Genomic DNA, 57209 nt, shown 5'->3' with positions numbered 1-57209 from the left:
GCGACGACGGCAGCACGTCGTTCCAGGTGCGGGCGAGCGACGCGACCAGCATCACGAGCAGCGGCGCTACGAAGAGCACGAGCACCAGCCCGGCGAACACGGTCACCACGGCGCGCCGTCCCCGGTCAGTCCAGATCAGCACGGCGGCCTCCGATCCGTGCCACGAGCAGGCGGCCGAGCACGTACAACAGGAGTGACAGGGCGACCTGGACGCAGGCCAGCACGGCCGCCGCCGGGTAGTCGAACGCGACGATACCCTTGATGTAGATCAGCACCGGCAGCGTGATTACACCTTTGGCTCCGATGAACAACACGATCCCGAACTCGTTGAGGGTGAGCAGCAGGGCCAGGCTGGCCCCGGCGACGATCGACGGCAGCAGCTCCGGCAACAGCACCCGCCGGACCACCGTCCAGGGTCGGGCGCCAAGGCTGGCCGCGACCCGGAGCTGCTCGACCGGCATCTGCTGGCAGGCGGCATAGACCGGGCGCACCACGAACGGCGTGTAGAAGGTGATCTCGGCGAGGATGACCACCCACCGGGTGTAGATGAACCCGCCGAGCGTTTCGGAGTGGCCCGTCAGGACCTCGACGACGGAGCTGAACACACCCACCCGGCCGTACAGGGCCGCGAACGACAGGGCGATGAAGAAAGAGGGAAAGGCCAGGATCGCCGTGATGAGCCGGGACACCGATGCCGAGCCCGGGAACGCCACGAAGGCGAGCACGATCGCGATGAACGTGCCGAGCACGACGCAGCCGATCGTCGAGCCGACCGCGATGGCGATCGTGTTCGCAAGACCAGTCTGGAACGCCGCCGAGCTCAGCACCTCCTGCCAGGCGACCGCGCCGGCCGGGCGGCCCAGCCGATCGGCGAACGACTGCTGCACGACGGTGCCGAGCGGGTAGAGGAACAGCAGGCCGAGCACCGCACCAGGCCCCAGCACGCTGATCGCGCCGAGCACCGGACGCCGCCGGCTCGCGCCTGCCGTACCCGCGGTGCTCGCGGTCTCCAGCGCAATCGTCACGAGACCTCCCCGGCCGGGACGAGCACCCCGGCGCCCTCGGCCGGAAGGATCGAGATCGGCCGGCCCACCTCGGGCAGGGCATGCACCGAGCCGACATCGACACGCAGCGGGCCCAGACCGTCCAGATCGACCGACAGCCGGTAGTTCGCGCCACGCCACTGTACGGCGGTGAGCCGGGCGCCCCAGCCGTCGCCGACGCCGAGCTCGTGCGGCCGCAGGCAGAGCAGCGGCCGGTCGTCCTGGGCGAAGCCCGCAGTCGAGCACCGCACCGTGAGCGCACCGGCCCGGACCAGGCCGGCGCCGATCACGGTGGCCGGGATGAGGTTGGCGTCGCCGAGGAAGGACGCGGTGAACGGTGACGGCGGCCGTCGGTAGAGCCCGCCGGCCGGTCCGGTGTCGACCATCCGGCCGTCGCGCATGACCACGATGCGTTCGGCCAGGCTCAGCGCCTCGACCTGGTCGTGGGTGACGTAGAGCATGGCGATGTCGGGCAGGTCAATCCGGAGCTGCTGCAGTTCGCCGATCATGTCCTGGCGCAGCTTGGCGTCCAGCGCCGACAGCGGCTCGTCGAGCAGCAGGACGTCCGGGGACACCGCCAGTGCCCGGGCGATGGCGACGCGCTGCTGCTGGCCGCCGGAAAGCTCGGCCGGGTAGCGGCGGGCGTAGGCCGACATGCCGACCATCTTCAGCATGTCGGCGACCCGGGAGGCCGCCTCCGACCGGCGAACACGGCGGGCGCGCAGGCCGAAGGCCACGTTGTCGGCGACGCGCATGTGCGGGAACAGGGCGTATTGCTGGACGACGACGCCGAGACCCCGCTCGTACGGCGGCAGGCCGGTGACGTCCCGGCCGGTCAGATACACCCGGCCGGACGCGAGCGGGATGAACCCGGCCAGCGCCTGAAGAGCGGTCGACTTGCCAGACCCCGACGGTCCGAGCAGCGCGACCGTCTCACCGGCGTCGACGGTGAGGGTGAAGTCGGACAGCGCCCTGGTGCGTCCGTAGTCGACGCAGACCGTGTCGAAGCGGATGGCCGCGGACATCGTCGGGGCTCAGCCCGCGACGGCGGCGTTGTAGGCGGCGATGTCCGCGTCGAGGTCGGCGAGCACCGTGTTCCAGTCCGGGTGGTAGATCTCGACGCCCTCGACGATCTTCCGTACGGCCGCGTAGTGGTCCTCGGTCGGCGCGATGTCGCCGCGGACCGGAATGCCGAAGGCCAGGGCGGACGCCGCCTTCTGGGCATCGGGGGACAGCAGGAACTCCATCAGCTTTCTGCCGTTGTCCGCGTGTGGCGCGTGCGACGTCAGGCCCATGTCGTAGGGCAGGGCGAGCGTCTGCGGGGCCTTGCCGGCCAGGGCCGGGAAGAACACGGTGAAGTTCGATTTGTCGTTGGTGATGGAGGCCAGGTTCATCTGCAGGTCACCGTTGGCGACGATCAGTTCGCCGGACGAGACCTTGGGTTGCAGCTTGCCGGTCGACGACGACGGGCCCACGTTGTTGACCTCCAACCTCTTCAGGTACGCGAGAGCGCCGTCCTTGCCCATGAGGTGCTGCAGCAGGATCAGGACCGCGGTGCCGTCACCGGCCTGGCCGGGCGTCGAGTACTGCAGCTTGCCCCGGTAGGTCGGCGCGAGCAGGTCGTCCCACGTCTTCGGTGGGTTCTTCTGCTTGTTGTTGACGATGAAGCAGGAGTAGTTGTCGACGACCGCGGTCCAGTGTCCGTTGGCCGCCTTGTCCGCCGCGGCGATGGCGGCGGTGTCGATGCCGAGATCGCCCAGCATCCCGTCCCGGTCCGCCTGCTGGATGAAGGGCGGCAGCGTGATCAGTACGTCCGCCTGCGGGTTCGACCGTTCCTTCTCGATGCGGCTGACGACCTCGCTCGAGCCGGCCTCGACATAGTCAACTTTGATGCCGGTGTCCTTGGTGAACGTGTCGAACTGCGGCTTGTACCAGTCGGCGAGGCCGTCGGCGCTGTAGACCGTGACCGCGCCGCTGCTGTTCGCGCCGGTGCTGGTTCCGCTGTCCGTGCCGCCGCAGGCGGTGAGCGAGGCAACCGCGAGGGTCGCGGCGAAGAGTCCGGCGACTGGTCGACGTTTCATGGCATCGTGTCCTCACTGGTGGGAGTGTTAGGTGAGCAGGTCGTCGACGACGTGCTCGGCGAGGCCGAAGCCGGTCGTCATGCCGATGCCGGAGGTCACCGACACGATGCGTACGTCCGGGTTCGGGGTGTGGTTCGGGGCAGCGACGAGGAAGGGCCGGGGCGCTGCGGCGTAGACGCCCCGCCACCGCGCACGGATCCGCAGGGTCTGGGCTCCGAAGATCTGGCGAGCGTGCCGCAGCAGCAAATCGTCACGGTCCTCGGAGCGGAACGGCGGGACCGCGTCCGCGTAGTCGTGGGTGTCGCCGAAGACGATCTCCCCGGTCGGGCGCTGGGTGAACATGAGGTTGAGTCCGGCCTCGACGCTCGCCGGGTCGGCGGTCCGGAGCCGCTCCCGCACGCGGTCCAACGCCGGGCTGACCGCGAACCCGTCGTAGCGCATCAGCGACCAGCCGGTCAGCACGGCGGGATCGACGACAGCGCGCATCGGGTCGTCCAGTTCGAGCATGTGCAGGCTGCACCGCAGCACCGAATGGCCGGCGGCGACGTCTGGGTACAGGCGGTCGACGTCGTGCCCGATCGCGACGACCACCTTGGCGGCCCTGAGGTCGCCCCGGCTGGTGCGCACGACGTCACCCTCGACGCCGAGCACCGAGGTGGACCAGCGGAACTCGACCCCGCGGCCGGCGAGCCACGCCGCGATCGATGCGACCGCCTCCCGTGCGTCGACGCGCAGATCCAGCGGCAGCCAGGCGCCACCGACGACGGCCTCGACCCCCGGCACCCTGTCGCGGACCGCGGCGGCGTCCAGCAGGACGACGTCTTCGCCGCGCTCGGCGTGGAAGTCTTCGAGCACCGTGTACTCGTCCTCGGCACGCGCGACCACCACGGTGCCGGTGTCGCGGAGCCAAAAGCCGGCCTCGTCGGCAAGGCGCAGCCAGTGCTGCCGTGCTGCCATCGCGAAGTTCAGCGCGACGCCGGCTTGCGCGGTCACGCAGCCGTGGCCGAAGTTGCGCACCGACGCGCCGAGGGCCCGCGGACCGCGTTCGACGACGGCGACGCGCGCGCCTCGCGCCGCAGCGTGGACCGCGTGGCCGAGGCCGACCACGCCGGCGCCGACGACGACCATGTCGAAGGGGCGAGGACTTGTCATGACAAGCATGTTCGATCTGCTCGTTCCGGTGAGTCAACGCGCGGGGCACGATGGACCGCAAGCGTTCACCCATCGTTCTGATACGCCGATTCGCGGACGATCTCGCTCTGCCGGGTACGACAGAACATGTATTGTCTTCTCTCGTGGAAGCGCCGTTGCATGAACGCGTCGCGGCTGACCTGCGCGCCCGGATCCTCTCCGGCGAGCTCGCGGTTGGCGCGCCCGTACCGTCCGAATCCGAGCTGTGTCTGCAGTGGAGCGGCTCCCGCGGACCGGTCCGTCAGGCGCTGGCCTCGCTGCGCGCCGAGGGGCTGATCTCCGGCGGTCGGGGCAAACCGCCGACGGTCCTGCGCCGCGAGCTTGCGCAACCGTTCGACTCCTTCATGTCTTTCTCCCGCTGGGCCCACATGCTCGGCCTGCCGCCGGGCCAGCACACCGTCGAGATTGCGCGGCGGCGCACCACCCGGGACATCGCGGAGCAGCTCGACATCGAGGTCGGCGAGCCGGTCGTGCAGCTCCTGCGCCAGCGCACGCTACGCGGCGAGCCGGTCATGATCGAACGCACCACGTTCGTGCGCGCCTGGGGCTCGCTGCTGTTCGAGCACGATCCGGACAGCGGATCCATCTACGAACATCTGATCAGCAAGGGCCTGCAGATCGGGGTGGCGCGCCACACGATCGACGCGGTGCGGGCCGACGAGCATGACCATGAGCTGCTCGGCGTCGCCGTGGGCGCACCCCTGCTCCGCGAAGTCCGCGTCGCCTATACCAGTGGCGGCGAGGCTTTCGAGTACTCCGACGACCGGTACCGCCCCGACCGGGTGACCTTCACCATCGACAACGCTCCCGCCGGGCGGCCACTGTTCGGCCGCACCTGGCACACCTCCGTACGCCCCCAGCCGGAAAGGGCCGTCCCATGATCGAGCTCGCCGTGTTCGACATCGCCGGGACCACCGTCGACGAAGGTGGCACGGTGTACCGCGTACTGGCCGACACCGTCCGCGCGGCCGGAGGCGATCCCACCCCCGCTCAGATCGAGGTCTGGATGGGCGCGAGCAAGCGCACGGCGATCCAGGCCCTGCTCACCGACTCAGGCACGGGCCCGAGCGACGTGGTGGTGGACCGGGCGTTCGCCGACTTCCGTACGCGGCTGGCCGGCGCGTACCGGGTACGGCCGCCGGTCCCGTTCCCCGGCGTGCCGGAGGTGATCGCACAGCTGCGGGCCGCCGGCGTCAAGGTTGCACTCTCCACCGGCTTCGACCGCGGGACGACCGACTCGCTGCTCGCATCGATCGGCTGGACCGCGCGTATCCTGGACGCGGTCGTCTGCATCGACGACGTGACCGTCGGCCGGCCGGCCCCTTTCATGATCTTCCACGCGATGGAGGTGACCGGCGTCGAAGACGTACGCCGGGTGCTCGTCGCTGGCGACACCGTGCGGGATGTGCAGGCCGGCCGGAACGCGGGAGCCGCCCTCGTCGTCGCCGTACGCACCGGCGAGGTCCCCGCACAAACCCTGGCCGCAGCCGGTCCGACCCACCTCCTGGACGGCGTCGCGGACGTTCCCCGCCTGCTCACCGACCTCGGCCGACCGATCGGTCGCGCCTGACGGCCGCTCAGGCTGCGGCGCGGGTCCGACGCAGGCGTCGGGGAGGCATGCCGGCCGCAGCGTTCGGTGAATCCGGTCCGTGGCGGCGCAGCATGTCAGCGAGGACCCCTCTTCCGCCGGGTCCTCTCGAACCGTCCCACAGCGCCGGCGCACCGGCGACAGCCGCTTCCTGGACGGCAACGCGAGGGCTGGTCGAGCCGATCGTCGGGGTGTTCCGCGGCCGGTTCGCCCGGTCACCGCAGGTGCTGTAGGGCAACGTGTCCTCGGCGCTGGGCGGCGCCGCTGGGATGATCGCCGACGCCGCGCCGCGCCGGGCCATGCCGTGCGCACATGTGGCGACTGCGTGCCGACGCCGGAGCCGGTCCGGCGTCAGCAGTGGCAGGCGATACTCAGCCGCTGACCGTCACTGGTTCGCCCGTGTCGGCCCGCTGGGTGCGCGACCCGGCCAGGAGCCGCTCGGCCATCGGGGCGAAGACCAGGCCGATCGTGGCCCACCGGACCAAACTGGGCGCCGATCGAGTGCAGGCGGAGGTTGAACAGCAGGTCGGCGGGGAAACCGGGGAACACGATCCGGCCGGTGCCGTCGGTGAGCGGCGCCGGGGTTTCGGTGGTTTGGTGGTTGGGCTTGTTGGCGGCCAGGTCCCCGAACGACCGCAGGATCAGCATCACCACCGCGGTGGCCGCGATGAACACCATGTCGTTGCATTCCGGCTCGCCGTGCACCAGCACGTCCAGGCCGACTGTCTCCCGCAGTCGGAATACCACCACAGACCGACCGCACGGCGACCGATCTTGTATCTACCGCTGGGAAGTGATAGCCCAGCAAGGACAACATGTTGTGTCCGTTGGTGGGGGCTGTGCGGCCTGCCCCGGACCCGGTCGATACAGTTCCCCTGCCGCGGTGTTCGGGAAGCCGGTGCGATTCCGGCGTGGTCCTCGCCACTGTGACCAGGAAGTGGGCTCCTTCGCTGTCGCCACTGGACCGTCCGGTCTGGGAAGGCTGAAGAAACCCGCGATGATCTGGGAGCCAGGAGACCGGCCGCGGCGCCGAATGTCTACCCCCACGAGCGATGGGGAAAAGGAGTTCGCCGCCATGCCGCGTTCTGCCCTGCCACGACCCACCGACGGTCCCGGCACCTGCCCGCCCGCGCCGCGCCGGTCTGCCACACCCCGCGGGGTCGTCTCGGGCCCAGTGCGCCGATGACCAGCCCACACACCGTCGATGCGAAGCAGCCGGCGACGCACACCGTGGCCGGGCTGATCGCCTGCCGCGGCTGCTGCTGCGGAAACCCCGCCAAGCATCCCGGCCTCGACCACGACGGCGAACTCCGCGCCCTGCACCAGATCGCCGCGGACAACCCCGACACGGTCCGGCTGAGCACCAGCGACTGCCTCGGCCCCTGCGAATACGCCAACATCATCGTCGTTCGGCCCTCACCCGACGGACGCCGCGCAGGCGGCCGTCCCGTCTGGCTCGCGCGCCTCGACGCGCACGCCCTGCGTACCCTGCAAGCCTGGCTCAACGCGGGCGGACCGGGCCTGGCGGACATCCCCGAGTACCTGGCCCTGCACCGGATCCACCCCTCGCGTACCGGCACCACCAGCGAGGGCAACTCCATGCTCTAGGCAACCGACAAGGCCGCCTCCATGTCATGCGATGCGATCGGCGCTGGAAGGGTACGGTGCATCCCTTCCCGCAGGCGTCACGTGCGGTCACCGGATGGCGACTGGGCGAACCGCCCATCTCCGTACGAGAACGGGGCGATGATGAGGCGGTGAAGCCTGCCCTCCTCGCGGCGCTCCTGGGCGTCTCTCTGTCCAGCTGCACGTACGGGCAGGGTGGAGTCGTGACCGGGCAGCCGCTGCCATCAGGCTCGCAGCCTGCTGACGCCTGCGCCTCACCGAACGTGGCAGCCATGGCAGGCAAGCCGTTGACAGCTGCAGTAGCCGCAAATCCGGGCCTGTCCGGGATGTCGGACGGACTCGACCGGGCCGGGCTGCGCACGCTCGATGGCATGCCCGCGCTGACCCTGTTCGCGACGTCCGACCAGTTTCTCGCGGCTTTCCCGTTCCGGCGTATCCCGCTGTTGTGGGACCACCCGGAGCAACTAGCCACGATGCTCAAGCAGGCTGCCATTGCGGAACGCCTGGAGCCGGGCCAACTGCGCGGCGCGCATACGACCATGGCCGGCACCCAGGCCATCGTTACCACCGACTCCGGCGGCTTCCGCGTCAACGGCGTGAAGGTGGTGTGCCGGCAGCTCGACATCACCAACGCGGCGGTGTACATCGTCGACGAGTTGGTACCCCAGCGTTAGTCACGAGGCCGTCGCCGAGGTGAGCTGGTTATGGCCGTCGACCGCCATCGGTATGATCTTGATCATGGGACTTGAGGCATACCTGCAGTACGAGTGCACCTTTCGGCCAGGAGGAACACCCTCATGGATCACCGAGATGCAGCAACTCGTGCGCATGGGTGGTCTCATGGATCAACACGGCGTTCCCTCGCTGACGTTCAGGGTTCTCGGCCAGCAAGGGGTCGAGGACCGCACGGTCCACCGCGCTCAGACGGAGCAGGCCAGCGTTCAGATGCAGCATCTGTGGCAGTTGTGCCTGGCCTGTCCGGTGAGTAATCGGCAGGCCGCGCCAGGTTGTCACGCGAGGCTGGACTACCCGGTCGATGACTTGGCCTTGACAGTCCTGCGGGAGGCTCTGCTGGAGAACGCCGCGATGTTCACGCCGCCCGCCGACGGATTCGTCCGGACGCTGGTGCGGATGGGCTGGGACGGACGCCGGATGGAGCAGCTCGTCCGCCAGCTGGGAGCAGAACCGAGCCCGGTCGGGTCGGCGCCGGTCCCATTCGACCTCGATGGCAGAACGGTGAACGTCACGCCGTACATGGTTCTGGAACACCTGTGCTTCCGGGACCGACTCGATCCGTCCGAGACGCTCGTCGTCGGTACCTGGTACGGATGGTTCCACACGGCCCTGGGCAACCGGATAGCCGAGAGTCCCGACCCGAATGCTGCTGCCCGGGAGCTCTTCGGCAACTCAGCTTCGCTTGGTGGACTCGCCGCGCTCGGTCAACTAATCCGTCACGCCAACCAGCACGGTCTCGGACTACTCCTCGACGGCTGATCGGATGTGCATGCCGGCTGTCGTCCTGAGCGACAGGTCAACCTGTCGCTCAACACCCGGCTCCCGTTCTCGCCGACGAAATCACTCGCCAACTCCATCGAAAATCGGAATGTGCGCAGAGGCGCCAGAGGGTCACGCCCTTGTCCCAGTCCCGCTAGAGGAACCGTGCTCTGTATGAAGCTGGCTACACCTTGAATCGGCCGACCAGAGTCCGCAGTTCGCTGGCGAGGTCGGACAGTTCGTTCGCGGTCTGGTGGGATTCGCCGACGCCGAGGTAGGTGTCCTGGGCGGCCTTGGCCACTCCCGTGATGGTGTCGGTGATGTTGGCGGCGCCGACGGCGGCTTCGGCGACGTTGCGGCCGATTTCGCTGGTGGTGGCGGTCTGTTCCTCCACCGCCGAGGCGATGGTGTTCGAGTAGGCGTTGATCCGTTCGATGACATGCGTGATCTCACCGATCGCCGCGACCGCGGCGCCGGTGTCCGTCTGGATGACGTTGATCCGGTTGGAGATCTCGTCGGTGGCCTTGGCGGTCTCCTGAGCCAGGTCCTTGACCTCGGAGGCGACCACGGCGAAGCCTTTGCCGGCCTCGCCCGCGCGGGCGGCCTCGATGGTGGCGTTGAGCGCCAGCAGGTTGGTCTGCTCGGCGATCGAGGTGATCACCTTGACGATGTCGCCGATCTCGGCGGATGAGGTGCCGAGCTTGTCCATGGTGGTGTTGGCGGCCTGGGCGACCGCGACGGCGTCGTGGGCGATCCCGGCGGCGTCCGTGGCGCTGCCCGCGATCTCCCGGATCGAGGCGGTCATCTGTTCGACGGCGGCGGCGACGGTGTCGACGTTCGCCGAGACCTGCCCGGCCGCGGCCGACACCGTGTCGGCCTGCTCGCTGGTGTGCTCGGCGGTGCCGGCGATCTGGGTGCTGGCGGTGGCCATCCGCTGGGCGGATCCGGCCAGCGTCTGGCTGCTGCCGCTGATCTGCCCCACGGTGGCGCGCAGGGTGCCGCAGGCGCGGTGCAGTTCGGCGGTCATCTGCCCGACCTCGTCGCGGCTGTCCGCGTCGGCAGTGCGGGTCAGGTCGCCGTCGGCGATGGCGCGGATCACCTCCGACAGGGTGCGTACGCGGCGCGCCAGGCTGCGGGCCACCAGCAGCCCGAACCCGCCGGCGAGCAGCAGGCCCACGGCGAGCGCGGCGATGGTGATCGTACGGGCGGTGAGGTACCGCTGGTTGGCATTGGCGTCGTCGGCGGTGGCCTCGGCGTTCTCCGCGGCGATCAGCGCGTTCAACTGGGTCATGGTTTCCTGCACGGCAGGGACCAGCGCGGTGTCGCGGATCTGTTCCACATCCTGATGCCGCTTGCTGGCGGGGATGAAGTCGGTGTCCCGTGCGGTGCGGTATCGCTGCCAGGCCGCTTCCAGCCGGTCCAGCCCGGCGGGGTCCACGGTGATCTTCCGGTAGGCCAGCACGTCCTGCCGGAACGTCGCGTCGGCGGCCTTGATCTCCTGCTCATAGCGGACCTTGTTCGCCGGCGAGGTGGTCAGGGCGTGATTGAGCACCGTGGCTCGCATGACGCCGATGTCCACGGCGATCTTTTCCAGGGCCTGGCCGGGGATGACACTGCCGGTGTACAGCTCGTGGACGGCGCCGCTCAGACGCGACATCTGCACCGTCGCGAAGCTCCCGACACCGGCGCCCACCACCGCCACGACGATCACCACCAGCATGATCTTGGTGTACAAGCGGCGGTCGCGTATCCAGCGCGTCACCGCACCGGGCCGCTTTCGGGCCGTCGATGTTTCGGCAGTCATTGCCATCGCCTGGACTTTCAACCGGGGGCAGGGGAAACCAGTGGTGTCGTCGATTGCATCGGGTGGCGTGGCCCAGACCTTGACGAGTTGCGACCGACGTCGCACCGCAACGATGGCATTGGGTGCGTTTACTGGGCCCCTACGTGGCCCCGCCAGAACGCTCGGGACCTGTGCGCCGCGAAGGCCGCAGCCGAAACCGCGATCAAGGGCCTCGATCCGACCGCCGTCGCGCGAACCTCGTTGATCGTCGGAGACGGCGACTCTCCCCACGAGGCGCGGTCCAGCGCTCGTTCTGGCGGGCGGCCCGCGTCATCGCGCGGGGCCTGCAGGTGGCGTGGTGGTCGCGAGCTCGGGCCGCGGTGACTGCTCGAGCGCCGGGTGTCTCGGGTGGCCGGCCACCGGCCAGCGACGGGGCGGCGAGCGCGGCCTGCGTAGCCATGACGACGGCGTGCGCGGCCCGTCGCGGCGCCCGGTTCAGCAGGCGGACGTCCTGGCCGGCGATCTCGTACGCGCGTTGTCGTGGCCGGCGCGGTTGCTGCGGCCGCGCGGTCAGGTTCGGTCCTGGTGCCGCATCTACGGCCGGCTTGGCGTGATCCAGGCCGCACCTGCATGATGCCGTGGCTCGACTCCACCGCCAGCAGTACCGGACGCTGCCGGTGAGCGCTGACCGGGGCAGAGTTGCATCATCTGGTCAGGCCCTGCGCCGGGCTGGTGGGCAGTGACCACAGTTTCACGGTTCCGTCCTCGCATCCCGCTGCCAGCAGCCGGCCGTCCGGCGACAATGCGGTCGTCGTAATGCCGGCGGCGACATCGCCGGTGTGGCCGCACAGCGGTTCACCGATCGGGAGGCCGCGTCGCGGATCCCACAGCCTCGCGTTGCCGTCCCCGCTCGTGCTCGCCAGCATCGTGCCGTCCGGCGCCCAGATGAGGTCCCCGACGGTTTCGGCGTGACCGTCCAGCGGCGGGGCTGCTGGTTCCCCGTCGGCCGTCGACCACAGCCGCACACTGCGCAGGTCACCGCCGGTGGCGAGGTGTCGCCCGTCGCTGGAGAACGCGACCGCGAACGTGAAGGAAGCGTGTCCGTACTCGTCGAGGATCTCGGCCGTCCAGGTGTGCCCGAGGTAGCGCCCAGTGATATCCCACAGCGTGACGTCGCCACCGCCTGCGGTGACCATGCTGCGCCCGTCCGGCGCGAACGCCACCCGGGTCATCGCATCAGCGCAGGGAATGTCCCAGATCGGCCGTCCCGTCGCGGCTTCCCAGACCCGTCCGGCGCAGTCGGGGCTGACCGCGGCCAGCAGGCGCCCGTCGGGCGAGAACGCGAGATCGTCGACAGCGTCCCGCGCGGCGCCGCCGCCGAACAACAGGTGTGCGGTGACGGCTTCTCCTGTCGCCACGTGGTAGATCTGAACGTCCTCCCGGTTGCGCACCGCGGCGAGCAGCCGCCCGTCGCCGGAGAGGATGGCGCGTTCACATTCCTCGCCGGGGGTGATCGGCGGGCCGGCCGGCTCGCCCGTGGCGCTGTGCCACACCCGTACCCCGCCGGCGCGGCCGTAGACCGCGACCAGCCTCCCGCCGGGAGTGAATGCCGCGTCGGCGTTCTCCTCGGGGCGGGTCACCAGGGGCTGGCCGGCGCCAGTGGAGGGATCCCACCGCAGGACCGTGCCATCGTCCGCCACCGATGTAAGGCCTCCCGTGGCAGCATCGAACGCGACTGCCTTCACCTCGCCGGCGTGTCCGGCCAGGACGGTTACCGGCAACAGCGTGCGCCGTTGCTGCACCTGCCGGACACCGGCCGGCGCGAGACGGCATCGTTGCATGCTGTCCTGGGTGACCAGCGCGCGCGCCAGGCACTCGCGGACGACCGCCTGGCATCGTTCCCATGGGATGCCCGTTGCCGTGCAGAAATGCTCCGGATCGATGCCTGAGTACCTGACGCTGGCGCCGCTCTTGGCATAGAGCCAGTCGAGGAACGCGTCCGCGTCGCTGTGCGGTGCCAAGCTGGAACCTCCACCGGTTCTCCCGAATCGAGCAACGACAGCATGCCACCGCCGCACCGCAGGAGGATCCGCCCGGACCGGGGCAGGCGCTGACGCCGGCCGGGTCGCCCGCCTGACCGAGTGTCCAGGAGGCGAGGGCAAGCAGCGGCGTGATGGGTGTTGACGGCGGCCGCGGACTGGGCCCGAGGTGCGCTCCTGCCGGCCTCTGATCGCCCTTGGTCCGCAGCGACTCCATCGTAATGCGGCCGTAGAAGAGCATGACCAGCCTCAGTGATATCCGGGGCCGGAACTCGGCTCTGTCCCGTGAAGAGTGATCGATGTCCGTCATGATCGGTCGTTGGATGACGGTGTGACGACATCGGCAGGCTGCTGCCGCATCTTGGCGGCGTAGAAGTCAACGAGATCATCGAAGCCACCGATGGCGTCGTTCTTCATGCCGCGGTGCGCAGCGCCGAGCAAAGCTGCCCAGCATGTTCGGTCGTGTCGGGGCGGGTGCATTCGCGGTATCAGCGTCGGCTGGCTGATCTGCCGGTCGCAGGCCGGCTCGTGGAACTTTGCCTGACGGTGCGCCGGTTCTTCTGCGTCAACGCCGTCTGTGGGATGCGGACATTCGCCGAACAGGTCACCGGTCTGACGCGTCGCCGGGCCCGTCGCAGCGAGCCGTTGCGGACGATGCTGACCTCGATCGGGCTCGCGCTGGCCGGTCGTGCCGCCGCCCGGCTCGCCGCCAAAGTCGGGATCCGGACCAGCCGCAACAGCCTGCTACGGCTGGTCCGAGCAGTCCCAGACCCCGCGGTGGGCTCGGTACGGGTACTCGGCGCCGACGACTTCGCGATCAAACGAGAGCACCACTACGGCACAGTTCTGATCGACTGCGAGAACCACCGCGTCGTCGATCTGGTCCCTTGACGCGATGCCTCACCACTGGCCGAATGGCTGCTGCAGCACGAGTCCCCGGCGATGATCTGCCGGGACCGAGCAAGCTCCTATGCCGAAGGCGCACGCACCGGAGCACCCGACGCGGTCCAGGTCGCCGACCGCTTCCACCTCTGGCAGAACCTCGCCACCGCGATCGAACGCCTGGTCGCCAAGCACAAAGGCTGCCTGGTCGAACAGCCCACCGCGCCGGCCGCCGACGCCACGGGAGTCGTCGTTGAGCCGCAGGGCGCGATGGCGCAACGCCGCCAGGCCCGCCATGCCTTGATCCACGAGATGCTCGCGCAGGGCGCCAGCTTCCGGCAGATCGCCCGGCACTTGGGCTGGAACCACCAAACCGTCTCCCGATACGCCTACGCCGCAACGTGGCAGGAAATGATGATCGTGCCCAAGAAGCGAGCGAGTTTGCTCGACCGGTTCAAGGCCTACCTGGTCGATCGGATCGAGAGCGGATGCCTCAACGCCTCGGTGCTGCACCGCGAAGTCGTCGCCCAAGGCTTCACCGGTGGCTACGGCATCGTCCGGGACTTCGTCGAGCAGCACCGGACACGGCCAGACCTCCGAGCAGTCCCGAAGCCGTTGTCGACACGGCAGGTCACCGTCTGGATCTGCCGACACCCCGACAACCTCACCGACCGAGACACCACCCGCCTGACCGCGATCCTCGACATCTGCCCCGAACTACGAACCGCCGCCGAGCTGGTGCGTTCCTTCGCCGCGATCATGACCCAGCGGCACGGCCACCGCCTCGGCGAATGGCTCACCGCTGCCGAGCAGGCCAACTTGGCTGGCATCAGCCGTTTCGTCAACGGCGTGACCTCCGACCTCGACGCCGTGACCGCAGGGCTGAGCCTGCCCTTCAGCTCCGGACCGGTCGAAGGCAATGTCAACCGGATCAAGATGCTCAAACGACAGATGTACGGCCGCGCCGGCTTCGACCTCCTCCGGAAGCGGGTCTTGCTCGCCGGATGATCAAGATCCGGACGGCCGACGGGCCAACGTTTGGAGGTAGGTGTTCTGTCGAAGCGCGGGCTGCTCCCAGAACATCAGTCGCAACGCGTCGGCCAGGCAGATATCCACGAGCTGTTCAAACTCCTCTGCAAGGCATGATCCTTCGACCCAAGCCTCGGCGAGTGGGCCTCGGATACGCACGCTCACCAGCTCGTCGTGCCGCGCGAACCACCATTGGTCACCACGGTCGGACAGTCCGATCTCAGCGCTGCCGTCGCGGAGCAACATGGCCTTTGCGGCCTGCAACATCAGGACGAAATCGAGGATGCTCACGGGAACGCCGTCCATGCTTTGGCTGAGGTCAACACCACCCACCCGGAAAGTCACTCTGACCTGGAAGTAGTACCAGATGAACACCGACTGCGGCAGGTCTTGGAACGGGGTCGGTTCCTTGAGACGGGTCATGGGATCCCAGTCGCCGCGCCAAGAGGGGTCCTGTCGGTCAGGGGTGAAAGTGACGAACGTATCCGGCAGCATGAGCAGGCATTTCCTAGTCTGCAATCCTCTGCTGGCGAACGATAGAGGATTGGTCGGCCCGCCGCTGGCGCATCCCGAGATTGCCTACCGCGTACAGCCCACGTCGTCGCCACGCAGCCAGTGACCATGAAATGCCTCGATCACTCTTGATGGGACAGAGCCCGGAACTCACGAACAAAGCCACGCCTCGAAATGACATGCGCTCCGGCTCGCGTGGCAGGCGCGGATCAGTTCCTGCGCTTCACCGCCAGCCACAGGGCGAACTCCGGGACGAGAACCTCGGTCAGGTCGCTGCCGAACACACAGATCGTCTGCTCTCGGGGATGACCGAAGAGTCCCCTGCTCAAGGTCCTGGGTGATGACGCGTGGTAGTCGCCGGGCTTGCGGTTCGCGGTGTCGAGGTGGCTAGCTGCGGAGGATGAGGATGCGTCCTTGCAGGCCGGTGGAGTCGTTGAAGTTGCGGACTCGGTGCAGGAGCCGGTCGGTGACGGTCTGGCCGCGGGAGATCAGCAGCAGGCCCATGGCGGAGTGCACGTCGTCGGCCAGTTCGTCGCCGACGTGCAGTTCGTCGGCGGTGACCTCGCGTACGTCCTGGTTCGGCAGGCCGATCCCGGCGAACTCGGCGAGCGCGGTGATCACCGCCGGGTCGTGGGTCTTGCGCGTCTCGAGGGTGGCCAGGGCCAGGTCGACGGGGGTTCCACGGTGGATCAGCGCGTCGTACTCACGGATCGCCTGCAACACCAGCGCACCGCGGGGCGCATCGGCCGACGGCGCGTGCATCGGGTCGCGGTCGGTGCGCAGCTGGTAGCGGATGATGCTGCGCACCGGCACCAGGCCGGGGACGTGGGCCAGCACCGCGGCGGCCCGGTCGAACAGATCGGCGAGCACCCGGGCCTCGGCATCATCGCGAGGGATGCCGGTGATGACCGCCTCGGCCGTCGATGCCGGCACGGTGACCGCGCCGACCATGGTCAGTTCAGCGGCAAGCTCGACCTGCCACGCCTCGGGCAGGCCAAGGGTGGCGCACACGTGCTCGGCGGTGCGGCGCATCCGGTGCGCCCGTTCGACCAGGGCGGGCTGGGCCTGGGCGAGTGTGGCCAGCAGCGCCTCCACGCTGCCCTCGAGGCTGTTCCGGGCTTGGTGCTGGTCCGCGCGGGTCAGCTGGTGTTGTGCGACGGCCGCGGCGACCGCGGTCCGCAGCTCGATCGGGGGGCAGGGCTTGAGCAGCAGTTGGTACACGTGTCCTTGGTTGATCGCGGCCATGGTGTCGGCCACGTCGATCTCGTCGGCCAGCAGCAACCGGGTGGTCTGCGGCGAGACCGCCTGCGCCCGCTGCAGGACGTTGACGCCGCCGACGGTGGGCATCTGCAGGTCCGCGATGACCACCCCGAACGGGTCGGCGGCGGCGTCGGCGAGCCGGCCCAGCGCTTCGCCGGGGTCGCTGGTCGTCACCACCTGATAGCCGGCATGCAAGGTACGCTCCAGTTCGTCGAGAACGCGCGGGTCGTCGTCGAGGCAAAGGACACGGGGCTGAGCGGTCATCGTGGCTGGCTTCGCTCGGGTGCCGTCCGTGGCGGTCTCGTCCACCGTCGTCATGCTGACGCGGCTTCGGGGGCCCATTCAGCTGGGGGCTGACTGGCACTGACAGGCCATTGGTCCCGTTCCCCACCCGCCCAAGGGCCTGATCTGAGACCAGGCCGGGACCGGTGAGCAAGCCCAAAGGGCAGCAAACTAAACCGAGCCGTGATCGTGGCCGAATGGTCCGGTATGCGTACCTTGAAGCGGCAGTCGGCGTATCGGCCCAGTGGAATCTCGAGCACCACGACGACGTGGGCGTCGTTCGCGGTCGCGGCGGCGGCCATGGTGGCCGCCGCGGTGTTGATCCTCGCCGGCGCGCCGGCACCGCTGCCGGTCGGCATGCTGGCGGCGGGGGCGATCGGCGCACTCGCCCTGGTGCGGCGGGCCGCTCAGGCAGTGCGAGCGCGTGAGGTGCAGGCCATAGCGGTCGAGGCCGCGCTGCGCAGCGGCAAGCTCGACGTGCCGCTCTCCGACGGGCTTGACACGCTCGGGACGCGCCTGCAGGGGCTGGGGCCCGCGATCGACCTGTTGGCGGTCGGCGGGGGTGAGATGGCGGTCAGCGGCGAGATCATCGAGACCGGTGTCCGCGACACCAGTCACGAGGTCAGCGCCATCGTGGAGGCCGCGGGGGACGTATCCCAACGAGTCCAAGGCATCGCAGCCGCAGGAGAACAGATGCACGCCGCGATCCAGGAGATCTCCCAAAACGTGCACAGTGCCTCGACGGTGGCCCGTACCGGCGTCGAAACCCTGGCACAGACGACCGTCACCATGGAGGCGCTGGAGAAGTCGTCAGCGACCATCGGTGGGATCATCAAGACGATCACCGTAATCGCTGAGCAGACGAATCTGCTCGCATTGAACGCCACCATCGAGGCCGCGCGGGCCGGCGACGCCGGCAAGGGTTTCGCCGTGGTGGCCGGCGAGGTCAAGGATCTGGCGACGGAGACGGCCCGGGCGACGCAGGAGATCGCCGCGACGGTGGATCAGATCCAGGGCGATTCGGCGTCGACGATCCGCGCGATCGGTGAAATCGGTCAGATCATCGAAAGCATTTCCGGGTACCAGTCCTCGATCGCGTCGGCGATCGAGGAGCAGTCCGTCACGACCAGTGAGATGACCTCCACCATCAATGAGGTGTCGCAGCGGGCCGAGGCGATCGCACAGGCGATCGCGGTAGTCGGTGAGAGCACCCGCAGCACGGCCACCGCCGCGGAACGCAACAGCCTGGCCGTCACCGAGATCACCCGGATCGCGGGGGAGCTGAGGCAGTCGATCGGGCACCTCGCGCTGCCGAATGCCCAGCACGTCGAAGCCAGTTACCACATCTCCTGGGACAAGGCCGCGAACCTGCTGAACCTCGACCTGCGCGGTGACTGGCCCTCGGAACTCGGGCAGGCATACAGCCGCGAGTTCCACGAGAAGATCCAGGAAGGCGAGCCGGGCTGGACCGTCATCTGCGACATGCGGGTGCTGGGCGTCTCCACGCCGGAGCAGCAGGCGGTGCACGAGGGTTGCATGGCGGCCGCTGCCGGCGGCGGCATGCGCCATGCCGCGCTCATCGTCGCTAGCCCTCTGGTGGCGATGCAGATGCAGCGCTCGTCCGACGCGACCGGTGCACCGATCAGCTACGTCTCCACCGTCGAGCAGGCGCAGACTGCCGTGGCGTAACCCGAAAGCTTGACCCCTGCCGCAATGGTGGGCGCGGGCATGGATGTCTCGTCCAGCGTCTCGTTCTGACGTGGTCTCCGGGGCATCTGACGTTGTCGTCCACCGGTTCGGCGCGTCCCGGCCATACGCGGATCGAAAGTCAAATCCGATCCAGGGGACCTCATGGTCGGCGACGATTGGCAGATGCCGAGTCGACCGGGCGAAGGATCCCGAGTCCGCCGTCAGCCGGACGGTGGAGTGCAGGTGGGCGCCGCGGCCAAGCCGTCGATCCGGGCGAGGTCGATGGTCTGCGGGCCGAGCGGGGTCTTGAGCACGAGTCGGCCCGCCGACACCGCGACGACCTCGCCGCACGAGCGGGCGCCGCCCGGGAGGCGGACCTCGACGCGCGGTTTGTCCTTCGCCGGGCCGTACCAGGTCACTCCGACCGCGGCGGCGAGCAGCGCCATGCAGGCGAAGGACAGTACGACACCGTGGCGCAGCGCACGTTCGGACGCGCTCGCCTCGGCCCAGCGGGTGAGCTCCGCCGGGTTGGCGGCGGCCGTCCGCTCCGATGCGAGCAGGGCGGCCGCGTACGGGCGGCCGTGCGCGGCCCGCATGACCAGCAGAGCCGCCGCGCTGCCGGTGACCAGGGCGGCCAGCAGAAGGGCACCCACCCCGGCGGCATACGGCGCGACCAGCTGGGTCACGTCGGAGCGGCCCCGCACCAGACCGAAGCCGACCAGCCCGGCCAGCAGCGCGCCGAGACCGTTGCGCCAGGCCAGCGCGCCGGCCCGGATCCGGGGCAGTTCGTCGGCGAGCAGGTCGCGGGTGGCCTTGGCGGCTCCCCGGTCGCCCGGCGCGGCCGGCGGGCCCGCGGAGACCCGGACGGTCACGACGCCAGCCCGGTCAGCTCGACCGTCCAGTAGGCGCCGCAGCCCTCGTCGTCGTCCGGCCGGCCCGGGTGCCCGGCGCGGCAGGTGCACATCACAGGCGTCGGCCGCGGCCCGGAGCCGCCCGGAAAGACCAGGAAGACGCCGGTGGGCACCAGGTAGTCCATGCGGTCGCCGCAGCGCGGGCAGGCCCCGGTGAGCAGCACGCCTCGGCGCGTCTCGGTGGGCTCGCAGGCCGCCGAGAACGCCGCGGCGTAGGTGTCCGCGGTGACCTCCGCGAAGGGCAGTGGCGCGGGGGGTGCCTGGGTCATCTCGCTCACGAGCCTCCTCGGTCGGGTCAGGGTCCGATGTGGGTGAACGGTGTCCACCGGTGTGGCCAGTCGGGCCGGCGGTCCCGAATCCGGCGCACCACCTCGTGCAGGACGGCGGGCGCTCGGCCGGGTTCCATCCGCCCGTGCGCCGCGATCCTCTCGTACAGCGTGCCGAAGACCTCCGCCGAGGTCTCCTTGTCGATCGACCAGAGGGCGGCGATGACGTGCCGGAAGCCGGTGTGGTGCAGCGCCGCCGCCAGGGTGACCACCTCGTCGAGGAGATGGATCCCGCCGACCGCGGTCTTGCAGGCGGACAGGCCAGCGAAGTCGCCGCGGAACCGGCCCGTGCTCAGGTCGGCGACGGTCAGCACGCCGTCGCGCAGCCGCAGGCCGCCGCGCGACGGGGCGCGGAGGTCCTGGTCGCCGTGGCAGCTGAAGTGCGCCCAGCGGTGGTGCGGCAGGGCGGCCCGCACCGCCGCGACGTCGTCGAGCACCGTGCGGGCCTCCGCCGGAAAGCCCCGCAGCAGCGCGGCCCGCACCGCCGAGTTGTCGATGGGCGGCAGCCCTTCCGGATCCGCCACGTCGACCAGCAGCAACCGGTCGGCCTCCGGACCCGCGGCGGCCGCGGGCCGGCGGGCCTCCAGCAGCGCCCGCAGGGTGGGCGTGTACGACGACACCACCCGGTCCAGCACCGTCCGGTCGCCCTCGCCGTGCCGGCCCGCGGTGTGCAGCGGCAGCACGGTGAGCGGCCCGGTCGGGCACCACCACACCCGCGGCCACGTCGCCGCGTCCCCCTCGGGCGTGCCGCCGTGGCCGAGCGCGTCGAGCACCGGCTCGGCGATCGTGCCCCACAGCCACGCCTGCAGGTCGGCGAGCAGACGGTCGACGCGCTCGTGCGCCTCCTCCACCGCCCGGGCGGCGTCGAGCCGCCGCCGGGCCACCGTGCGCGGGGACTCGCCCGACACGGGCCGCTGCGCCTCGATGCGCCGCAGATCGGCGGCCTCCGCCTCGGACAGGAGGGTGAGGTAACCCTCGGCCCGGGCGATGGCCTCCTCGAGCGTCAGGGCGGGCAACGGGCACGCCTGCACCCCGTCGCGGCGCACCAGCAGCGCGTCGCACCGCCACCGGCTTACGTTGACGATCACCACGGGTCCGCTCTCGGCGGCGGCCAGCAGGCTGCCGGTGGGGGGCGGCCGCAGGAAGCCGCCGAACCCGTCCAGCTCGCGGACTCGCGCGACCAGTTCCTCCCACTCGTGGGCCGCCGCGATCCGCCGGTCGGTGTCCGGGCCGGGCGGGGGCGCCAGCGGCACCATGGCCGCCGGCTCGTTGGTGAGTTCGGCGCCCACCGCCGCCAGCCGGTCGGCGAGAGCCGGTCGCACGCGGCGCAGCGCGCCGAGGTCGGTGCCCAAGTCCAGCAGCTGGGCCCAGGACACGGCGCGGCCCTGTTCGAGCAGGGCGACGGCGTGCTCCACCCGGCCCGCCGCGGTCGCGCAGGCTGCCGCGTCTGCCGCCGTGCCGCCCCACCAGGCGAGCCGTTCCTGCCGACCGTCCCGGTCGAGGCCGCGCCAGGCCATCAGGGGCAGCACCGCGACCGCCTGGGCGTAGCCGTCCGCCGCCTCGCTCCACCTGCCGAGACGGGCCGCCAGGTCACCGCGCCGGCGGCCGTAGGCCACCCGTTCTGCCGGGGGCGCCGTTTCGATCGCGGCGGCTCGGCGTAGGTCGTTGAGCGCGGCGTCGGCGGCCGTCTCGTTGCCCGACTGGTCGAACCGCGCCTGCGACACCCAGGCCAAGTTGGACAGGAACTGCGCCTGGTCGGGGCGACCCGCGCTCGCCTCAACAGCGTCCCGGCAGAGGACGGCGGCGGCCTCCAGATCGGCCGGATCTCCGCCGCTGTCGTAGCGCGCGTGCCGCGCGTACCCGAGATTGCCGAGATAGCTCGCCCGGTGCCGGTGTCCCGCGGGGGTGTGGTCGATCGCCCACTGGAAGTGGGTGATCGCCGCGTCGAGGTCGGCGGGGTCCCCGCCGTGCCGGAAGCGGACCATGAGTGAGCCGCCGAGGTTGGACCGGGCCGCGTGCGGTTCGTCCGTGCCGATGTCGAGGGTCTCCAGGTTGGCGGCGATCGCCCGGTCGAGGTCGCGCGGGTCGCCGGCGCGCTCGAACCGGGCCTGCAGGGCGTTGTTCAGCGTGGACAGCCAGGGCCCCCGGTCGGCGTGGCCTGCGGGGGTGGCGTCGACGGCGGCCTGCGCCTGGTCGACCGCGTCGTCGAGGTCGGCCGGGTCGCCGAGCCGCCGGTACCGGAGCCGCAACGCGATGCTGAAGTGGGCCAGCATCTGCGGCCGGTCCGGGTGCTCCGCGACGACGGCGCCGGCCGCCGTCCGCGCGTGGGCGACCGCGGCGATCAGGTCGTCGAGCCGGCCGGTACGGGTGAACCGGTCGATCAGCGCGTCACTGAGGTTGCCGTGCAGGCCCGCGTCCGATGTCCCGGCGTCGGCCACCGCCCGCCACGAGACGATCGCGGCGTCGAGGTCGGCCGTCTCACCCAGGCGCTGGTGCCGGAGGCGATGCACCACGCCCAGGTGCGCCAACCGTTCCGCCCGCTCGGGGTCGTCTGGGCCGGTCACTTCGAGCAGCCACCGCGCGTCGGCGACGACGGTCGTGAGGTCGGCGTCGTCGCCGAGCGTGGCCGCCCGCTCGATCAGGACGGTGGTCAGGTTGGCCAGGCGACCCTCCCCGGGCAACGCCTCGGCGGCGGTGCGGCAGCAGGCGATTGCCTCGTCGAGGTCACTGGTCTCCCGGCCGGCGAGGTAACGCCGCCACAGCGCGCCACCAAGCCGCTCCAGCAGCGCACCCCGGTCGGAATGATCGGCCGGCAGCGCCGCGAGCGCCTCGCGAGCGGCTCCGATCATCTCCGAGTCGGCGGCCTCGTCAACCTGGAGGGCGAGCGCGGCCACCAGATTGGTTAGGCAGGCCGGCCGTTCGGCGCCGGCGCCCGCCTCGACCGCCGCCCGGGCGGCGGTCACCGAGGCCTCCGCGTCCCCCGCATTCCCGTCTCGCTGGTGGCGGGCGCGCAATGCCACGCTCAGGTTCGTCATGATCCGCGCCTGATCGGCGGCGTCCTGCTCCATGTCGGCGGCGTCGCCCCAGGCCGCGATGGCCGCGTCCAGATCGACCGGATCCTGGCCGCGCACGAAGCGCTCGTGCAGCGCCTCGCCGAGCGCGGCCAGGCACCACGCCCGCGCCCGGACCGCATCGTCCTGCAGTGCGCACTCGTCGATCGCAGCACGGAGCCGGGTGATCGCCGCACCGAGGTCGTCGCCCCGGTCGCGCAGGCGCAGCGTTCGGCCGAGATTGAGCAGATACGCCGACCGGTACGGATGCCCGGCCGGCGCGGCGGCGAGCGCCTCCTCCAGGCGGCGGACGGCCTCGTCGAGATCCCCGTCCAGTTTCGTGTCGGCGAACCGGGCCTGCAGGGCCTGCCCGAGGTTGGCCAGCCACATGTGTCGTTCGGGATGGCTGGTCCCATCGATCTCCATAGCCCGCCGCAGCAGGCCAATTGCATTCGCGAGGTCGCCGCGCACAAGCAGCTGGGCGCCCCGCTCGCCCAACTCCCCGGCCTCGTCCTGGCCGGCCGCCAGCCGCTCGCGCAACTCCTCGGGCACCAGCGCGGGATCCAGCCGGAAGACCGTGGCGAACAGCCCCTGCGCTACCTCGTAGTCGTCGCGGCCCGCCCCGGTCGGCAGCGAGAGATAGCGGCACCAGTGCAGCCAGGCCACCGCCCGCACCACCTGCGGTGAGATCGGGTGGTGCCGGCTGGCGGCCCGGGCGGTCGCCAGCAGCTGGCCGGCCTCGGTGAGCGCCCTCTTCGACAGCACCGGACCGGGGTCGCCCCGCTTGAGGTACGCCGCCGACCGGCGCCGCACCGACGTGAGTAACTTCTGCACGGCCCTCCCGCCGGTGTCGGATGCGGCGCCGAAGTTACCGCCCGGCCAGCGGTCGTGCCATGTCGGATTTTGAACAGGGTGACATCTCAGTGGCCGCGGAACGCCTCCTCCAGCCACCATGGCGGCCCAGGTCGGTCTCGGGGAAGGTCACCGTGGGCAGCGGGTGGCCGCCCGAACCAAAATGGTCCACCTGCTCAGCGGCATGCACCCGGAACTCGCCCTGCTGCGCCGCGACACCGAGCAGGCCCGCACCGCCCTCGCCCACCTGCAGCATCAGGTCGGGGCCGCCGAACAGCAGGCCACGGATGTCCGCCAGGACGCCCAGGCCCTACGCGGCGAACTCGACGCCACCCGCACCGACACAGCCGGCGCCAGGCCGGCGAACTCGCCCGCCACCTCGCCGCCGCCGAGGCACGCACGCGCGAGGCCGAACGCCGCTACGACGACCTGGTCGCCGCGCTCGCCGGCGGCGGCTTCACCACCGCCGGGTCCGGGCCCGGCGCCGGCGGCCGATGATGCCCGGCCGTCGTCCGGCACCGCCGGCACAGGCACCGCCGTATCACGGGGGATAGACCTCGGCCCGGACGGCCGGGCCTTCTACGCAGGCAGGCCGGGGGAACAGGCGATCCGGTTGGGGTGCGAGCCAGGCTGCCGAGGCGCGGCCGTTCGTGGCCGGCGTGGTGTCGGCCGTGCCGGTGTGGCGCCGCCAGCGGCTGATCGGTGGCGGCCCCACGTCACACTCGAATCCCGCCTGCGAAAGGTTGTATGTGCCCGACTCCTTCGACGACCGTCTTGCCCGGCTTGGGCCGGTCGCCGCCCAACTGGCCGCCGTCTATGTACTGGGTTGCCTGACGCTGCCCGTAGCGGCCGCCCTGTTCGTGGTCTTGATCTTTGGCGGTGGCTTCGGGCTCCTTGTGGTTCCGGTGGCAGCTGTCGGCCTGATCTTCCTCGCCGGGACGGTCACCAGTGACGCCTCGCCGGCGACCAGCACTGCGGCCCGGCGGTTCTGGTGGGCTGTGGCCGTCACCACCGGCGGGATGGTCGGCGTTGGCGGCGTCGCGTGGCTCACCACTGTCTTCGACATGAAGTACGGCGAGATGGCACCCTGGACACTGGCCGCCGGTCTGCCGTATGTCGCTGTTGCCGCGCTCTTCATCGGACGCCGGATCCGGGTGACGGTGCTCGCCGTCGTCCTCATCCTGGGTGTGGGCGCCGGGATGGCGGTGCACGGGCAGTTCCGGCGTCAGCACACCGAGGACCGGCGAGCCGACCTGATGTCGCTGTTGCGGGCGCCGCTCGACCAGATTTACACGACTGAGATTCCCGGGTACCGCCCAACGGCGACGCCTGTCACCGCGACCACCGAATACGAGCCGTCGGACCAGGCGACCGTGAAGTACTGGCGCGAACAGAGCATCGTGCTGACCGTTTCGCACACCGCTGTGCAAGGCCCCGACTGCGGTCCTGATGTGCTGTGTGTCCCGCAACCGCCGCCGGTCCTGCGAGCGACGGACGCGCCGGCCGACGGCCCGGAACCGGTCCAGCCGACAGCTCCTCCTCCACGGCCGGAAGAGATCACCTGCCGGCCGGACGGCAGCTCACTGCTGTACCGGCGCGGACGCGGCGCCCACGAATACATCCGCACGGACGGCAACACCGTGCTGCGAGCCGGAGCCGGCATCGTGGTCGACAAGGCGCTGCTCAAAACCGCCGTGCTCGCGGCCCGCCCAGTCGGCGAAGACGAGCTGGAGACCGAATTGCTTGGACGCTGACCCCCGCGCAACCAGACATCAAGCCCCAGCTCTCCAGCCCGGCTCTGGCCTGCAGCCCTCCGACTAGCGCTAACGCAAGCTGTCACAAGATCGCCAGCCGGGGGTCGAGGAGCACCTGGCCGAGCGCACGGCCACGTTGGATGCCGGATGGCGGCTGCTGGCCCAGCGGATCGAGGAGGCAGGCCCGACGCCAGCGTGTGGTGGTGCCCCACGGCGCTACGGGCCGGATGCGGTTGTCGGTGCAGCGGTTGGAGACATCAACATGCTCGGCTGCCAGCCGCCGTCGTAGCGGTGGGGTGCGGCTGGAGACAGCCTGAGCGGGGCGTCGCCAGGGTGGAGCATCTCGACAAAGTCACGTCGGTCCAGCACTGCGCATTTGGCCGGGCCGCGGCGCTGCCCGACGCTCGGGCTCGATTCGCTGGGCTGCCGAGTGGTCGGCTGTTGCCATCGGGTTACCGGCATGGGTGATATGGGCGAAACACTGGACCCCCCCCAGGGTATGGCCATCGACTCGGTGTACGGCCAGGACGGCGACGACCTGCTGAGTAGCAACGACGACCAGGGCGCCGCCGACCGGCTCGACGGTGGCAGCAATGGGCCGCAGGGCGACGACTGCCACCCGAGCAAGCGGGGCGTAGTGGTCAACTGCGAGCGCTGAACTACACAAGACGGTCGCTCCCATCGACCGCTCAACCGCACATCTGTCAACGGCCAGTCTGATCTTTCACTGGCCGCGGACACACATCGGAGGTTAGGCGTTGGTACTCATCCGTAGTTGAGTACGCCAGACGTGATCAGCCGCGTCACCCGGCGGAATGATCGTCTGCATGATCAACGTGGAAGTGCACCAGCCCCGGTCCGCCGCTACCCGACTGCCCCGCTTCACTCTCTGGGTGGCGGGCGCTACGGTCCTGACCGCGCCGCTGCTGCTGTTGTGGAGTTTCGTGCCCGGGACTCTCAGCCTCGTCCTGGGTGTCCTCGCATACCGGAGTACCCGCCACGCGGCGCCGCGGGACGCCACCCGGGGGAGCATGGCGCTGGCCGCTGGTGTCGTCGCGTTCCTGGCCGGGCTTGCGATCCTGGGCATCGCGTTCATCGTGAGTGGCACGGCCATCTTCACCGGCTGATGAGCATAGGTTCCAGGTCGTCGCCTCTTTCCGTTTGACCTCCGGGCTCGGTGCCAGTGCGGAGGGAGGGTCTTCTGGTGGTCCCCGACGTCACGGGTGGTGGCGGGGTAGCGCTCGGCGGCATCCGGCTTGGGCGGCGGGGATGTGAAGTTTCAGCGCTGCCACGGTGGGGGGGACGCGTACCGATGACATGCCCGCCGCTGTGGCGGCCTGTATTCCGAGGTCGGTGTCTTTCGAAGACCAGGCAGGCGTCCGGGGACACGTTGAGCAGTTGAGCTGCGAGCAGGTAGGCCTCGGGATCCGGCTTGGGTTTGGTGTAGTCGTCGGCGCAGACCAGGACCGGGAAGCGGTCGAGCAAGCAGAGGGTGGTCAGCGACGCGGTGACCGAGTCTCGGCTACTGCCCGAAACCACGGCCAACGGGACACGTCGGTGCGCGTCGTGGATGTGGGCGAGGACCTCGGGCACCGCTTTGATTTCGCTCAGGCCCTGCTGGAAGATGACCTCGCGACGGCTTGCCACGGTTGCCACGGGCATGGCCTTGCCGTGGCGCTGGTTCAGATCCTCGATGATGTCGGTGACCGTCCGGCCACCCCACGCGTAGAACAAGTCTTCCGGAAAGTCGCAATCCCACTCGGCCAGCGCCTGTGTCCACGCACGGTAGTGGGCCGGCATGGAATCGGTGATGGTGCCGTCACAGTCGAACAGGTAGGCCTGGAAGTCTCCGGGTGGAAGGGCGAGCACGCAGCGCAGGCTACCGTGTCCCGTGTTGGCAGGAATGGAAGGCCTCCGCGGCGCCTGGCTGGGTCCGCGCGGGACCGCCCCCATCGCGTCTGTACGACGCGCTCAACCAGGGACGTGTCGACGTGGAGTTGAGTTCGAGGCCGCGTGGCAGCGCCTGGGTTCCCACCTGCGCACTCAGATCCGGCGTTGCGGGACGAGGCGCGGCAGTGGACGTCACTAGTGCAAATTGAATCCGAGGACGACGGCGGGATGGTGTGGGCGACTGCGGCAGCCTGTATTGGGTGATGCGGCGCGACGACCTCGTCGCAGGCGGCTTCGCAGCCGCTGCCTTCCTTCCAGTGTTCTTGCGTGGTGGTGTTCGAGCTTGTCTTTCAGGCTCCCGTTCTGCGGGACGCCGGTCCGGGTTAGTTGTTCACCTGCTGCCAGATCATGTCTTCCACCGGGGTGTGGTGCAGGGCCACGGTTGCCAGGGCGAGGACGCCGGCCACGGCGAGTACGACACGTAGGCGTCGGCTCAGTGTCCGGGATCGTGCTGCCAGCATGACGCCGGCCATGCCGAGTAGCCCGGTTGTCGCTGCTGTGCCGACTGTGCTGGACAGGCCGCCGATTACTGTGCCGAGCCAGCCGCGGCCGTCGATGTCCTGGAGGGTGATGGCGCCGCTCACGACCACGACGGTGGCGAGGCCGGCGAGCCGCACGATGCGTCGCTGCCGGAGGGGCATGCTGCGCTGCCACGAAACCATGATTGTCGCTAGCAGGGCCAGCCAGACGACGAGACAGGCGCCGCCTTCCCAGAGGACGGCGGCGGGAAGCACCAGGAGCAGCCACAGCGGCCATTTCACGCTGTCGGGCCAGGAGCCCATGAAGCTTGCCCAGTTCAGCAGGCCTGTCACCGTGAGGCCGAGGACGGGTACGCCGATGCCCGCCACCATGATCCGGGCGATCAGCTGTAGCCCGGCGGACGGGACGGCCGCGTGCAGTCCTGCGCTGCCGGCTGCGGTTCCCCGCCGGGCGAACGAGCGCAGCGTGGGCAGCGTCCATGCGGCGGCGAACAGGTAGCGCCACCGCGCGGCCGGCCCGGCGTCGGCCAGATCGAGCAGGTCGGCGGTCCATTCGTCATGCTGCCGGGCGCGGAAGCCGGCTGGCAGCAACCGGGACAGGGCGGCCACCACGGCGGGTTCGACGCCCCGCATGGCGGGCGCCGTGGACACCTCACGGCTCACCATGCCAGCCGCCGGGAGACTCCGCGGGCGCTGCGCTGCTCGCGGGCCGCGATGGCGTCGCGGGCGGCCGTGACACCGGCGGCGGTCAGCCGGTAGTAGCGGCGTCGGGGGCGTCCGGCCTCGTGCGCGTCGATGTCCTCCGCGCGGCTGCACACCCAGCCGACCGTCTCGAACGCGACCAGGATCGGATAGACGGTGGCTGGCTCGAGGCCTGCCTGCGTGGCCAGCTCCAGCCCGTAGCGTTCCCGTTCCGGGTCCTCCAGCAGAATGCGCAGCGCTAGCAGGCGCGGCGTCGTCATGCGCAGGGTGCTCATGGCGGGCAACGGTACCGGCTATTCCTAGTTCTGCATAGGGGGCGATGTCATCCATGCGCGGCGCCGGCGCCGGGCCGCGGTCCTAGAGCAATGAAACAAGCAGCAACCCCTTTGTCACCGGCGCGCGGATAGTCGTACGACGCGCCCGACCCGGCTGTCACCCGCGACCGAGGCCGGGTGAGTACCAGTCCTGGAACCTCAAGATCGGATTGGTGCCGGACGGGCGATCACGGCAGTGACCGTCACTGCGATCATCGCGCCGAGGGTGGCGATCGCCATGTCCTTCTGCGCGTCCCACATGTCGCCCTGCTGGCCGTTGTAGGCCTCCGCCGCTTCCGGCGCGAGTGTCAACGCGATGGCCCACTCGAACAACTCGTACAGTGCGCTGGTGGACAGCACCACCTCCACCGCTGTCAGCGCCGACCAGCGGATGCTGCGCCCGGCCTCGCGGAACCGGAAGAACAGCACGGGACCGAAGCAGAGACCGTAGGACAGATGCACCAGGCGGTCGAAGTTGTTGCGCTGCCAGCCGAACACCTCATTCAGGCGTACCCCGAAGAGCCAGCTGGCCCAGTCGTCGTAGGGCACGAACGAGTAGATCCACCGGGCCGCCACCGAATGTAGGACCAGGAAAATCAAGATCAGGAGGAACGATACGTACGGCAGCGGCCGCCGCCGCTGGACGAGCACCAGGGCCACCAGCCCGAGCACGGTGAGCGAGTGGTGCAGGGCCTGCTCGGCCGGGTGTAGCGGCCGCCACCAGGTAGCGGCCACGACGATCAGGAAGGCGCCCAGCGTCCACCGGAACGCGCGGGGGAACGTCGGCATCCGCACACAGTAGTCATCGGCAGCACCCTCCGCCCTTGAGCAGATCACGGCTCAAGATTGTGGCGGCTGCCGGTATTTCACGTACGGCAATTTCCGGTATTTCACGTACGGCAATTTCCGGGCCGGGAATCCACGCCCGGCTATCTCGCACATCAAGAACCATTGATGAAAATTGCCCCCCTGCGAGCGTCACGTCGAGGTGGGCCGCCCAGCACGCCGCGCATCCGGGCGCCCGGTCGTTAACGGCCACCGACTCTGACGGGGAGGCCCCGAGGACTTAGCCGAGCAGGCGCAGCAGTACGCCGAGAGTCGTAGACGATGTCGTAGTTCCAGGCGTGGCCGCCGTTGCGCGGGCGGAGGAACTTCTTCACCATCTCGGGATGCTGGGACGCCAGACTGTCGAAGATGGGGATGAGCTGGATTCCGGTGAGGTCGTACTGGGGGTCTGCTGTCACGAGTTCTCCTGAGTCAGGGCCGCGTGCAGGCCGCACGCGGCTGGGGGGCACGTGATGCCCCCGACCCAAGGAGTTCCGGACCAGTCGGAGGTCCGATCGACCGGGCCTTTCCCGAATCGGGAAGGTCAGAGCTGGTAGCAACACCCGCCGCATCCAGAAAGAACTCGGCTACCTCACTCCCGACGAAAATGAGATGGCCTGGCACGCCCAGATAACCTCACCCCTGTCCCGATCGGAGGCAGGTAACCGCTCCGTCGAAGCGGGGAAGCTCAACCGCCGTCGGGCCACCGTGACCGTCGCCGGGAGGACGCAGCAACTCATCGCCTGGATCTTCGCCACCCTGTTCGTCGCAGGCTTCCCCAGCGCAGTCCGCAAGACTTGACCCACCCGGTGGTGCTGGGGCGGATTGGTGACGTCCTGGCCGTCACGACGCGCAGTATTCCGCCGCGGAATGACCGACCCACCCAGCCCTTCGCCCCACCTCGCAGAGGAGGATCATCAGTACGAGCGTTTCGTTACGTGTCGATCTGCACACGGCCCTGCGGACCGGGCCGGGAAGGTGACGCCGTGACTATGCGACCGCACGACCCGTCCGTGCTGGCCGGACTGCCCACCTTCGCCTGGGATTCGGCGCAGTCGGTGGCCTACGAGGTGGCCGTGGAGGCGATCAGCCAGGCCACCGCCGCGTACACCGTGCTGATCCGGCAGGCGCAGCAGCGCAGCGACACTGCCGAGGCCGAGCAGCTGCTGGCCGAGCGGGCCGCGTGCGTCCGTGAGCAGGACCGGCTGCGCGGCACCGACGACGCCGCCGTGGCGGTGGCCACCGAGAGATTTCGGGCGCTCACCCAGGACCTGCGGGCGCAGGCGCAATGAGCGACCTCGACCCGCGCCGGAATCTGCTGTCCGACGCCGAGTCCCCGCGAATCTTCCGCGACGAGATCATCCCGCACACGTTTTGAGAACGCTGACACCGACCTGGTTCTGCAGGAACTCGCCATCCGCGACGAACAGCCGCTCCCACGCCAGGCTGCAGAAGCTCCCCGGACACCCCGAAAGCGCCCGGATTGAACAGCGAGACAGCGAGCCAACCAGCTACCCCGCACACGGACTTTGGGTGCCATTGTTACGTAGGCGGCCCCGCCGCCCGCTGGCGCGCCTCGGCATCACCTGGGGACTCGACCGTGTCCCGGGTATGGCCGCCGGAGCGCACGCCGCGGACGCTGGGATACGTGTCCCTCAACTCCATCAATTTCGCGGCGGCCGCCGCGAAGGCCGGATCGGCGAAGTAGTTGGAATGCCCGTACGGGGCTGGGTCGCAGGTGTCGCCGGCGGGCCGGTCGAAGCGCGGATCGACCAGCTGCCGGTCGATGTCGCCGTTGTCGCCGGCCGGCACGAGGTGCCCACCGTCGTCGGACACCATGGCTGGATAGGTGACCAGCAGCGGACCCCCGATCGGATCGCTGCGCCGGTGCAGGTTGCGCCACGGACGTTCGGCGCGCGGGGTGTCCTCGCGAGCGCTGCCGAGCAGGAACGATCCCGCCCGGTTGAGCACCGCGACGTTGAAGTACTGGGGGAAGAACCGGCAGTACAGGCGGCGTAACGGGCTTCCGTAGGTCAGGAACGCCACGGGGGCACTCTCGTCGTACGTCAGTTGCATGATGACGGCCGCGCCGATCACGGAGCCCTGCGAGTGGCAGGACAGCAGGACCTTGCCGCCCTGGGATTTGTCTCCGAGGTAGCCGATCCGGGTCATCAGGTCCGGCACGGTCCGCTCGGTGTAGCAGGGCGGGGCGAGCGGGTGCGCCGCGCGGGGCCAGAAGGTTCCGACGTCCCACAGCACCCCGACAGTGCGCCGGAAGCGCGGATTGCCGTACGCCTGGCGTCCGACGTACAGCAGCAGGAACACGAAGCCGACCACCAGGAACGTGCCGGCGTTGACCAGCAACCGCGCATGGTCCAGCAGCCAGGTCGGGTCGCGCCAGAACGCGATGAGACCGGCCGTGAGCACCACCGCGATGATCACGAGTAGCCAGCCGACCAGCCCTTGCGCCACCTCACCGATTTCAGCCCACGCCCACACCCTGGCGATCGCCTCGCGGCGTGTGGTGTGCGGCTTGCCGGTCGCGTCGTCGTAGAACGTGTCCAGTGCGGGTTCGAACCTCTTCGCCTTCTTGGCCAGCTTCCACCATCCGATGGCGACCATCACAGCCAGGACTATCGCCAGGATGGCGGTCACCGCCGCGGCGGAGAAGTAGCCGCCGGGCAGCAGAAAAGTGGACGGGCCTTCGTATTCGATGGTGGGCGTGCCGAGCAGATCGGCGAACCGGATCCCGGCTCCGGCGGCGATCTCTCCGATGAACGCCAACGCCACCATCATGAAGGCGGCGCAGGCCATGCCTCGCCATACCGGCCGGTCGACGATCGCCGTACCGTCGCGGTCCGGCACCGCTTCGATCAGCTGCGGGTCCGGCGCGTGACGCTGGAGCCAGACCAGCAGGCCGGCCGTCACCAGCAGGACCACGGACTGTCCCGTGAACTGGCCTTGGACGGCACCCGCCAGACCGGGCAGCGACGGCTCGCGGCGAATCGCCTCCTGGTCGGCGGCGACATCCAGGACCGCGGCCAGCAGGACCACGACAGCCGTGACCAGCGGGAGGGCCGTGTATCCGTCGAACCTGGGGGCGGCGTGGGTCTGGTCAGGGCGCCGCCGCCGGCTCGTTTCGGGTCGCCAGGCGAGGAAGGCGGCCACCGCAAGCATGGCCAGCAGGATCCCCAAGCCGGCCTTGCCGGCGGCATTGCTCAGCGGCGTGGTCAGGAAGATCCCGACCACCGCCAGCGTGGCCGTGAGGTGTACGGCCCGCAGCTTGCGGACCGGCTCCCGACCATTCCACATCGCCCGGTTCTCCAGCGGTGTCTGGCCGTCGTTGGTGGCGCCGGCCGGGGGAACCGTGGTGCCCTCCAGCCGTAGCCAGGTCGAGCGGCCCAGCCACCACAGCACTGCAACCACCAGAAGCGGAACCAGGGCCATCACCGCCACCCGCCGCCCCGGCGTCGCCAACCATCCCCAGTTCAGAAAGGCTAGCCACGGCGTCTCAGCCGTGCAGTCACGGACCCCTGGGCGGACGCACTGCCAGCCGACCAGATCCATCGCGATCTGCACCGGTACGAGCATGAAGGTCGTCGTCACCGACAACGCGAACAGCCGTACCAGCCCTTCGGCCACCGCTCGGACCCGCGCGTCGCGCCGCTCGACTCGTTCTTGATCAAGCACGGCTTCTTTCGCGCTGCCTGCGCCGGCCCGCCGGCCGTCGACCTGGCCTTGGGCGGGCAGCGCGAAGTAGGCCATGTTCGCCAGCATGAACGGTGTCAGCAGAAGCCACAGCGCCCGTGCGCCCCCGCCGGCGGTGAGCCCGCCCCAGAAGTAGGCCTCGGTCCGCTGCTGCTCGGTGTCGGCCGATACCAGGGCCGAGTCGTATCGCTTCCGGAAGAATCCGGCGTTTGCGTCGCCCGCGACCATCTCGTTCTGGGCATGTTGCAACATCTCGTCGGGCGGGGTTCCGGATACGCCATGTACCCGCAGTTCGGTCCAGCCCCTGCGACCGTTGTTCACGTATCCGGAAATGGATTCCACCACCCGTCCCAGCGTTGATATCGCCTCGGCCACTCCAGAAATTCATTCTTGGACCGTTCCGCTCGGCGGTCCTGACAACGCTCGGAAATCCGCCGCGGGACCGAAGGAAGCAGGTACTTCTGGTGCTCCGACCTTGTCATCGTGCCGCAGCCCGGCGTGCCAGCCATGATGGCGGCTGTGATGGAGATGTGGGCTTCCCCCGGCGGTGTGGACACCCTGAAACTGGATCTTGAGTCCAGAGGAAAGGGGTGTCCCCGTTGGGGAGGCCATCGAAGTACACGCAAGAGTTCCGGGCCGATGCGGTAGAGCTGGTGCGCTCGTCCGGCCGGCCGATCAACGAGGTTGCCCGCGAGTTGGGCCTGAGTCACGAGACGCTGCGCAACTGGGTCCGCAAGGACGAGCAGGCAGCGGGCGCGGGTTCGGCGGGTGCCGGGTTGTCGGTGGCGGACAAGGACGCTGAGATCGCCCGGCTGCGCCGTGAGGTGGCCGAGTTGCGGCAGGAGAAGGAGATCCTGCGCAAGGCCGCCGCGTTTTTCGCGAAGGAGATGGATCGGTGACCAGCCGCTTCCGGTTCATCTCCACCCACCGTGGGGAGCACGGCGTGAAGCGGTTGTGCCGGGTCCTGGCGGTGTCGCGCTCCGGGTTCTACCGGTGGGCCGCCGCCGCACCCGGCCGGGCCGCGCGGACCGCCGCCGAGGACGCGCTGGCCGCCGCGATCACCACGGTGCACACCGCCTCGGGCGGCGCCTACGGCTCACCGAGGGTCACCGTCGAACTGCGCGAGCAAGGTCTGCGGGTCAACCGCAAACGGGTCGAGCGCATCATGCGTCAGCGTGCGGTGGTCGGCCGGCACCTGCGCCGGCGTAAACGGACCACGATCCCGGACCTGGCCGCGGCGCCGGTGCCAGACCTGCTCGGTCGCGACTTCACCGCCCCTGCACCGGATCAGCGGTGGTGCGGCGACATTACCTATCTGCGGGTCGGGGATCGATTCATCTACCTGGCCACCGTCATCGACATCCACTCCCGGCGGCTGCTCGGCTGGTCCATCAACTCTCACATGCGCGCCGAGCTGGTCATCGACGCTTTGCACGCGGCGGTCGCGGCTCGCGGACACCGCGTCCACGGCGTGGTGTTCCACTCCGACCGCGGCAGCCAATACGGCAGCACCGCCTTCGCGGACGCCTGCCGCCGCTACGGGGTACGCCGGTCGAGGGGCCGGATCGGGTCGTCGTTCGACAACGCCCTGGCCGAGGCGTTCTTCGCGTCGCTCAAACGCGAACTCGACGTCGACAGGCGCCGCTGGGCCTGCGAGGCCGATGCCCGCCGCGACGTGTTCCGCTGGATCGCGTTCTACAACCATCGCCGCCGGCACTCCGCCCTCGGTTACCGCAGCCCCGCCGACTACGAACAAACCCTCGACCCGGCTACGCTGCTCCAAGTCGCGGCATAACCCGGTGTCCACACCCCGGGGGGAAGCTCAATGGTCCGCTCAAACGACATCGGGACAGCCTGCGGCCTGGTCGACAAGGAGTCGGACTCCGACTGACTCGGCCAGTGGTGGGTGACTGACTGGGTGACAACCGAGGCGAATCGCGCCGGACAACCACGGACTCAGATGGACCGTTTACGCAGCTCAGCCCACGTTGTACTCGTGGTCAAACATCCAAGATCATACCTTGATGCGGAAGAGGTCAGCAGGTCCCGGCCGGAACCGCCGACGGCGGTAACTGGGAGCCCATTCACCCCGTGGAGTTCGATTCCTGCTCGTCGAGGAACGCCAGGAATCTGAGCAGCCCACCGAGATGGGCGGCGTCATGCCAGATAACGACTGGCTCGTCCTCGCCGCGGCCGGCGAGCGCGGCAGCTCGTCGGCGTCATCGACAGTGTCGCCGACCGTGACCTGCTGCTCCGGCTCGGGGTGGAGCAGCTGAGCTGCTGCAGGGACGATCATCCAGTACGGTCCACCGCCGAGTTCGATCACGTCGAGGGTTGGGCCATGCCGGTTCTCGATTGCATCGAGGATGCGTGTGCATGCCTGGCGAAGCTGAGGCATCGTGATCCTGCTTCGGGAGTTGGTCGCCTCAAGAGGCTAAGCCCAGTTCGGTGCGGTCGGCTGCGTGAGTGGCGAGTTGAGGTCGAGGGCCCGGGCGCCATCCTCGAGGCATCGGCCAAGGCACCCCGCTCGCCCTTGCCTGAGGTAGGCTAGCGACTATAGTCATACGTATGGTGGGTGTGCGACTTCACCTCATGGGTACTCACGAAATCCGGGTTCGGCTCGGCGGGGTCAGCCGCCAACGGACATATCAGATCACCAGCCGCCGCGACTTCCCGCGGCCCATCGCTGAGTCGGAGCAAGGCAAGGTCTGGCTTGCCGACGACGTTGAAACGTGGATGAGCGCCCACCGGCCACGGCTTTCAGAGCTGGATGAATTGCCGGCAGTCGCGACCGGTGACAGCATCGGGAATTGAGGCAAGGTGACCAGGAAAGTCCCGGATTGGGCCCCGACCACCGTGGAGCGATTCGAGCAGGACAGCATGTGTCTGCTGCCGGGTCAGCGTGTTCGGGTACGAGTGACAAGTCGTCATGCCTGGGGTGTCATTGTCATGATCGATGGCCATGAGAAGGGTCGGCGCGTCTATCGACGTGATCGCGCAGTTCGGGTCCACTGTCCATGATGACGCCGCGTTGCAGGCACTATGTCCAGAGATCGGCGCCGAACTGGATGCAGTGGTGCAAGAGGTTCGGAGATGGACGGACCCTGCCTGGGCTCGACTGAGCATCCGGCCAGAGGACCTGAAAGAGTTTCGTTGGCCGTGTGACTTCTGCGATGAGGTCGCCGTGCTCAGCCCCGGAGGCGACGGTCTGGTCCTCGACGTCAGGAGCAACGACGGGGCCGGATCTACCACGGTGATCTCACACCGTGAGATCGCCTCCTCCTGTGGCGTCACCCCCCATGACCATCTACCGCAACATCCGCACCGAACAGAACAAGGCAGCGCGTGACGACAACGGTCTGGCTCCTCGACCTCGACGGGGTCATCAACGCCACCCGGCCCGGCTGGGCCGCAGCCCCGCGCACCGGCACCGCATACTCCGCCGGTCTGCCCTACCGCCTGCGGTGGGCGCCGGCATTGGTCGCCCGGATCCGCGCAGTGCACCAGCTTGTCACGATCCGCTGGTGCTCCACCTGGTGCGCCGACGCCGACCAGGTCGAACGCCTGCTCGGCCTGCCCCGCCTGGAACGCGCCTGGATCGACCCGATCAGCACCGCCACCGCCCCCGCGGCAAAGCTCGCCGCAGCCAGCACCGTCCTGGACCAAGGGCACCGGCTGATCTGGACCGACGACGACGCGGTGCCCACCGGCGGCCCGGTCCACGACGAACTCACCGGGACCGGCCGGGCGCTGCTGATCGCACCACTGCCCAACCGCGGACTTCAACCCGAACACCTCGACACCATCGATGCCTTCATCGCCGCAACCCCCCGCACCATCGACCAGGCAGTGGCGGATTCCGAATCCCTCAGGACCGCACGCCGCCTCCTCGGCGGCACCTACCCGTGACCTGAGCCGCGGCCGCGGCCCGTCGGCGCGGCTGGCCGCCGCTTTGTACGCTCACCGGCTCGGGCCGCTGCGGCCGTGCATGGCGAACGGGGGACGGGCGTGCGGCTACTACTGGGCGGTGACGTCAACATCAACCGGGAGGTGCCAGCCACCGCGTTGCGGCCGGTGGCGGCGGTGCTCGCTGAGGCGGACGTCCGGTTCGTCAACCTTGAAGGTCCACTGTCCGAGCCTTCCCCGTACCCGTCCCGCCCCGACATCGCGCACAAGCCGCGCTGGCGGCACAGCCCACCACGGATGGTCGACGGGCTGGTGGCCGCAGGCATCGACGTGGTCAGCTGCGCGAACAACGTCACGTACCCGCCGGCCGCGGCGCTGGCCAGCAGCGACGTCCTCGACTCGCACGGCATTGCGCACTGCGGCGCCGGCATCGACCGGGCGGCCGCACGGACACCCGCGATCGTCCAGCGAGCCGGCGTCCGGGTCGGATTCCTGGCCTGCACCAGCATCTTCTTTCCGTACGGCCACGCCGCCGGCGACCATACGCCCGGGGTCGCCACGGCGTGGGCGGAAACAAGCTACCGGCCCGACCCGCGCATCGCCGAGGTGCCTGGCCGGCCGCCCGTGGTGCGCACCGTCGCCGACCCGGACGACCTCGCCGCACTCCGCGACGACGTGCGCCGGCTCCGTGACCAAGTTGATGTCGTGGTCGTCTCGATGCACTGGGGCGTACCCGGTGACGGCGTGTGCGACTACCAGCGGCAGTTCGCGTACGCCGCGATCGACGCCGGGGCGCACATCATCGCCGGGCACGGCACACATGACGTGCATGGCATCGAGTTCCACCGGTCGCGACCGATTCTCTACGGCCTGGGTAACCTGGTCTTCGACTGGCCCACGATGCGCGGCCGCGGCGGTGGCATGCTCGCGACCGTCGATGTCGCCCAGCGGCGTCTGACCCTGCATCTCGTCTCCGCCACGGACGAACACGGGTCGATCCGCCTGCTCGCGCCCGCCGACGTCGGGGCCGCGGTCGCAGGCCGCGTCACGCGACTGTCCGCGGCTTTGGGCACCACGGTTCTTTCGTACGTGACCCATCTGGACGTCGCATGGCCAGATCCTGGGCGCTGCGATGACGCTCAGGCCGATCCAGCACCGCATCCGCGGCTGGAGGCCGGCGGCAGCGCAGGGAACCGGTAGTTCACCGTGGGTCCCTGCGCTGTGGGCCCCGCTCCCAAAGCCGGACTTCACAGACCGCAGCCTTGCACGCCACGGTTCGGTCCCGACCTGGGCTGACTCGACCGCGGGGGCGGCAGTGCCGTAGATTTGCGCCCGTCGTTATCGGGTCGGTGTGCCGAACGACAGTCCACATCGTTGATCGGGGTGTCTCCGCGAGGCTGCCCGTCTGCACGGGGGAATTCGTCATGTCTGTAAGAACCGTCCAAGCCGGCCTGCTCGCGGCCGGGCTGGTGTGTGGGCTCCTGAGCGTGCCCGGGGCCGCTCAGGCGGAGGGGCCTCGGCCGTCTCCTTCGGCGTCCGCCGGGGTGCGCGCCGCCGCGGCCGGGGTCGCCGTCGTCGAGGACCCCACGAACCAGGCCACCGACGAGAACAAGGTCAAGGCGGCCGGCGCGATCGGCGTCAACCCCGGCGTCGACCTGCTGGTCCTCAACGACCAGGCGTTCGTCTTCGCGCTGTGGCGCCGCGCCGAGGCCGGGCCGTACGTAAAGGCCGCGGCGATGCGTGCGTACGAGTCGGATGACGCACGGGCGGCGTACGACTTCATCGTCACCGGCATCTTCGTGGCGGCCAACGACGACGCCCAGGCCGAGATCACTGCGGAGGCCGCGAAGGCCCGCCGGCGCTCGGTCGCGGTGACTGTCGGGCTCGACCCGTCCGACACCGCGCTGATCGAGCGGGATGACCGCGACTTCATTTTCGCGGTGTGGCAGCGTTCCACGTCCGGCACCCACGTCTGGACCGCGGCCCGCGACGCGATCGCCGACGGCACCGGCCAGGGCGACTGGGACGCCTTCCTCAACACCGGGGCCGCCGCCGCGGCCGACCAGGACATGCGCGAGGCGATCGAGAAGGCCGACGAGGAGCAGGCTGCGAAACTGCGGGCCGAGCGGCTCGCCGGCGCCAAGAAGTCGTTGCTGCAGCTTCTCCTGCTGCCGGTGACCGACGAGCTGGTCAAAGCGCCCAACCGGCAATACGTGCTCTTCATCCATAACAACGCCAAGGGCTCTGAGGTCTCGCTCGCCTCACAGGTAGCCCTGAACGCGCCGGACGACCAGCTCGAACAGGCGCTGACCGACTTCATCTTCACCGGGGGCGCGGCCGCCAACAAGCGGGACGAAGACGCGGCAGCCGCCAAGGAACTGGCCGGTTACCGCGACCGGGTGACCCCGATCCGGGACGCCGCCACGCACGACGGCTTCTCGCCGAACCTGCTCGCCGCCGCGGATCGGGCCCTCGCCGACAACACGCTCGTAGCCCTGCAGACCTTCCTGCTCAAGGGACAGGACGAGGCGCGCGCCAAGGACCGGAGGCTGGACTTCAGCAGCGGGTTCGAGGCCACCGACGCCCGTCCGAACTGGCAGAACACGGTCGACAGCACCGGTGGCGGCCACGGCGGCACGCTGAACGTCGGCGGCATCGTCGGCACGGTGACCACCTCTGAGCTGGGCGTACGGACAGAGAGCCCGCACACCGGCACGAACGCGCTGATGTACTCGGGCATGGACAACAGCGCCACCAAGTCCTACTCCTACAACCAGGTGTTCGGGCTGAAGGGCGTCTCGGTACGGCCCACCACCAAGATGTCGTACTGGATCTTCCCGGAGAGCCCTACCAAGATGTCCAAGGTCTCCGGCACCAACAGCACCTGCGTGGCGGTCGACCTGATCTTCTCGGACGGCACCAACCTGCGCGACTCGGGAGCCAAGGATCAGCGCGGCAACTCGATCCACCCGGGCGCGCAGTGCGGCAAACTGACTCTCGACACCTGGAACGAAGTGGACGTGGACCTGGGTGCGGTCGCGGCCGGCCGGACGATCCTGCGGGTCACCGTCGGTTACGACCAGCCGGCCAACACCGGCGGTTACCGTGGCTTCATCGACGACCTGTCGTTCACCGACCTGGAGAGCGCGCCGAAGTTCCGCACCTCGGCGGAGTCCGGTGACACCAAGCTGACCTGGACCAACAGTGTGGACACCGGCGCCAAGCCGGCCGGTGGCGCGGCCAACGTCGGCCCACTGGTCTCCTCGGTCACCGGGCCGGAGCTCAAGGAGGGTCCGGCCACCGGGCGTACCGGATCCGGCATCGTCCTGTACTCGGGCAAGGACAACAGCGCCACCAGTTCGTACGCGTACATGAAGGGCTACAGCCTCGGGGAGACGTACGTCACCCCGACCACCCGGCTGTCGTATTGGGTCTACCCGCAGAGCAGCGCGAAGTTCAGCGGGGTAACCGGCAGCAACAGCTCGTGCGTGTCGCTCGACCTGCTGCTCGAGGACAAGATCGCGGCGAGCACCGTCGCGCTGCGCAGCACCGGCGTCAAGGACAACCGCGGCAACGTCGTGCACCCGGGCAAGCAGTGCGGCAAGCTGCCCCTGGACACCTGGACCCAGGTGGTCGTGCCGCTCGGCGCGATCGCGAACGGCAAGCGGATCGTCCAGATCGACTTCGGGTACGACCAGCCGGCCGGCACCGGCGGCTATCGCGGCTACCTGGACGACATCCGCATCACACAGTAGGTCCGGGGAATACGGGGACACCCGGGCCGTAACGACGGTCCGGGTGCTTCCCGGCCTCCGCGGGCCGAGGCCGGGGGCGACGCTCGCAGGCCCACGCGATCCAGGCGGTGGACGGGCAGACCGGCGAGGACCCCCGGCCGGGTGGCGTGCCCGCGGCGGGCGGCCGGGTTGAGATCCTGCCGCCCGCCGGTGGACTCAGCGGGTGGCGCGGCGGCGCAGCCGCAGGCCTTGGGAGACCGCGACACCGGCCAGCACGACCGCGGCACCGGCAATCTGATGCCAGTGCAGGTGTTCACGCAGGACCAGCACACCGACCAGCGTGGCGACCACCGGCATCAGGTAGGTGACCGACGTCGACGTGCTCGCGCCCGCCACCCGGATCACCTGCAGGTTGAGCACGAACGCGATGCCGGTGCCGAGGGCGCCGAGCGCCAGCACGCTCAGCACCACGCCGACCGACAGCCTTTCCGGGGCGGGGGGCGGCCCGGCCAGCAGGGGCGCTGCCACGGCGAGCATGCCCAGGGCCACCAGGAGCTGAGCGGCGGCCATCGAGACCCCGCTGCCCGCCCGACCGGCGATGAACTTCTTTTGGTACGGGATCGCCACCGCATAGCACATCGCCGCGCCGAAGCACATGAGCTGGCCGGTGAGCTGGGCGCCGCCGACACCGTGCCACACGCCGAGGACCACCAGTACCCCGGCGAACCCTAGGGCGAGCCCGGCCACCCGGCGTACGGTCATCCGCTCGGTGCGGAAGACCAGCACCGCCAACGGCAGCGCGACCAGCGGTGTCGCCGCGTTCCAGATGCCGGCCAGCACCGACGAGACACGCTGTTCGCCGAACCCGAACAGCGTGAACGGCAGCACGACGCCGAGCAGTGCGACCACCGCCAGATGCCCCCACAGCCGGGCGTCGCGGGGCAGCCGGTCGCGGGTCACCGTCAGCACTACCAGCAGGGTCAGCACGCCCGCGCTGACCCTGCCGAACGTGAGCCACAGTGGGTGCAGCTCGCGGACGCCGACTTTGATGAACAGGAAGCTGGTGCCCCAGATGGCGGCGAGCGCCAGATAGCTGGGCAGCCACCGGCTGCGTATCGCGGTGGCGGACGCGGGCAGGGCGTCGGCGGAGGGCTGTACGTCAGGACCGGTCTGGGTTGTCACCCCTGACACTCTGCCGAAGGGGTGCGACAAAATCGCGCGGTTTTCGGACGTGTCAGTACTGCGGCCGCGACGAGGGCATCAGCCGGCGTGGCGCGAGGGCGTATCTCGGCGCCGGACTCGTCCGGACTCCGTCCCTGGCGCTCGGGTCCCGTCACCGCGGCGTCCGTCGTCCGGTACGGGCGCACGGCCCTGCGCCGGCACCTTGAAGCCAGACACGGGATCCTGCGGTCACAGTCTGGCGCCCGCCGGGTGTCGTTCAGGCTCTTCGCCGCGGTCGTGCCGTCTTGACGACGGTGGGTCTGGTGGCTCACCGGCCACTTCTCATCTTTGACCTGCGGCTCGCCTGAGACATCCGGCGGGCGACAAGATCAGCATCGTCCGCGGACCGTGCTTCCGGCAGGGCCGAAGGTCCCCTGCCTGGTCCACGGCCGGGTCCCCGACCGGCCCACTCGGAACGGGATCTTCAGCCCGCCCCGATGGGGTCGTTGCGCACGTCCCTGCGCCCCGGCGCCGGCCGATGATCTAGATGCAACACGAGAGGGCAGGGCACAAGGAAGGGGCAGGACAATGAGGTCGCGGAAGATCGCCAGCGTGCTGATGGCTCTGGTCGGGGCCGGGATGGTTGCGGCAGGCCCGGTGATGGTGTACGAGGGCGTGCACGGTCAGCAGATGATCACCGATGAGCTGACCGCCCAGAAGATCACCTTCCCGGCGGACAAGGCGCAGCTGCCCGACGCGTTGAAGGCGTACGCCGGCCAGCAGGTCACCACCGGCAGCGACGCGAAGGCGTACGCGGATCTGATCGCCGAGCACGTGGCGAAGGCGACCGGTGGCAAGACGTACTCGCAGGTGTCCGAGGAGTGGATCGCCGGCGGCCGTAAGGACGAGCAGCTCGCCCAGGTGCGGCAGACCGCGTTCATGGGTGAGACGTTGCGCGGGTCGCTGATGAGCGCGTACCAGGCCGAGCAGGTCACCTGGCTGGTCATCGGACTCGGCGGACTGCTCATCGCGTTGGGCGCCACCGCCGGGGTGACCGCGTACAGCATGCGGCCCCGCAGGATCGTGGTCCCGGCCTCGCCCGAGGCGCTGGTCAGCGGACACCTGCCCGTCAGCTGACAGCGGGCCACACAAACGAGGGCCGTCCCCCAGCCGGGCGGCCCTCGTTGTTGTTCCGACTGGCCAACCGACCAACGGCGGGCATCGCTCGCACCTTCTTGGTCACCGAACGCCGCCCCCCATGGTGGGCGCCGGCGGCATTGACGGGACTTTCGGCCCGGGCGCCCTGGCGTGAAAAATGACTAGGCTCATTAATGAGCGAACTCATTTGGAGGACGGCGGTGGACGACGAGGCTGCCGGGCGGCGCGCCCAGAACATGCGGGAGAAGCGGAACCGGATCATGCGGGCCGCGGCGGAGCTGTTCTCCGAACGGGGATTCGAGGGCGTCACGACGCAGGAGATCTCCGAGCGCGCGGACGTGGCGGCGGGCACGCTCTTTCGGTACGCGGCGTCCAAGGGCGAGCTGTTCCTGATGGTGCACAACGAGGAACTGCGCGCCGCGATCGAGATCGGTGCCGCCGCGGCGGCAGACCAGGCGGATCCGGACAGCGCGGTGCTGGCTCAGATCGAGCCCGTACTCGTCCGCGCCCACGACTCGCGCAGCGCCGCCGTCTACCAACGCGAACTGTTGTTCGGCCCGCCCGGCGAGCGGTACCGGGCCGAAGGGCTCGAGCTCGTCGGAGAGCTACAACGGCGGATCGCGGAACTGCTCGGTGGCGGCACAGAGGCCGTCCGGGCAGCGCGCACCGTTTTCGCGGTCCTCAACCTGCTGCTGGTCCAGCCGTGGACCGGTGTGCATCCGGGCACCGACCCGGTCGAGGAGCTGCGGGCGCAGGTCGCTCAGGTGGTCCGGGGATTCCGGGCCCGGTGAGAGAGAGAAGATCATGTACCACAGCAGCGGCAATTACGAAGCTTTCGCCCGTCCGCGCAAGCCGGCCGGGGTGGACGACAAGGCGGCCTGGTTCGTGGGCGCGGGACTGGCCTCGCTGGCCGGTGCAGCGTTCCTCATCCGGGACGGCCGGATGCCCGGCAGCAGGATCACGATTCTGGAGCGGTTGCGGCTGCCCGGCGGCGCGCTGGACGGCATCAAGGAGCCGGAACGCGGGTTCGTGATCCGGGGCGGGCGGGAGATGGAGGACCACTTCGAGTGCCTCTGGGACCTGTTCCGCTCGATCCCCTCGCTGGAGATCGAGGGCGCCTCGGTGCTCGACGAGTTCTACTGGCTGAATAAGGACGACCCGAACTTCTCCCTGCAGCGCGCCACCGTCGACCGCGGCCAGGACGCGCGCACCGACGGGCTGTTCGGACTCAGCGACAAGGCGCAGCAGGACATCATCAAGGTCTTCCTCGCGACCCGAGCGGACATGGAAGGCAAGCGGATCGACGAGGTCTTCGGCGCGGACTTCCTGGCCAGCAACTTCTGGCTGTACTGGCGCACGATGTTCGCGTTCGAGGAATGGCACAGCGCCCTGGAGATGAAGCTCTACCTGCACCGCTTCATCCACCACATCGGCGGGCTGCCCGATTTCTCCGCGCTGAAGTTCACCAAGTACAACCAGTACGAGTCGCTGACCCTGCCGCTCTACACCTGGCTGCTCGAGCAGGGCGTGGTGTTCCACTTCAGCACCGAGGTGACCGACGTCGATTTCGACATCAGCGCGGGACGCAAACAGGCGACCCGGCTGCACTGGATCCGCGACGGCGCGCCGGGCGGGGTCGACCTGAGCGCCGACGACCTGCTGTTCATGACAATCGGCTCGCTCACCGAGAACTCCGACAACGGCGACCACCACACCCCGGCGCGGCTGAACGAGGGCCCGGCCCCGGCCTGGGACCTGTGGCGCCGGATCGCCGCGAAAGACCCGTCGTTCGGACGCCCGGACGTCTTCGGCGCGCACATACCGCAGACGAAGTGGGAGTCGGCGACGGTCACCACCCTCGACCCGCGGATCCCGGCCTACATCCAGAAGATCGCCAAACGGGATCCGTTCAGCGGCCGGGTGGTCACCGGCGGCGTCGTCAGCGTCCGCGACTCCAGCTGGCTGCTCAGCTGGACCGTCAACCGGCAACCGCACTTCAAGGCGCAAAAGCCGACCGAGATCGTGGTCTGGATCTACTCGCTGTTCGTGGACGTCCCCGGCGACTACGTGCGCAAGCCGATGCAGGACTGCACCGGCGAGGAGATCACCAAGGAGTGGCTGTACCACCTCGGCGTACCGGCGGACGAGATCGACGAGCTGGCCGCGACCGGCGCCCGGACCGTGCCGTGCATGATGCCCTACGTCACCTCGTTCTTCATGCCCCGCCGCGCCGGCGACCGCCCCGACGTGGTCCCGTCGGGGTCGGTGAACTTCGCGTTCATCGGCCAGTTCGCCGAGACCGGCCGGGACTGCATCTTCACCACCGAGTACTCGGTACGCACCCCGATGGAGGCGGTTTACCAGCTGCTCGACATCGAGCGGGGCGTACCCGAGGTGTTCAACTCGACCTACGACGTGCGTACGCTGCTCGCCGCGACGAACCGGCTGCGTGACGGTGACGAGTTCCGGGTGCCCGGTGGGACGCTCGGCCGGACGCTGTACCGCAACAAGGTGGAGAGCACCGAGATCGGCCAGCTGCTGCAGCAGTTCCGCCTGGTCGAGTGAGGCGCCCGCGACCCGGCGTCGGTCCGCGGCGAGACCCGTGACACATCGAACCATGCGCTGGCATGGATGCGTGTTAGCTTCTCCGCGGCCAGATTCGATTCCGGCCGTCTGACATTCGATGGTCTCGGATCAGGGGCGGGTGTCTGACCGGCATCGACACACGGGGGTCCGTTGTGCCAAGACCGTTCTGGTGGCGCGCTGCTGCCGCGATGACCGCGATCGTGCTCGGCGGGGCGTTCGCCGCGGTGCCGGCTCAGGCTGAGCCGACTACACCTACGTACACGAACGCCGACGTCGGTTTCGAGGAGTCGATCTACCAGAAGGTGGACCCGGGGCCACGACTGGATCGCGAGTGGGAGTACGCCGGTGGTCGGAACCCGTTCATCCGGGTCGACCTGGAATGGACCTGGCTGGAGCAGACCAGTTGTCCCGGCCCCTGCGCGGACGGGCTGGACTGGTCCGGTATCGACAAGACGGTCGACGCCGCACACCAGCGTGGTTTCCGCGTCATGCTCATCCTCGACTACACGCCGAAGTGGGCGAACGGCGGCCACGAATCCGGCAAGTTCTTCCCGACCCGCGACCATGACGGCGACTGGGCGGACGTCGTGCAGGCGGCGGTCGAACACTTCGGCACCAAGGTGCAGGCGTACGAGGTGTGGAACGAGCCGAACCTCCAGGGGTTCGGCGACTTCGACGTGCCCGGCACGGATGCGCAGCGCGTGCCGGAACGCAAGAAGCGCTACTGGGAGCTGGTGAAACTCGCCTACCCCAGGATCAAGCAGGGCTGCCCCTCGTGCGTGGTCGTGGCCGGCGGCTCGGCGCAGGGCACTCCGAACGGTTACGCGAGCAGTTCTGCTGCGTGGCTCCAGGCCGGTTACGACGAGCACGCCCGGGACTACTTCGACGCCGTCGCGCACCATCCGTACTTCCCCAACCAGGCCGGCCCGGATGCGCGCATGTGCGAAAGTCCGTGGGACAACCCCTTCGGGCCGATCTATCGCAACGACAAGGGACAGCTGTGCGGTGAGCTCGCCGCCGTCCGCGACGTCCTGGTCCGCAACGGCGACGCGGGCAAGAAGATCTGGGGTACGGAGTGGGGGGTGCCGACGAAGGAACCCTATCGTCCGAACGATTCGCTCGCCCGGGTGCGCAACATCCAGGTGGACGCCGTCCACCTGTGGCGGTCGGTGGATTGGACCGGACCGCTGTTCCTCTTCACCTATCAGGACAGCCCGCGCAGCGAGGACTGCGTGAAGTCGCCCAATCTGGGCGACTGCAACTTCGGCGTGGAGACCAACGAGGTCGACGGTTCCCACCACCCCAAGTCCCCGCTGTTCGAGGACATGCGGACGGCACTGCAGGGCGGCTGGCCGGATCGGCTGTACTGGAATCAGGCGGTGTTCGAGAACTCGGCGCTGCGCTCCCCGGACGGTCGCTTCTTCCTCTGGATGCAGGGCGACGGCAACCTCGTGCTCTACCGCACGGTCACCGCCACGACACCGGCACAGGTGCTGTGGTCGGTGACGAACAAGCACGGTTCCCTCCTGATCAACCAGGCCGACGGCTCTCTGGCTCTGAAGAACCGGCAGGGGGTCTCCGCCTGGAACAGTGGCTCGTACCAGGGCCCGGATCGGACCGCCACGCTGATCCTGCAGAACGACGGGAACCTGGTCCTCTATCGGGACTCCGACCGGAAGGCGATCTGGGCGAGCAACACCTGTTGTCGCTGAGCGTGCACAGTGCTGCGATAGTGTGCTCCGTCCGGCGGGTGCCGTGTCCCTGGCTCAAACTCTGCTGGTCGGTGTTGTGATGCTGCGGGCGGGTGTGCCGGGCGGTGGATGGGGCTCGCCGGGGTGCGTGTGGTGGGCAGGGCCAGTGGGGCGATTTCGGCGAGGGTGCCGGGTTGGCCGGTGGCGGGCAGCGTGAACGTGAAGAGAGAGCCCCCGCCAGGGTTGTCGGCGGCGGTGATGGTGCCGCCGTGGCTCACAATGCGGTGGCAGAGGGCCAGGTCGAGCCCGGTGCCCGCGTAGCCGGCATCGCGGTGCGCGCGGTGGATTGGCGAATGAGGGGCCGGCGCCAAGCGTACGGCGCCATTGCGCTGTACCAAGGGCGAGGGGCGACGGACAAGGCCGATGGAAGCCTGCGGGTCGCGCAACGATGGACGCCAGTGGACAGTTTGCGCAGCTCACGCCACACAAGGGGCAAGGTCGCCCGCCAAGCGACGCCGCGCGCCACAGCTGGCCCCATTCGCCGTCGAAGGCCGAGGCGACCTCGACCGTTGCTGCCTCGTGCGTCTCGACCACCGCTGGCCCATATGCGTTGAGGTACACGTGCGCGAGCGCGGGGATGTCGTCGCGCACCAGGGGCCGCACCGATACGCCCGCTGGGAATTTCTGATCATGCGTGATGACGTCTGCGACGGCGGCCGTGTAGTAGACGAGCACCTGATCATTGTGAAACCCATTGCTAGATCTCGTCGACTCAGACCTTGGGAACCTTGGACCGGCAGTCCGCAAGATGATTACCCTCCACGGCCGGACTACCGCCCCCAGAGGTCAGCGCGGTACCGCGGGCGCCCGCCGATAGGTGACCGTCCGTCCGGCGTCGCGGAAACCGATCCGGTGATAGAGCGCGCGGGCGACCGGGTAGGCCGCGTCGCCGCGCGGGCACACCACGGCGCGGGTCGCCCCGGCATCGCGCATCGCGTGCAGACAGGCCAGGCTGACGGCGGCGCCGAGACCGCGCCGGGCGTACCGCGGGTCGGTGCCGACCGGCTCCAGCAGAGCCACTCGGTTCACCTCGTCGTACCAGCCGAGCGCCGAGGCCGTCAGGATGCCGTCCGGCGCCTCGACGACTTGGTCCAGGTCCGACCGGTACGGCCAGGTCGCTGCGATCGTCTGGTAGCGCGTGGTCGTCATGCCCGACTCGCCGTCGCCCAGGTCGACCGGCGGCACCTGCAACTGGCCGAGCCACGTGGGGCGCCACGCGGCCCGGTGCACCGCAGCCCGCTCGGCCATCTCGTCGGCCCGGATCGCGCGTACCCGGAAGCCGCTGGGCAGACGCGGAGCCGGTAGATCGTCGTCCAGGTCACGCAGGCAGTGCCGGAAGAACGGCTCATCCACCTCGCGGTACCCGGCCGCGCGCAAGGCGGCGCTCAGGTGGGTGTCGGAGTCCATCACGGTGACCGACTGCCCCACCTCACCTGCTGTCGCGTCGAACCAGGCCAGCACCGCGTCCACCAGGTTCGGCGGGGCGTGAAGTTCGAGACGCCAGGGAGGACTGAGCCAGGCCCAGGCCGCGACCTCGCCGTCGGGGTCGGGCCACAGGGCCACCGTCCGCTCCGGCAGCGACGGGCGCTGCCAGGCCAGGTCACCGATGTGCCAGTGGCTGTCCGCAGTCCAGGTCCGCTGGACGGCGCGTTGCATGCCGATCAAGTCATCGGCGCCGCCGAAGACCCGGACGTCACCGGTCAGACGCACGCCGAGCCCTTCGGCGGCGCACCGGCGTGACGGAAGGACGACGAGGTCACGACGGGGGGCACCGGATTTCTCACCACCCGATTGTGCGTCCACAACCCTGTGCTGCCAGGAAGCAACGCCAGTGACGAACCTGGGCTTCAGGAATCCCGGTCGGGATCGATCAGGGCGGCGCGGCGCTGCGTACGCAACGACAGTCATGGCAATGGCGTTGCTGTGCACCCTCCACTAACCCGCGCCCGGACGGGCCGACGGTCGTCCTGCGGCTGAACGACCCCGCTGGAGGGGGAGCAGGAGCGCGAGCAATTCGGCAGGGTCGGTATTCCCACGCGTATCAGAGACGGACCGGTTATAGGGCCATGGAAGCGCTGCTGACGGCGATGCGTCCCCGGTAGGGAGGAATCAGGCTGCCCCGGCGGTTCACGTCTGTGGCATGACACAGGCTTGTCGCGTGGCGTTATCCCACGGCCGCCAAGAAGTCCGAGTAGAACACGACCAGGCCGATCGCTACGCAGATCCCGGCCACGATCCAGAACCGGACCACGATGTTGACCTCGCTCCAACCGGCCAGCTCGAAGTGGTGGTGCAGCGGCGTCATCCGGAACACCCGCTTGCCGGTGGTCTTGAACGAGATGATCTGGATGACCACGGACATCGTGACGATCACGAACAGGCCGCCGATGATGACCGACAGCAGCGTGGTCCGGGTCGCCACGGCCAGTCCGCCGATCAGCCCACCCAGCCCGAGCGCGCCGGTATCACCCATGATGATCCGCGCGGGCGAGGTGTTCCACCACAGGAAGCCCACACACGCGGCTGCCGCGGCAGCCGCGATCATCGCGATCTCCAACGGATCTCGCACCTGGTAGCAGTACTCGTTGACCCGGGCGTAGTCGACGTCGCCACACCAGTGCCGGTACTGCCAGAAGCCGATCAGCGCGTACGCCCCGAGCACCAGGATGGACGCTCCGGTGGCCAGGCCGTCGAGGCCGTCAGCGAGGTTCACGCCGTTCGACATCGACATGATCACGAAGACGAAGACCAGCACCGAACCGATCTTGCCTACGTCCAGCCAACTGAGGTCCCGGATGAACGAGATGTGTTCGCTGGCCACGGTTTCGCCGTTGGTGCTGGGCACGTACAGCGCAGCGATGCCGAAGCCGCCGCCGACGATCAACTGGCCGAGCAGCTTGCCCTTCGCGCTCAGCCCGTCCGAGTTGCGCCTGCGTACCTTGAGGAAGTCGTCGAGGAAGCCGACCACGCCGCAGAAGAGAAACAGCCCGAGCAGCACCAACGCCGTCATGGTCGGGCGTTCTTGGGCGATCTGACGTTCCGGCAAGGTGGTCAGGGCAACGTGCCCGGCCGCGTACGCGACGATGGTGGCCACGATGAACGCCACCCCACCCATCGTGGGCGTGCCCTTCTTGCCCTGGTGGGTCGCCGGCCCGAGGACACGGATCGGCTGCCCGGCCTTCAATGCGGTGAAGACCCGGATCGCGAACGGCGTGCCGAACAGCGAGACGATGAAGGCGACCGCCGCCGCGACGATGACTGCCCTCACGGGCGAGCCTCCACGAGATCCGGATTTCTCGTTGCTGTCAGAGGGTGCCGGACGTCGTATTCGGAAAGCCCATCAAGCATCCAGACCGGCGCCTGACGTGCCGACCGGAGCCGGCCGTGCAGATGGTCTTTCGCGCAATCATCGATCACGGGACACGAGCTTGCCATCCGGTAGCAAGCGGAGCAGCCCTCGGCGGCTCGCGCCGGAAACCGTTTGGCAACACTCTTTTCACATCCGTCGATCTGCGTTAGCGTGTTGGGAGCGCTCCCATCCCCCTTCGTCCCAGGGAGTCCCCCACCGCTAGGAGTGTCATGAGACATGCCCTCCGCGCCGCCCTCACCGCCTGCCTGCTCGCCGCCGGTTCACTGACCGCGATCGCCCTCGCGCTGCCGGCACGGGCCGACACCCAGATCTGCGAACAGTTCGGCTCCACGACCGTCGGCGGCCGATACGTCGTGATGAACAACCGCTGGGGCACCACCGCCGAACAGTGCATCACCGTCACCGCGACCGGCTTCGCCATCGCCAGCCAGCAGGGCGTCGGCAACACCAGCGGCGCTCCGGTGTCGTACCCGGCGATCTACTATGGCTGCCACTACACCAACTGCTCGCCGGGCACGAACCTCCCGCTGCGGGTGGACCAGATCACCAGCGCGACCAGCAGCATCGAGTACGGCTTCGTCAGCGGCGCCACATACGACGCCGCGTACGACATCTGGCTCGACCCGACGCCGAAGACCGACGGCGTGAACCAGCAGGAGATCATGATCTGGTTCAACCGCCAGGGCGCCATCCAGCCGATCGGATCCGTCGTCGGCACCGCCACGATCGGCGGCCACACGTGGGAGGTCTGGCGCGGCAGCAACGGCCAGAACGAGGTCATCAGCTACGTCGCCCCGGCCCCGATCACCACCCTGGGATTCAGCGTGCTGGACTTCATCACCGACGTACGCACTCGGGGCGCCATCACCAGCGCCTGGTATCTGACCAGCATCCAGGCCGGGTTCGAGCCGTGGATCGGCGGCACCGGGCTTGCGGTCAAGTCCTTCTCGGCCTCAGTGAACGGTGGCGGTAGCACGCCACCCACCACCCCGCCCACCACGCCACCCACCGGTGGAACGGGCTGCACCGTCGCCTACCAGACGAATGTCTGGCCGGGCGGTTTCACCGCCACCGTCACCGTGACCAACACCGGCGCCGCGGCGATAGACGGCTGGTCGCTGGGCTTCGGCCTGCCCGCCGGACAGGCCGTCACCCAGGCATGGAACGCGACCCTGTCCGCCACCAGCGGGGCGATCACCGCGCGCAACCTGTCCTACAACGGCAGCGTCTCCGCCGGTGGCAGCCAATCATTCGGGTTCCAGGGCACCTACACCGGTGCCTTCGCCACCCCGGCGGCGTTCACCCTCAACGGCGCCGTCTGCGCCAACGGCTGACGACGGCGCGTACCACGGCAACGACATGACCGGTTCGCCGGCGGCGCGCCACTCGTCGAGGTCACCGCCGCCGGCGATGTCGCGACCGGAATCCACGTTGATTCAGAAGATCCGGCAGTTACCGACGCCGTACCGTCAGATTTGGACCTGGCGGCGGATCTCGCGGGCCAGCGTGGCCTGGCTGTGGTTGTTGACGGCGAGGATGCCGTTCTCGGCCATGACGGCGTGGAATTGCTGCAAGTGGGATGGCACGCCCGGTGGCATGGGCGCCAGGTGCCAATGCAGGTGCGCGTTGCCTTGCCGGCTACCGAGGCTCATCGAGTACATGCGCTCGGTGGGCACGGTCGCCGTTTTGGCCCGCGCGACGGCGTGCACGACATGCTGGAAGCGAAGGAACTCCGGCGGTTCCATGTCGTGCACCCGGGGCAGTTGTCGATGATCCGGCTACGAGGAGCCTTCAGGTTCCCACACGAATTCCTCGACGTAGCCGACGACCTCACGGTCGCGGTCGTGTCGCTGCCAGTCGTCGTACCCGTCGTGCACCGCGATGCGCAGCCGCTCGAGTGACATCGGGTCGAAGAAGAGGGTGGAACGGGAGCCGATACGGAACTCGGCGCAACGCACGACCCCCCGATCGGCGTCTGCAGGGTCGTTGACGGCGTATCGGATGCGGGTGATGGGTGGATCCGCGCCCGAATCGATGAAGAAGAGGCTGGTGAGTGAGGCGGTGGCGAACTCGTCGTCTTCGCGCTCGAGCGTCGCCGGCATGGTGATCTCATCGACCATGCGCAGGGTGAGTGAGCCTTCGTTCTCGGAGCCGTCGATACGGAGGAACCGGTCATCCAGGTGCAGATAGGCGGTACCCCCGAGCGGCCGGAACTCCGGTGTTCCGTACGCCGTCTCGATGTATCCGGGCACAAGCACGTCGTGCACGCGGGCGCCGTCAAGTTCGTTCAGCAGGTCGTGCAGGGCGCCCATGGTGTTCCTCGGTTCCTGTGTGACGTTGTGGCCGTCCAGCCGAGTGTTGGCGTCCGTCCAGTGCCGACCTGGACGGTGACGATGCGACCATGGACCATGCTGACGTGGTCCGTCCAGTATCGGGAGCAGGCGGGACGCGGGTGGCTTACGCCCGGCGGAGCCATGCCCGGGTCAACAGGCCGACGCCGATGGCGAGGCCGAGCAGCCGCCGCAGCAGGGCGACCGCGCCGATGAGGCTGACGACCGTACCGACGCCGGCGAACAGCATCCAGAAATGCCCCTCCTGCCCGCCGGTCACCGTGGCGTTGTCCGGGTCCACCGGGTTGTACGCCACGTCCGTCGTCTCGCCGATGGTCGGTCGTGATCCGCTCAAGAGCCTGCCGGGGAGCGTGTGCTGCTGTCCGGACCGGTCGTTGTAGCGGTAGATCGCCCGGTACTGATAGTCGCTGTTCATGGTGACGTCCATGACCGTCGCGGTGGTGGTCACCCATCCCGGTCCGGTCTTCGGGCGCGCCACGGCCCAGCCGGCGAGAACGAACGCCAGCCCGAAGACCAGCAGGAAAAGCGACGTGGCCAGTCCGATCCGGCGTCGTCCGCGGACCATCATCGCCGCACCGGCCAGCGCAGCGCCGGTGGTCAACCGCGGACCCGCCACCGCGAGGCTGCCCTGGGCGGGTGTGCTCGCGAAGGCCGGCTGTGCGCTCGGGAAGGCCGGCTGGGCGGGGGAGGGGACCGGTGGCCGGAACGACGTCTCGCCGGTCCACCGCTGCCCGTCCCACCATCGGTCCCCGCCGCCGCCGCCGTACGGGTCGGGATACCAGCCGGCAGGAGGCATCGGTGCGGTCAACGAAACCTCCTGAGAGCAGTGCGAATCGGTCAACGCGTACCGCCGGTGCCGTAACCCGGCAGGCCCGGAGCCGGAGCGCGGGCGGGTGTGATCCCGTGGGTCGGTGAGACGAACCAGATCGGTCGCCGGTGGCCCGGTCTGAGCTTTCCGGGCCTCCCGACCGAGGCTGGGCCGTCGACGGTCCTACACCTCGGTCCGGCAGCGGACGTCCAGGTCACGACAGCCGGTCGACACCGGGACCTCGGACAGCGGCTCGACCTCCGGCGCGGCCCAGCGCCGCGCCTCACCCGCCGTCACCTTCTCAAGGTTTCGGGCTGATCGGGGGCGCCCAGGACCAACCCCGCGCGAGCAGCGCATCACAAGCGGTCACTGCGGCGCGGAGCCGGTCCGGATAGCTTCCGGTCAACGCCCGATGGGGTACGTCCTGAGCGGCCAGCGTCTCGACGAAACGACGCGTCATCCAGGGCCGGACGCCCTGCCCGTCGCGCAGCCCGTCGTCGACGAACGGCACCCGCTCGTGGTCGGTGAGCAGGTAGAGATGCGGGGGACGGACCAGCGCGCGGACCGCCGGCGAGGCACTGCCCAGGTAACGTTCCTCCCACACGGTGGTGGCCAGCGCGTCGGTGTCGCCGAACAGGATCGGCGAGCCGGCGCGAGCCGCCTCGTCCTCGGCCGCGTTCTGGGCCTGCGCCACGGTCACGAAGTCGGCCCGGTCCCAGGTGACGTGCTCGACACGTGCATCCGGGTCCGCCGCGCGCAGTGCGGCCAGTTTGCGTTCCGTGAGCTCGCGGCCGTACTCGGGCACCCATCGGGTGTGCGCCCAGACGCCGCCGCGCAGCCGGAAGTGGTGGGCGAGGGCACGAGCCAGCGTGGTGGTGCCGGTGGACTCGGCACCCACCACGATCACCCGGCGGGTCAGCCAGGACCGTACGCCCGGGCCGAGCTGCGACCAGTGCGCGACCGGGTCGGCGCGGATCGCCGTGCCGGAGACCGGCAGCGCGTCGCGCCGGACCGTGACCGCCACGGCCCCGAACCGCCGGGCCAGCTCGGCACCGTACGGTTCCCCGGAGAACACCGCGTCGACGTGGTCGGCGCCGACGGCCGCCCGGAACACCGCCATGTGCAGGTCCCACACGGCCGGGTCGCCGTAGTCCACGGGGTGGTCGTCGTAGCTGCCGACGATCCGGACGTGGGGTGGGTGTGCCGCCCGCAGCCAGTCCACCCGCAGTTCCAGGGGCAACGACTCGCGCGTCGAGGGCGCGACGACCACGGTGACCCGGTCGCAGGCCGCCGCTGCGGCGTCGATCAGGGCGTGATGGCCGGCGTGCGGCGGATAGAACTTGCCGATCACCAGGCCGTGGCGGTACGTCATGCGGGCACCGCCGCCCGCGCCGGCAGGGCCGCACGCCAGGCGCGCAGGCCGAGTACGCACAGGGTCAGGAACGCGACGTACAGGATCGCGGTGAGCCAGAGCCCCTTGTATGCGTACAGCGGGATGTAGATGAGGTCGGCGGCGATCCACAGCCACCAGTTCTCCACCAGCTTGCGGGTCTGGCCGTACGTGGCGAGCAGTGACAACGCGGTCGTGACCGCGTCTGCGAGCGGGACTGTCGAGCCGGTGAACCGGCCCAGGAACCACCACAGTGCGGCGCTCAGTGCGGCTCCGGAAAGACCGAGCGCGGTCCATTCACCGCGGGTGGTGGCGCGTACGGTCAGCGGGTTGTGCTGGTCACCGCCGTAGAGCCACGCCCACCAGCCGTACAGGCCGAGGATGATGTAGACGACCTGCAGGCCGGCGTCCGCATAGAGCCCGGCCGACCAGAAGACCACCATCAGCAGCACCACGTTGAGGATGCCGATCGGCCAGTTGAGGATGTGCTGGCGTACCAGCAGCCAGACGGTGAGCAGACCCGTCGCGAAGCCGAGCAGCTCCGCCCAGGTGGTAGGCGCTCCGAATGCGGTGAACGCGGTGGTCAACAGCCAGTCGATCATGACATCAGCATCCTGGTCGATGCCGCCGTCAGGCAAGCTGGTGCGGTTCCCCGGTGACGCGTCGGCGAGAAACCGGGGAAGCCGGCGTGGCGCGGATAGGCCGGCGGGCGCCACGGCGATACGACCGCAACCGCGCCGAGCCGAGGAACCGCTCGATGTTCCGTAGCGGCTTGAGGGGTCTCGGTCGAGACCCCTCGAGCGTGCGCGGTCAGGCCGTCGTGGGGCGAGGCTTCCGGCGCCGGGTGGTGAAGACCGCGAAGCCGCCGGCCGTCACGGTCGCCAGGCCGAACAGCGCCAGCGCGGTGACCGGTGAGCCGGTGACCGGTAGGCCGGTGCCCGCGGCGGCGATGGTGACCGGCAACGCCAGGTAGCGGACCCGGCCGTTCGGGCTGGTGCCGGTGGCGACGAACGTGTGCTCACCCTTGTACGTGGCCGGGATCGTCACGGTGGCGGAGAACGAGCCGTTCGCGGCCACCACCGGGCGTGCCAGCACCCGCGGCGCCGAATAGAGCGCCACCTCCACCGTGGTGCCCGGCTTGAACCCATGGCCGGACACCGTGATGTGGCTTCCGGCGGCCGGCGTCTCACCCCGGGCCACATCGGACGCCAGGGTGGGAGCGTTCGTCGGAGGCTGCGGCGGCGTCGTCGGCACGCCGGTCGGGACTCCGGTGGCGACGGCGCTCGACGGGGACGTGCCACCCAGCCCGGTCGCGGTCACCGTCACCCGGTAGGTCACCGCGGCCGACAGGTCCTTGATCGTGCAGGAGAGGGACTTCGCGGACTCGTGGCAGGTTCCGCCCGGGCTGACGCCGTCTGTCGCCACCGCGGTCGCGGTGAAGCTGGTCGCGAACTGCACTTTGTCCCAGCTCACGGTAAGCGTGCCGCGCCCGGCCGTCACCGTGGTGATCGTCGGGGCGTCCGGTGCCGGGGGAGTGCCGCCGGCCGTGACAGGTCCGGCGGCGAAGGCGGGAGCTGACTGCTCGACGCCGTTCATGGCCACCGCGTAGACCTCGTATTCCGC

The 57209-nt window shown here is 69.5% G+C and carries 52 protein-coding genes, 3 pseudogenes and 1 riboswitch (2 of these 56 running past the window's edge); of the genes and pseudogenes, 24 read left to right on the top strand and 31 right to left on the bottom strand.

Going from position 1 to position 57209, the window contains the following annotated elements:
- The 5 genes in view from ACMCNK_RS08925 to ACMCNK_RS08905 are tightly spaced (at most 27 nt apart) and all read right to left on the bottom strand, a layout consistent with a single transcriptional unit that may run on beyond the window.
- A protein-coding gene (locus ACMCNK_RS08925; RefSeq protein WP_412735927.1) for an ABC transporter permease crosses the window boundary here: on the bottom strand, positions 1 to 142 show its 5' end (the start). 659 nt of this gene lie to the left of the window's left edge; the window shows 142 of its 801 coding nt (coding positions 1–142); it begins with the start codon at positions 140 to 142; its stop codon lies off the left edge, out of view.
- Positions 126 to 1013, bottom strand: a complete 888-nt coding sequence (locus ACMCNK_RS08920; protein WP_412740786.1) for a 2-aminoethylphosphonate ABC transporter permease subunit — start codon at positions 1011 to 1013, stop codon at positions 126 to 128. Before ACMCNK_RS08920 ends, ACMCNK_RS08925 begins: the two co-directional genes overlap by 17 nt.
- An 8-nt stretch (positions 1014 to 1021) precedes the next feature.
- Positions 1022 to 2068, bottom strand: coding sequence for an ABC transporter ATP-binding protein (locus ACMCNK_RS08915; protein ID WP_412735926.1), 1047 nt, complete (start codon positions 2066 to 2068; stop codon positions 1022 to 1024).
- Positions 2069 to 2077: 9 nt separating this feature from the next.
- Complete coding sequence (locus tag ACMCNK_RS08910) at positions 2078 to 3124, bottom strand: 2-aminoethylphosphonate ABC transporter substrate-binding protein (protein WP_412735925.1); 1047 nt, start codon at positions 3122 to 3124, stop codon at positions 2078 to 2080.
- A 27-nt stretch (positions 3125 to 3151) separates the two neighbouring features.
- A complete protein-coding gene (locus ACMCNK_RS08905; protein ID WP_412735924.1) occupies positions 3152 to 4276 on the bottom strand; it encodes a TIGR03364 family FAD-dependent oxidoreductase in 1125 nt (374 codons plus the stop codon).
- 143 nt (positions 4277 to 4419) lie between these two features.
- Here ACMCNK_RS08905 and ACMCNK_RS08900 point away from each other — a divergent pair, with 143 nt between their 5' ends.
- Positions 4420 to 5196, top strand: coding sequence for a GntR family transcriptional regulator (locus ACMCNK_RS08900; RefSeq protein ID WP_412735923.1), 777 nt, complete (start codon positions 4420 to 4422; stop codon positions 5194 to 5196).
- A complete protein-coding gene (locus tag ACMCNK_RS08895) occupies positions 5193 to 5885 on the top strand; it encodes a phosphonatase-like hydrolase (protein WP_412735922.1) in 693 nt (230 codons plus the stop codon). The genes ACMCNK_RS08900 and ACMCNK_RS08895 overlap by 4 nt, the downstream gene beginning before the upstream one ends.
- Positions 5886 to 6254: 369 nt before the next feature.
- Here ACMCNK_RS08895 and ACMCNK_RS08890 read toward each other — a convergent pair whose 3' ends face one another.
- Positions 6255 to 6614, bottom strand: a complete 360-nt coding sequence (locus tag ACMCNK_RS08890) for a hypothetical protein (protein WP_412735921.1) — start codon at positions 6612 to 6614, stop codon at positions 6255 to 6257.
- 153 nt (positions 6615 to 6767) lie between these two features.
- A riboswitch (cobalamin riboswitch) is annotated at positions 6768 to 6944 on the top strand.
- A gap of 141 nt (positions 6945 to 7085) precedes the next feature.
- On the opposite strand from ACMCNK_RS08890, the gene ACMCNK_RS08885 reads away from it, so the two are divergent.
- The 3 genes from ACMCNK_RS08885 (at position 7086) to ACMCNK_RS08875 (ending at position 9023) form a co-directional block, all read left to right on the top strand.
- Positions 7086 to 7511 carry a (2Fe-2S) ferredoxin domain-containing protein gene (locus ACMCNK_RS08885; RefSeq protein WP_412735920.1) on the top strand — a complete coding sequence of 142 codons (426 nt, stop codon included), beginning with the start codon at positions 7086 to 7088 and terminating at the stop codon, positions 7509 to 7511.
- Between the two features lie 221 nt (positions 7512 to 7732).
- Positions 7733 to 8203 (top strand): fasciclin domain-containing protein, encoded by a 471-nt coding sequence (locus ACMCNK_RS08880; RefSeq protein WP_412735919.1) that lies wholly within the window; start codon positions 7733 to 7735, stop codon positions 8201 to 8203.
- A gap of 136 nt (positions 8204 to 8339) precedes the next feature.
- Positions 8340 to 9023, top strand: a complete 684-nt coding sequence (locus ACMCNK_RS08875; protein ID WP_412735918.1) for a hypothetical protein — start codon at positions 8340 to 8342, stop codon at positions 9021 to 9023.
- Positions 9024 to 9207: 184 nt separating this feature from the next.
- On the opposite strand, the gene ACMCNK_RS08870 is transcribed toward ACMCNK_RS08875, so the two are convergent.
- A complete protein-coding gene (locus tag ACMCNK_RS08870) occupies positions 9208 to 10833 on the bottom strand; it encodes a methyl-accepting chemotaxis protein (RefSeq protein WP_412735917.1) in 1626 nt (541 codons plus the stop codon).
- A gap of 168 nt (positions 10834 to 11001) precedes the next feature.
- On the opposite strand from ACMCNK_RS08870, the pseudogene ACMCNK_RS08865 reads away from it, so the two are divergent.
- Positions 11002 to 11100, top strand: a pseudogene (locus tag ACMCNK_RS08865) (dTDP-4-dehydrorhamnose reductase); the annotation flags it as partial.
- Positions 11101 to 11510: 410 nt separating this feature from the next.
- Here ACMCNK_RS08865 and ACMCNK_RS08860 read toward each other — a convergent pair.
- Positions 11511 to 12827 (bottom strand): WD40 repeat domain-containing protein, encoded by a 1317-nt coding sequence (locus tag ACMCNK_RS08860; RefSeq protein ID WP_412735916.1) that lies wholly within the window; start codon positions 12825 to 12827, stop codon positions 11511 to 11513.
- A 441-nt stretch (positions 12828 to 13268) separates the two neighbouring features.
- On the opposite strand from ACMCNK_RS08860, the pseudogene ACMCNK_RS08855 reads away from it, so the two are divergent.
- From ACMCNK_RS08855 to ACMCNK_RS08845, 3 genes and pseudogenes are all read left to right on the top strand, one after another.
- Positions 13269 to 13397 (top strand): annotated as a pseudogene (locus ACMCNK_RS08855) (transposase family protein); the annotation flags it as partial.
- A gap of 30 nt (positions 13398 to 13427) precedes the next feature.
- Positions 13428 to 13736: a hypothetical protein gene (locus ACMCNK_RS08850; RefSeq protein WP_412741087.1), complete on the top strand. Its 309-nt coding sequence runs from the start codon at positions 13428 to 13430 to the stop codon at positions 13734 to 13736.
- 51 nt (positions 13737 to 13787) lie between these two features.
- Positions 13788 to 14735: a transposase gene (locus ACMCNK_RS08845; RefSeq protein ID WP_412735915.1), complete on the top strand. Its 948-nt coding sequence runs from the start codon at positions 13788 to 13790 to the stop codon at positions 14733 to 14735.
- Here ACMCNK_RS08845 and ACMCNK_RS08840 read toward each other — a convergent pair whose 3' ends face one another.
- From ACMCNK_RS08840 to ACMCNK_RS08830, 3 genes and pseudogenes are all read right to left on the bottom strand, one after another.
- Entirely contained in the window at positions 14736 to 15251 is a 516-nt protein-coding gene (locus ACMCNK_RS08840; RefSeq protein ID WP_412735914.1) for a hypothetical protein, read from the bottom strand.
- Between the two features lie 227 nt (positions 15252 to 15478).
- Positions 15479 to 15622 (bottom strand): annotated as a pseudogene (locus ACMCNK_RS08835) (DUF2716 domain-containing protein); the annotation flags it as partial.
- A gap of 34 nt (positions 15623 to 15656) precedes the next feature.
- The gene (locus ACMCNK_RS08830) at positions 15657 to 16838 is read right to left on the bottom strand and encodes a response regulator (protein WP_412735913.1); all 1182 of its coding nucleotides are present in this window, start codon (positions 16836 to 16838) and stop codon (positions 15657 to 15659) included.
- Between the two features lie 273 nt (positions 16839 to 17111).
- On the opposite strand from ACMCNK_RS08830, the gene ACMCNK_RS08825 reads away from it, so the two are divergent.
- Positions 17112 to 18500, top strand: a complete 1389-nt coding sequence (locus tag ACMCNK_RS08825) for a methyl-accepting chemotaxis protein (protein WP_412735912.1) — start codon at positions 17112 to 17114, stop codon at positions 18498 to 18500.
- 221 nt (positions 18501 to 18721) lie between these two features.
- Here ACMCNK_RS08825 and ACMCNK_RS08820 read toward each other — a convergent pair whose 3' ends face one another.
- From ACMCNK_RS08820 to ACMCNK_RS08805, 4 genes are all read right to left on the bottom strand, one after another.
- The gene (locus ACMCNK_RS08820) at positions 18722 to 19372 is read right to left on the bottom strand and encodes a hypothetical protein (protein WP_412735911.1); all 651 of its coding nucleotides are present in this window, start codon (positions 19370 to 19372) and stop codon (positions 18722 to 18724) included.
- Positions 19369 to 19689, bottom strand: coding sequence for a hypothetical protein (locus ACMCNK_RS08815; protein WP_412735910.1), 321 nt, complete (start codon positions 19687 to 19689; stop codon positions 19369 to 19371). The genes ACMCNK_RS08820 and ACMCNK_RS08815 overlap by 4 nt, the downstream gene beginning before the upstream one ends.
- Positions 19690 to 19706: 17 nt before the next feature.
- Positions 19707 to 23621, bottom strand: coding sequence for a CHAT domain-containing protein (locus ACMCNK_RS08810; RefSeq protein WP_412735909.1), 3915 nt, complete (start codon positions 23619 to 23621; stop codon positions 19707 to 19709).
- A gap of 273 nt (positions 23622 to 23894) precedes the next feature.
- On the bottom strand, positions 23895 to 24173 hold the full coding sequence (locus tag ACMCNK_RS08805) for a hypothetical protein (RefSeq protein ID WP_412735908.1): 279 nt from the start codon (positions 24171 to 24173) through the stop codon (positions 23895 to 23897).
- A gap of 116 nt (positions 24174 to 24289) precedes the next feature.
- Between ACMCNK_RS08805 and ACMCNK_RS08800 the strand changes: the two genes are divergently transcribed.
- From ACMCNK_RS08800 to ACMCNK_RS08790, 3 genes are all read left to right on the top strand, one after another.
- Positions 24290 to 25393: a hypothetical protein gene (locus tag ACMCNK_RS08800; protein WP_412735907.1), complete on the top strand. Its 1104-nt coding sequence runs from the start codon at positions 24290 to 24292 to the stop codon at positions 25391 to 25393.
- Positions 25394 to 25892: 499 nt separating this feature from the next.
- Positions 25893 to 26051 carry a hypothetical protein gene (locus tag ACMCNK_RS08795; RefSeq protein WP_412735906.1) on the top strand — a complete coding sequence of 53 codons (159 nt, stop codon included), beginning with the start codon at positions 25893 to 25895 and terminating at the stop codon, positions 26049 to 26051.
- 169 nt (positions 26052 to 26220) lie between these two features.
- Complete coding sequence (locus ACMCNK_RS08790; RefSeq protein WP_412735905.1) at positions 26221 to 26520, top strand: hypothetical protein; 300 nt, start codon at positions 26221 to 26223, stop codon at positions 26518 to 26520.
- On the opposite strand, the gene ACMCNK_RS08785 is transcribed toward ACMCNK_RS08790, so the two are convergent.
- From ACMCNK_RS08785 to ACMCNK_RS08765, 5 genes are all read right to left on the bottom strand, one after another.
- Positions 26510 to 27262, bottom strand: coding sequence for an HAD family hydrolase (locus ACMCNK_RS08785; RefSeq protein WP_412735904.1), 753 nt, complete (start codon positions 27260 to 27262; stop codon positions 26510 to 26512). The two genes, ACMCNK_RS08790 and ACMCNK_RS08785, sit on opposite strands and share 11 nt — an antisense overlap.
- 404 nt (positions 27263 to 27666) lie before the next feature.
- Entirely contained in the window at positions 27667 to 28473 is an 807-nt protein-coding gene (locus ACMCNK_RS08780; protein WP_412735903.1) for a hypothetical protein, read from the bottom strand.
- Between the two features lie 8 nt (positions 28474 to 28481).
- Positions 28482 to 28799 carry a PadR family transcriptional regulator gene (locus ACMCNK_RS08775; protein WP_412735902.1) on the bottom strand — a complete coding sequence of 106 codons (318 nt, stop codon included), beginning with the start codon at positions 28797 to 28799 and terminating at the stop codon, positions 28482 to 28484.
- Between the two features lie 198 nt (positions 28800 to 28997).
- The gene (locus tag ACMCNK_RS08770) at positions 28998 to 29627 is read right to left on the bottom strand and encodes a DUF2238 domain-containing protein (RefSeq protein WP_412735901.1); all 630 of its coding nucleotides are present in this window, start codon (positions 29625 to 29627) and stop codon (positions 28998 to 29000) included.
- A gap of 239 nt (positions 29628 to 29866) precedes the next feature.
- Positions 29867 to 30082, bottom strand: a complete 216-nt coding sequence (locus ACMCNK_RS08765; protein WP_412735900.1) for a hypothetical protein — start codon at positions 30080 to 30082, stop codon at positions 29867 to 29869.
- 567 nt (positions 30083 to 30649) lie between these two features.
- Here ACMCNK_RS08765 and ACMCNK_RS08760 point away from each other — a divergent pair.
- Entirely contained in the window at positions 30650 to 30955 is a 306-nt protein-coding gene (locus tag ACMCNK_RS08760; RefSeq protein WP_412735899.1) for a hypothetical protein, read from the top strand.
- 250 nt (positions 30956 to 31205) lie between these two features.
- Here the strand turns inward: ACMCNK_RS08760 and ACMCNK_RS08755 are convergent, their stop codons facing one another.
- A complete protein-coding gene (locus ACMCNK_RS08755) occupies positions 31206 to 33716 on the bottom strand; it encodes a hypothetical protein (protein WP_412735898.1) in 2511 nt (836 codons plus the stop codon).
- Between the two features lie 254 nt (positions 33717 to 33970).
- Between ACMCNK_RS08755 and ACMCNK_RS08750 the strand changes: the two genes are divergently transcribed.
- The 5 genes from ACMCNK_RS08750 (at position 33971) to ACMCNK_RS08730 (ending at position 41032) form a co-directional block, all read left to right on the top strand.
- A protein-coding gene (locus tag ACMCNK_RS08750) for an IS3 family transposase (RefSeq protein ID WP_412735897.1) occupies positions 33971 to 35166 on the top strand; the annotation gives its coding sequence in 2 pieces (ribosomal slippage) (positions 33971 to 34249 and positions 34252 to 35166; 1194 coding nt in all).
- 773 nt (positions 35167 to 35939) lie between these two features.
- Positions 35940 to 36185, top strand: a complete 246-nt coding sequence (locus ACMCNK_RS08745) for a helix-turn-helix transcriptional regulator (protein WP_412735896.1) — start codon at positions 35940 to 35942, stop codon at positions 36183 to 36185.
- Positions 36186 to 36716: 531 nt separating this feature from the next.
- Positions 36717 to 37280 carry a hypothetical protein gene (locus tag ACMCNK_RS08740; protein ID WP_412735895.1) on the top strand — a complete coding sequence of 188 codons (564 nt, stop codon included), beginning with the start codon at positions 36717 to 36719 and terminating at the stop codon, positions 37278 to 37280.
- A 99-nt stretch (positions 37281 to 37379) separates the two neighbouring features.
- Positions 37380 to 38477, top strand: coding sequence for a CapA family protein (locus ACMCNK_RS08735; RefSeq protein WP_412735894.1), 1098 nt, complete (start codon positions 37380 to 37382; stop codon positions 38475 to 38477).
- A gap of 224 nt (positions 38478 to 38701) precedes the next feature.
- Complete coding sequence (locus ACMCNK_RS08730) at positions 38702 to 41032, top strand: alpha-mannosidase (RefSeq protein WP_412735893.1); 2331 nt, start codon at positions 38702 to 38704, stop codon at positions 41030 to 41032.
- Positions 41033 to 41227: 195 nt separating this feature from the next.
- Here the strand turns inward: ACMCNK_RS08730 and ACMCNK_RS08725 are convergent, their stop codons facing one another.
- Complete coding sequence (locus tag ACMCNK_RS08725) at positions 41228 to 42193, bottom strand: DMT family transporter (protein ID WP_412735892.1); 966 nt, start codon at positions 42191 to 42193, stop codon at positions 41228 to 41230.
- 567 nt (positions 42194 to 42760) lie between these two features.
- Here ACMCNK_RS08725 and ACMCNK_RS08720 point away from each other — a divergent pair.
- The 4 genes from ACMCNK_RS08720 to ACMCNK_RS08705 all read left to right on the top strand — a co-directional run bounded on the left by ACMCNK_RS08720 (position 42761) and on the right by ACMCNK_RS08705 (position 47628).
- On the top strand, positions 42761 to 43309 hold the full coding sequence (locus tag ACMCNK_RS08720; protein ID WP_412735891.1) for a hypothetical protein: 549 nt from the start codon (positions 42761 to 42763) through the stop codon (positions 43307 to 43309).
- A gap of 221 nt (positions 43310 to 43530) precedes the next feature.
- Positions 43531 to 44121 (top strand): helix-turn-helix domain-containing protein, encoded by a 591-nt coding sequence (locus ACMCNK_RS08715; protein ID WP_412735890.1) that lies wholly within the window; start codon positions 43531 to 43533, stop codon positions 44119 to 44121.
- Between the two features lie 13 nt (positions 44122 to 44134).
- Positions 44135 to 45895, top strand: a complete 1761-nt coding sequence (locus tag ACMCNK_RS08710; protein ID WP_412735889.1) for an oleate hydratase — start codon at positions 44135 to 44137, stop codon at positions 45893 to 45895.
- Between the two features lie 173 nt (positions 45896 to 46068).
- The gene (locus ACMCNK_RS08705) at positions 46069 to 47628 is read left to right on the top strand and encodes a hypothetical protein (protein ID WP_412735888.1); all 1560 of its coding nucleotides are present in this window, start codon (positions 46069 to 46071) and stop codon (positions 47626 to 47628) included.
- Here ACMCNK_RS08705 and ACMCNK_RS08700 read toward each other — a convergent pair.
- From ACMCNK_RS08700 to mraY, 3 genes are all read right to left on the bottom strand, one after another.
- Positions 47574 to 47978, bottom strand: coding sequence for an ATP-binding protein (locus ACMCNK_RS08700; protein ID WP_412740785.1), 405 nt, complete (start codon positions 47976 to 47978; stop codon positions 47574 to 47576). The two genes, ACMCNK_RS08705 and ACMCNK_RS08700, sit on opposite strands and share 55 nt — an antisense overlap.
- Before the next feature lie 475 nt (positions 47979 to 48453).
- Positions 48454 to 49377 (bottom strand): GNAT family N-acetyltransferase, encoded by a 924-nt coding sequence (locus tag ACMCNK_RS08695; RefSeq protein WP_412735887.1) that lies wholly within the window; start codon positions 49375 to 49377, stop codon positions 48454 to 48456.
- 454 nt (positions 49378 to 49831) lie between these two features.
- Positions 49832 to 50935: a phospho-N-acetylmuramoyl-pentapeptide-transferase gene (gene mraY / locus ACMCNK_RS08690; protein ID WP_412735886.1), complete on the bottom strand. Its 1104-nt coding sequence runs from the start codon at positions 50933 to 50935 to the stop codon at positions 49832 to 49834.
- 311 nt (positions 50936 to 51246) lie between these two features.
- On the opposite strand from mraY, the gene ACMCNK_RS08685 reads away from it, so the two are divergent.
- Complete coding sequence (locus ACMCNK_RS08685) at positions 51247 to 52371, top strand: GH12 family glycosyl hydrolase domain-containing protein (RefSeq protein ID WP_412735885.1); 1125 nt, start codon at positions 51247 to 51249, stop codon at positions 52369 to 52371.
- A gap of 135 nt (positions 52372 to 52506) precedes the next feature.
- On the opposite strand, the gene ACMCNK_RS08680 is transcribed toward ACMCNK_RS08685, so the two are convergent.
- From ACMCNK_RS08680 to ACMCNK_RS08655, 6 genes are all read right to left on the bottom strand, one after another.
- Complete coding sequence (locus ACMCNK_RS08680) at positions 52507 to 52782, bottom strand: hypothetical protein (RefSeq protein WP_412735884.1); 276 nt, start codon at positions 52780 to 52782, stop codon at positions 52507 to 52509.
- A gap of 33 nt (positions 52783 to 52815) precedes the next feature.
- Positions 52816 to 53349, bottom strand: a complete 534-nt coding sequence (locus ACMCNK_RS08675) for a hypothetical protein (RefSeq protein ID WP_412735883.1) — start codon at positions 53347 to 53349, stop codon at positions 52816 to 52818.
- Between the two features lie 145 nt (positions 53350 to 53494).
- The gene (locus tag ACMCNK_RS08670) at positions 53495 to 54196 is read right to left on the bottom strand and encodes a DUF3592 domain-containing protein (protein WP_412735882.1); all 702 of its coding nucleotides are present in this window, start codon (positions 54194 to 54196) and stop codon (positions 53495 to 53497) included.
- 301 nt (positions 54197 to 54497) lie between these two features.
- Entirely contained in the window at positions 54498 to 55568 is a 1071-nt protein-coding gene (locus tag ACMCNK_RS08665) for an AAA family ATPase (RefSeq protein WP_412735881.1), read from the bottom strand.
- Entirely contained in the window at positions 55565 to 56188 is a 624-nt protein-coding gene (gene pnuC, locus ACMCNK_RS08660) for a nicotinamide riboside transporter PnuC (protein WP_412735880.1), read from the bottom strand. Before pnuC ends, ACMCNK_RS08665 begins: the two co-directional genes overlap by 4 nt.
- 208 nt (positions 56189 to 56396) lie before the next feature.
- On the bottom strand, positions 56397 to 57209 hold the 3' portion of the coding sequence (locus ACMCNK_RS08655; protein ID WP_412735879.1) for a fibronectin type III domain-containing protein. 423 nt of this gene lie beyond the right edge of the window; 813 of the gene's 1236 nt are visible here — the last part of the coding sequence; its start codon lies off the right edge, out of view; the stop codon is at positions 56397 to 56399.

The organism is Krasilnikovia sp. MM14-A1259 (genome assembly GCF_047159535.1).
Taxonomy (GTDB): domain Bacteria; phylum Actinomycetota; class Actinomycetes; order Mycobacteriales; family Micromonosporaceae; genus Actinoplanes.
Note: the sequence above shows the minus strand (reverse complement) of the source record. Positions and strands in the feature narration are given on the sequence as shown.

What these genes read in the sequence shown, in the direction of transcription:
- ACMCNK_RS08915 (WP_412735926.1), bottom strand. Translation starts at nt 2,068, where the DNA reads ATGTCCGCGGCCATCCGCTTCGACACGGTCTGCGTCGACTACGGACGC.
- ACMCNK_RS08910 (WP_412735925.1), bottom strand. Translation starts at nt 3,124, where the DNA reads ATGAAACGTCGACCAGTCGCCGGACTCTTCGCCGCGACCCTCGCGGTT.
- ACMCNK_RS08905 (WP_412735924.1), bottom strand. Translation starts at nt 4,276, where the DNA reads ATGACAAGTCCTCGCCCCTTCGACATGGTCGTCGTCGGCGCCGGCGTG.
- ACMCNK_RS08895 (WP_412735922.1), top strand. Translation starts at nt 5,193, where the DNA reads ATGATCGAGCTCGCCGTGTTCGACATCGCCGGGACCACCGTCGACGAA.
- ACMCNK_RS08885 (WP_412735920.1), top strand. Translation starts at nt 7,086, where the DNA reads ATGACCAGCCCACACACCGTCGATGCGAAGCAGCCGGCGACGCACACC.
- ACMCNK_RS08875 (WP_412735918.1), top strand. Translation starts at nt 8,340, where the DNA reads ATGCAGCAACTCGTGCGCATGGGTGGTCTCATGGATCAACACGGCGTT.
- ACMCNK_RS08870 (WP_412735917.1), bottom strand. Translation starts at nt 10,833, where the DNA reads ATGGCAATGACTGCCGAAACATCGACGGCCCGAAAGCGGCCCGGTGCG.
- ACMCNK_RS08850 (WP_412741087.1), top strand. Translation starts at nt 13,428, where the DNA reads ATGCGGACATTCGCCGAACAGGTCACCGGTCTGACGCGTCGCCGGGCC.
- ACMCNK_RS08845 (WP_412735915.1), top strand. Translation starts at nt 13,788, where the DNA reads ATGATCTGCCGGGACCGAGCAAGCTCCTATGCCGAAGGCGCACGCACC.
- ACMCNK_RS08840 (WP_412735914.1), bottom strand. Translation starts at nt 15,251, where the DNA reads ATGCTGCCGGATACGTTCGTCACTTTCACCCCTGACCGACAGGACCCC.
- ACMCNK_RS08825 (WP_412735912.1), top strand. Translation starts at nt 17,112, where the DNA reads ATGGTGGCCGCCGCGGTGTTGATCCTCGCCGGCGCGCCGGCACCGCTG.
- ACMCNK_RS08795 (WP_412735906.1), top strand. Translation starts at nt 25,893, where the DNA reads ATGGCCATCGACTCGGTGTACGGCCAGGACGGCGACGACCTGCTGAGT.
- ACMCNK_RS08790 (WP_412735905.1), top strand. Translation starts at nt 26,221, where the DNA reads ATGATCAACGTGGAAGTGCACCAGCCCCGGTCCGCCGCTACCCGACTG.
- ACMCNK_RS08775 (WP_412735902.1), bottom strand. Translation starts at nt 28,799, where the DNA reads ATGAGCACCCTGCGCATGACGACGCCGCGCCTGCTAGCGCTGCGCATT.
- ACMCNK_RS08770 (WP_412735901.1), bottom strand. Translation starts at nt 29,627, where the DNA reads ATGCCGACGTTCCCCCGCGCGTTCCGGTGGACGCTGGGCGCCTTCCTG.
- ACMCNK_RS08745 (WP_412735896.1), top strand. Translation starts at nt 35,940, where the DNA reads ATGGTGGGTGTGCGACTTCACCTCATGGGTACTCACGAAATCCGGGTT.
- ACMCNK_RS08730 (WP_412735893.1), top strand. Translation starts at nt 38,702, where the DNA reads ATGTCTGTAAGAACCGTCCAAGCCGGCCTGCTCGCGGCCGGGCTGGTG.
- ACMCNK_RS08720 (WP_412735891.1), top strand. Translation starts at nt 42,761, where the DNA reads ATGAGGTCGCGGAAGATCGCCAGCGTGCTGATGGCTCTGGTCGGGGCC.
- ACMCNK_RS08710 (WP_412735889.1), top strand. Translation starts at nt 44,135, where the DNA reads ATGTACCACAGCAGCGGCAATTACGAAGCTTTCGCCCGTCCGCGCAAG.
- ACMCNK_RS08685 (WP_412735885.1), top strand. Translation starts at nt 51,247, where the DNA reads ATGAGACATGCCCTCCGCGCCGCCCTCACCGCCTGCCTGCTCGCCGCC.
- ACMCNK_RS08680 (WP_412735884.1), bottom strand. Translation starts at nt 52,782, where the DNA reads ATGGAACCGCCGGAGTTCCTTCGCTTCCAGCATGTCGTGCACGCCGTC.
- ACMCNK_RS08675 (WP_412735883.1), bottom strand. Translation starts at nt 53,349, where the DNA reads ATGGGCGCCCTGCACGACCTGCTGAACGAACTTGACGGCGCCCGCGTG.
- ACMCNK_RS08665 (WP_412735881.1), bottom strand. Translation starts at nt 55,568, where the DNA reads ATGACGTACCGCCACGGCCTGGTGATCGGCAAGTTCTATCCGCCGCAC.
- pnuC (WP_412735880.1), bottom strand. Translation starts at nt 56,188, where the DNA reads ATGATCGACTGGCTGTTGACCACCGCGTTCACCGCATTCGGAGCGCCT.